Here is a 57369-nt window from a genome sequence, read left to right on the forward strand (position 1 = left end):
CATGGCCAAACTCACGGCCGGACCCGGGATCCGCTGCCCCCGGCAGGATCTGCATCCACGGCCTGAGCCGACGGCCGAGGCCGGACTCAGGTCCGAAGCCGACCATGGCCAAACTCACGGCCGGACCCGGGATCCGCTGCCCCGGGGCAGGATCTGCATCCACGGCCTGAGCCGACGGCCGAGGCCGGGATCTGCGGCCGGATCCGGGGCGCCCTCTGAAGCCGGCCGCGTCATGAAGCTGCCGCAGCGGCGCCCAGCCGCAACGGCGGTGTCCGGCGGTGCCCCACTCACCCCACGCACCCCCGCTCACCCCAACTCAACCGCGCCCCCACCGGCCGCCGCCACTCAGCGCACCGCCTCCCGCAGCGGCAGCGGGGTTCGGACGGGCTCGCCCAATGCCTGGTCGAGGTCGGACCAGAGATCGTCCACGTCCTCCAGCCCCACCGACAAGCGCAGCAGCCGGTCGCTCACCCCCGCACCTCGCCGGTCGTCGGCGTCGACGATGCGGTGGCTGATGGAAGCGGGGTGCTGGATGAGCGTGTCGACGCTGCCGAGGCTCACCGCCGGGGTGACGAGCCGGACCCGGGAGATGACCTCGTGCGGATCACCGTCGACCTCGAAGGCGATCATGGCACCGCCGATGCGCGGATAGTGGACGCGAGCCACGCGCGGGTCGGCCGCGAGCCGACCGGCCAGTTCGGCGGCGTTGGCGGACGCGGCCCGCACCCGGACCGGGAGCGTGGACAGTCCCCTCAGCAGCAGATAGCCGGCCAGCGGATGCAGGACGCCACCCGTGGCGAACCGTATCTGCCGTAGCCGCCCGGCGAACTCCTCGTCGCAGGCGACCACTCCGGCCAGCACATCGCCGTGACCGCCGAGGTACTTGGTGGCGCTGTGCAGCACCAGGCGGGCGCCGTGCTCGGCCGGGCGTTGCAGCACGGGCGTGGCGAAGGTGTTGTCGGCGAGCAGCGGGACCGAACCGCAGGCGTGCGCGACGGCCCGCAGGTCGACCTCGGCGAGGGTCGGGTTGGCCGGGGACTCCACCATCACCAGGCCGGTGTCCGGGCGCAGCGCGTCGGCGATGCCGGCCGGATCGGTCCAGGTGACCTCGGTGCCGAGCAGTCCCGCGGTCAGCAGATGGTCGCTGCAGCCGTACAGGGGCCGTACCGCCACCACATGGCGGAGGCCCATCGCCGAACGAGCCAGCAGGACCGCGCTGAGCGCCGCCATCCCGCTGGCGAAGGCGACCGCGGACTCGGTGCCCTCCAGGCGGGCCAGGGCGGTCTCGAAGCGGGCGACGGTCGGGTTGCCCAGACGGCCGTAGACGGGCGGTCCGACCGGGTCGGCGCCGTCGGTGGCGAAGGCGTCGATGCGGGCGGCCTCACCGCGGCTGTCGTACGAGGGGTAGGTGGTCGACAGGTCGATCGGCGGGGCGTGCAGGCCCTGGCGGGCGAGATCGTCGCGGCCGGCGTGCACGGCTTCCGTGGCCGGGGCTCTCGTTGCGGTGCGTACGCCGTCGTAGGCACCGGTGCTCGCTGTGTCCATGCGCGGAAGGGTGAACAGTGAACGGTTCACCGGATTCGAACACCGTGCTACGTTCGGCCCATGGCCGAATCTGTCGTACTGGATCCGGTGGATCTCCATCTGCTGCGACTGCTGCAGAACGACGCCCGGACCACCTACCGTGATCTGGCCACGCAGGTGGGCGTGGCGCCGTCGACCTGCCTTGACCGGGTGACCCGGCTGCGCCGCTCCGGCGTGATCCTGGGCCACCAACTGCGACTGGATCCGGCCAAGCTGGGGCGCGGGCTCCAGGCGCTGCTGTCGGTGCAGGTACGGCCGCACCGCAGGGAGCTGGTCGGACCGTTCGTGGAGCGGATCCGGGCACTGCCCGAGACGCGGACGGTGTTCCATCTGACCGGCCCGGACGACTACCTGGTGCATGTGGCCGTCGCGGACATGGCCGATCTGCAGCGGCTGGTGCTCGACGAGTTCACCGCGCGGCGCGAGGTGGCCCGGGTGGAGACCCGGTTGATCTTCCAGCAGTGGGAGTGCGGGCCACTGCTGCCACCCGGCCACGCCCAGAGCTGAATCCCGCCATACGTGGGTGACGGCGTGATCCTTCTCGTACGAGGATGGGCCCATGTCTGAGACCAAGAGCCCGCTGCCCCGCCAGGTGGCAGACGCGTACGTGGACGACCTCATCGCCCTCGACCCGGTCACCGGTACCTACCTCGGTGTGAAGGAGAGTTCGAGCCGGCTGCCCGACTACTCGCCCGCGGGCCAGGCGGCCCTCGCGGAGCTGGCGCGGACCACGCTGGCGAAGCTGGACGAGGCCGAGCGGCAGCCGGGGGCGGACAGTGACGCGGAACGGCGCTGCGGGCGGCTGCTGCGGGAGCGGCTGACCGCGGAGCTCGCCGTGCACGAGGCCGACGAGCACCTGCGCGCGGTCGGCAACATGGCCACGCCGGGCCACTCGGTACGGGACATCTTCACGGTCACGCCGTCCCAGACGGACGAGGACTGGGCGGCGATCGCCGAGCGGCTGCGCGCGGTGCCGGGAGCGCTGGCGGGCTACCGCGAGTCGCTGCAACTCGGCCTGGACCGCAACCTGTTCGCGGCGCCGCGGCCGACGGCGACGTACATCGAGCAGCTCACCGAGTGGACGGACACGGACGGCAAGGGCCGCGGCTGGTACGAGGACTTCGCCGCCGCCGGGCCCCAGGCGCTGCGCGCGGAGCTGGACGAGGCGGCCCGCGCGGCGACCGGTGCCCTGGTGGAGCTGCGGGACTGGCTGCGGGACGTGTACGCGCCGGCGATCGAGGGCGCCCCGAACACGGTGGGCCGCGAGCGGTACGCGCGCTGGTCCCGCTACTTCAACGGCACCGACCTCGACCTGGACGAGGCGTACGCGTACGGCTGGGCGGAGTTCCACCGGATCCTCGGCGAGATGAAGCTGGAGGCGGAGAAGATCCTGCCCGGCGCCGAGACCCCGTGGGTGGCGCTCGCGTACCTCGACGAGCACGGCCGGCACATCGAGGGCGTGGAGGAGGTCCGGGAGTGGCTGCAGGGCCTGATGGACAAGGCCATCGAGGACCTGGACGGCACACACTTCGAACTCGCCGAACGGGTGCGGAAGGTGGAGTCGCGCATCGCCCCGCCCGGCGGTGCGGCGGCCCCCTACTACACGGCACCGTCGGAGGACTTCTCCCGCCCCGGCCGCACCTGGCTGCCCACCATGGGCCAGACCCGCTTCCCGGTCTACGACCTGGTCTCGACCTGGTACCACGAGGGCGTGCCCGGGCATCACCTCCAGCTCGCGCAGTGGGCGCACGTGGCCGGGAACCTCTCCCGCTACCAGGCGACGATCGGCGGGGTCAGCGCCAACGCCGAGGGCTGGGCGCTGTACGCGGAGCGGCTGATGGACGAACTGGGCTACCTCACGAACCCCGAGGAGCGGCTCGGCTATCTGGACGCGCAGATGATGCGGGCGGCGCGGGTGATCGTGGACATCGGCATGCACCTGGAGCTGGAGATTCCCGCCGACTCGCCGTTCCACCCCGGTGAGCGGTGGACGCCGGAGCTGGCGCAGGAGTTCTTCGGTTCGCACAGCAGCCGGCCGGCGGACTTCGTGGAGAGCGAGCTGACCCGGTATCTGACGATTCCGGGTCAGGCGATCGGCTACAAGCTCGGTGAGCGGGCCTGGCTGCTGGGCCGGGAGAAGGCGCGCGAGCGGCACGGCGAGGCGTTCGACCTGAAGGCCTGGCACATGGCGGCGCTGTCGCAGGGTTCGCTGGGCCTGGACGACCTGGTGGACGAGCTGGCCCGGCTCTGACCGCCGGCGTCAGCGCCGGAATCCGCCTTCCGAGTTGATGACCTCCCCGGTGATCCAGCCGGCCTCGTCGGTGGCCAGCCACGCGATGAGGCGGGCCGGGTCGTCGGGGAGGCCCCAGCGTCCGCCGGGAAAGCGGGCAGCGACGGCGGCATGGGCCTCGCCGGTGGCGTAACCGGTGTCCACCGGGCCGGGGTTGACGGCGTTCACCGTGATGCCGTGCTCGGCCAGCGGGCCGGCCAGGGAGCGGGTGATCGAGGCGAGGGCGCCCTTCTGGAGGGCGTAGGCGATCTCGCCCGGCATGCCGCCGCCGAGGTCCTGTCCGGAGGTCATCAACACCACCCGCCCGCCGGGAGTGCCCTCGGGCAGCAGGGCGCGCGAGCGGGCGTAGGCCTGGACGAGCAGCAGGACCGAGCGGGTGTCGACGGCCCAGTGCGCGTCGAGCATCGCCGTGTCGATCTCGTCCAGGGTACCGTCCGAGCCGCTGAGGGCGTGGTTGGCGACGAGGATGTCCAGCCGGCCGAACTCACCGACGACCGAGTCGATCAGCCGCGCCGGTTCCGCCGGGTCGGCGAGGTCGCCGGGTCCGGAGACGACGCGGGCCCCTGCATCTCCCAGCACGGCACGCACGGAGCCGACGACGGCCTCGGGGCTGTCGGCACCCCACGGCATGGCGGCGTCGTGCGGCACATGGTGATGCAGATACACACTCGCCCCGTACGCCGCCAACCGCCGCGCCACCGCATGCCCGATCCCGGCCCGCCGACTCGCCCCCGTGACAAGGGCGGTACGACCGCACAGGGGCAATGGGTCGCGCCGCAGGACTTCCGGGGCGGGGAGCTCGTTCGCGGGCATGGCGGATCACCTTAGGGGGCGAGGGAGCTCGGCGCGAGCGAATTCGTGCGGGTCGATCGCGTCACGAGCGGGTCCGGGCGCGTCGCGATGGGGGGACGGGGCAAGCCGGTCCGGAGCGGGGCGCGGAGCGAGGGCGCCGGGTGCGGGCCGGCACGTGCCGGGCGCGTTGCGAGCGGAGCGAGGGCGTTGCGAGGGGAGGGCACGGGCGTTGAGAGGGGAGCATTGCGAGCGGGGGCGCGCGGGGCGAAGGCATTGATGAGCAGGGGCTGGGCGACCGGATCCGAGGCTGTTCCGGGTCCGACGGCGCGGGGGGCCGGGTCCAGGCGCGTCCGCGCTCTCGGTGACAGCCGATCCTGACGCGAGCGATTGCGGCGCCGCCGAGCCGACTCGGCCCACGACCGCACGCGCACCCCGCCCGGGCCGGCGGTCCGGGGCCGCAGGCAGTGCCGTAGCGGCCCGGGGTCGTAGTCGTCACGGCCCGTCCCGTCGGACCGTCGGTCGCTCGGCCGTCCGGCCGTCCCCGGTGGCGTGAGTGGTGCGGGGGCCGAAGCTGGTGCCGGAGGCGGCGCGGAGGAGGTGGGACGGGATGCGGCAGAAGGGGCAGCGGGCGCTGGAGGCGCCGCGGGCCGCCGGGCTGGCGGGTGTCGCGTTCGCGCTGCTGATCAGCGCGGCGATCGTCCTGATCCGGCTGGGCATTCCCGAAGGAGCCAACGCGGTCACCGCGCGGGGATTCACGGACCCCGCGCGCCGTGACGCGGTCCGTTCGGCCCTCGCGCTCGTGCCGTTCGCCGGGATCTTCTTCCTGTGGTTCATGGGCGCCGTACGGGCGCACCTCGGTGCGCGCGAGGACAAGTTCCTCGCCACGGTCCTCCTCGGCAGCGGACTCGTCTTCACCGCCACACTGTTCGGCGCCGCGGCCGCCGCGAGCGCCGTCCTCGCGGTCGCCCACCCCACCGAGCCGGCGCCGGCGCCGGCCTCCTGGGACTTCGGCCGTCATGTCGCGTACACGCTGATGACGGAGTACGCCATGCGGATGGCGGCCGTCTTCGTCTCCTCCCTGTCGGTGATCGGCCACCGCCTGGGCGTCCTGCCGCGCCCGCTGACGATCCTGGGCCTCCTGACCGCCCTCGTCCTGCTCTTCGTCGCGTCCAACGTGCCCTGGGCGGAACTCGTCTTCCCCGCCTGGTCGCTGCTGATCAGCGGGTACATCCTCGTGGCGAGCGGGCGCGCCCGCCCCCGTACCGCGGTGGACGCGTGACGGACGGAGTGCGCCGGCACCCGTGACGCGAAGGGGTCCATGGGGAAGGGTCCATGAGCTCGAATGGGCATGCCCGACGGGCGAGGCGGCCGTACCGCCCTCATGCTGACAAACGGGACATGACCGCCGTCCGGGGATGCCGCGCGACTCGGCCGGCGCCACCGGACCTGGCCATCGGGAAGGCGGAGCGCCGATGCGGCTCGTCGTCGATCTCAACAAATGTCAGGGCTACGCCCAGTGCGCGTTCCTCGCGCCCGACGTCTTCGCCATGCACGGCGACGAGGCGCTGATCTACAACCCGCACGCCCCCGAGGAACAGCGGGAACGGCTGGCGCGCGCCGTCGCCGCCTGCCCGGTGCAGGCCATCACCGCGGACGGGCTGGAGGACAAGGGAGACACGGGAGGCACCGGAGACAAGAGAGACACGGGAGGCGTTAAGGAGGCGTCGGATGGTCACTGACTACCTCGGCCGGCTCAGGCGCGAAGGCCGGATCGTGATCGTCGGCGCCTCGCTGGCCGGCCTGCGGGCCGCCGAGACCCTGCGCGCCGAGGGCTTCGCCGGCGAGCTGACCCTGGTCGGTGACGAGCCGTACGAGCCGTACGACCGGCCCCCGCTGTCCAAGTCGGTCCTGCTGGGGATGGCGTCCCCGCACCACACCGAGCTGCCGCACCGCCGGGAGATCGACGCCAAGTGGCGGCTCGGTGTCCCGGCGACCGGTCTGGACATGACGGCCAAGCGGGTCCGGCTGGCCGACGGGGACGAGGTGGAGTACGACCGGCTGCTCATCGCGACCGGCGTGCGGGCCCGGCCCTGGCCGAAGGAGGAGGAAGCCCGGCTGGACGGCGTCTGCCTGCTGCGGACCCGGGACGACGCGGCCGATCTGTACCGGCGGCTGAAGGCCGGGCCGCGCCGGGTGTTCGTGATCGGCGCCGGATTCGCCGGTTCGGAGATCGCCTCTGCCTGCCGGGAGATGGGCATCCCCGTCACCGTGGCGGAACGGGCGGGCGCGCCGCTGGTGGGCGCGCTCGGCGGCGTCATCGGCGCCGTCGCCGCCGACCTGCAGACCGAGAACGGCGTGGACCTGCGCACGCGTGTCACGGTGACCTCGCTGGAGGGCGACTCGGTGGGCAGGGTGCGGGCGGTCCACCTGTCCGACGAGAGCGTCGTCGAGGCGGACGTGGTCGTGGTCTCGCTGGGCTCGCTGCGCAACACCGACTGGCTGGCCGGGTCGGGGCTGGGCGCCGGGCCCCGCGGCATCGCCTGTGACGCGGGCTGCCGCGCCTTCGACTTCCGGGGCATCGTCACCGACGACGTCTTCGTGGCGGGTGACGTCGCGCGCTCCCCGCACGCGCTGTTCGGCTACCAGTTCCTCTCGCTGGAGCACTGGGGCAATGCCGTCGCGCAGGCGGAGACGGCCGCGCACAACATGATCTGCCCCGGCGCCGACCGGCGGCCGCACCTGTGGATGCCCGCCTTCTGGTCGTCGATGTTCGGCGTGAACATCAAGTCGGTGGGCGTGCCGCCCATGGGCGAGCAGCTCATGATCACGCAGGGTTCGCCCGCCGAGCGCCGGTTCGTCGGCGTGTACGGCTACCAGGGCCGCGTCATCGCCGCCGTGACCTTCGACAACACCCGGTGGCTGGAGTTCTACGCACGGCAGATCGAGCGGGGCGCGCCGTTCCCGGTGGACTACCCGACGATGGACCGCCGTCCCGAGGGCAGGCAGCCGGTGGCGGCCGACTTCCCCGACCCGTCGCTGCCCACCCACGGCCCCACCGTGACCCTCAGCGGCTACTCACCGGCCGACCAGCAGCTGGTCTTCCACCCCGTCCGGCACTGACCGCCGCCCGACGCCGACGTTCCAAGGACTTGTCATGACGCAGGCCTCGCTGTTCCGTCAGATCACCGACTTCGCCAACCGCGCCAACCCGTACCCGCTGTACGAGGAGCTGCGCAAGACCCCGGTCCTGCACGAGGAGGAGGGCGGCCCGTACGTCTTCAGCTCGTACTACGACATCGAGGCCCTGCTGCACGATCCCCGGGTCAGCTCCGACTCCGCCAACCTCGCAGCCGCCGGGGAGGACCCGCTGGCCCAGTCGGAGGAGACGGGGGGACTGCCGCCGTCCTTCCTGCGGCTCGACCCGCCGGAGCACGACCGGCTGCGGCGCATCGCCAACAGTGCCTTCGGGCCGCCGCACCGGCCGCGCCGGGTCGAGAACATGCGGGGCGACATGGCGGCCGTCGTCGCCGGGCTCATCGACGGCTTCGGAGACGCGCGGCAGATCGACCTGGTCGACCAGTTCGCCTATCCCTTCCCGGTGACGGTGATCTGCCGGCTGCTCGGGGTGCCCCGGGAGGACGAGCCCCGGTTCCGCGCCTGGGTGGACCCGCTGGTCGCCAGCCTGGACCCGGAGGCCCGCGAGAACCCCGACCCCGAGTTCGTGAAGCGGGCGCAGGAAGCGCGGATGCAGCTCGGGATGTACCTGGCCGAGCTGGTCGAGCAGCGCACCAGGGAACCCCAGGACGACCTGCTGTCCGACCTGGTCAGCGGCCAGGGTCCGGACGGTGCCATGACGATGATGGAGGTGCTCAGCACCGCGGTGCTGCTGCTGATCGCCGGTCACGAGACGACCGTCAACCTGATCACGAACGGCATGCTCACCCTGCTGCGCCACCCGGACGTCCTCCAGCGCCTGCGCCAGGACCCGGCGCTGTCGGTGCGGATCGTGGAGGAGCTGCTGCGCTACGAGCCACCGGTACAGATCGTGCCGCAGCGCACCAACATCACCGACATCGAGGTGCGCGGGGTCACCGTCCCCAAGGGCTCGCGGATCTGGCTGGTGCTGGCCGCCGGCAACCGCGACCCCGAGCGGTTCAAGGACCCCGATCGGTTCGACCCGGACCGCGGGGACATCCAGCATCTCGGTTTCGGCAGCGGCATCCACAGCTGCTTCGGCGCTCCGCTGGCCCGGCTCGAGACCCAGATCGCCCTGGCCGAACTGGCCCGGCGCCTGGAGAATCCCCGGCTGGTCGAGGACCCGCCGCCGTACCGGCAGAACGCGGTGCTGCGCGGCCCCCGGCATCTGAACATCGCCTTCGACGGCCTGCGTTGACCTCCGTCAGTGCGCGACACGTCTGAGCTGGACCAGCCCGACCCAGGTCTCCGGTCCCGGCTGCACGTACGCGGAACGCACGGCGTACGTGCCCGCCTCCAGCGGCACCCGGAGGTGTTCGCTACGGCCGGCCCTGTCGCCCGGCCAGGCCGAGTCGAACAGCAGCACCGGACCGGGCACCCGCCAGCGCACCTCGCTCCCCCACACCGCCGCGTCCAGGGCGGCGGGCACCCCGGCGAGGAGTTCCGCCTCGGAGTCGGCGGCGGACCACCGTACGAAGGTGTCGTGGTCCGGCAGGTACGAGGTGGAGGCGGGTTCGTCGCCGAACACCAGGGCCGCGCTGTCGCCGACCGGCAGCAGACCGATGGGCCCGTCGACCTCGCACGCCCGGTCGTAGTCGGTGTCGAGTTCCTCGCTGTCGGCGCCGGCCCAGAACGGCAGCACCGTCTCCGGGACGGCTATCAGCGGGCCGCCGCCCGATTCCACCCACTCCAGCGCGCCTGGATCCGCGTATCGAGCCATGGGCAGAGAACCTACACGGGCGCCGGTCAGCAGCCGCACTCGCCTTCGACGGGTGCGGTCAGCCGGTCGGTGTCGCGCTGTTCACGCCCCTGCCAGGTCTCGTAGGCGAAGCCCTCGCGCGCCCAGTACTCGAAGCCGCCGAGCATCTCCTTGACCTGGTAGCCGAGTTCGGCGAGGGCGAGGGCGGCGCGGGTGGCGCCGTTGCAGCCCGGACCCCAGCAGTACGTCACCACCGGCACGGCAATATCCAAAAGCTGCCCGGCCTGTTCGGGGATGAGGGCGATGGGCAGGTGGACGGCGCCGGGGATGTGGCCCTGGTCCCAGGACTCGGTCGAGCGGGAGTCCACGACGACGAAGCCGGGGTCGCCGCCGGCCGCGAGCGCGGCGGCCACGTCGGAGACGTCGGCGTGGAAGGCCAGGCTCGCGCGGAAATAGGCGGCCGCCTCGGCGGGGGCGGCGGGCGCGACGCGCAGGACGGGATGCGCGGAGATCCGAGTGGTCTTGGTGATCATGACTGGAAATTTACGGCCCCGAGCCCGCTCCCTGAAGAGGAATTCCACGGCACACCCCTTGTTCCCACCGGGATTTCCCTGCTATCCATCCGGGATGACCGTGTATTCCCCGGACGCCACCGACTGGCGCATTCTCGAGGTCCTCCAGCGGGAGGGGCGCGCCAGCTACGCCGAGCTGGCACGGGCCGTCTCCATGTCGCCGAGCGCCGTCACCGAACGGGTCCGCCGGCTGGAGGAGGCGGGCGTGATCCAGGGGTACGCGGCGGTCGTGGACCCCGAGCGGCTCGGGCTGGCAATCCTGGCGTTCGTACGGCTGCGCTACCCGAACGGCAACTACAAGCCGTTCCACGACCTGGTGGCCGCGACGCCCGAGATCCTGGAGGCGCACCATGTGACGGGCGACGACTGCTTCGTCATCAAGGTCGCCGCCCGCTCCATGGCACACCTGGAGGAGATCTCCGGGAAGATCGGCGCGCTGGGCTCGGTGACCACCAGCGTCGTGTACTCCTCACCGCTGCCCCGACGCGCACTGGGCCGCTGACCCGGTACCTGGTCAGACACCCCGCTGCCGCAGCACGGACCCCGTTCTCCCCTTCACGACCTCCAGCTGGGCATGGATCCGCCGCCGCAGGTCGGCCACATGGCTGACGATCCCGACGCTGCGGTCGCGTTCGCGCAGGGAGTCCAGGACGTCGAGGACCTCGTCGAGGGTCTGGTCGTCGAAGCTGCCGAAGCCCTCGTCGATGAAGAGGGTGTTGCAAGATCGAATGCTCCGGGCACACTAGCTCTGACCAGGCAAAACAGGGTACGAAAAGCCCCTCGGAGTGATCTCCGAGGGGCTCTCTTGGTGGCAGGGGGACAAACGGGGGACGGCGCGATCAGGCGGCGCCCAGCGCCTCGTCGCGAGGGGCGGGGCGTACGACGCGCAGATGCCGGTCGCTTGTTTCTTCGTCGACCGAGGCGGTGGTCGCCCCTTGCTCTATTCCTTCTTCGTCGTGGACTGGGGCGGGGAGTTGCATGGGGTGTGCCTTGGCTGCCAGGGCTTGCTCATCCGTGGGTTTCTCGACGCCGTTGCGGCGTGGTACCAGGTCAAGGGGTGCTTTGGCGGCGGCCTGTTCGAACTGTGGCAGCAGGCTGGTGTAGGTATCGGCAGTGAGTTGGTAGCTGCTGTGGCCGAGCAGGGCTTGGATGGCCTTCATCGACAGGCCGGCGGCCAGGCTGAGGATGCGGCGCAGTGACGCAGATCGTGCAGGCGGACCGGCGGGAGGCCGATGCGCTGGATGAATCTCCAGAAGGCCTGTGAGACGTTTTGGGGGTTGCGAGGGCGGCCGTCGGGCCGGGTGTAGACGTAGCCGGAGTCGACGTGCGGACCGTACTTCGTGGGGTCTTGGCGGTGTTTCTCCTCCCATTCGACGCGTTGGGCCTTCTGTACGTCGCGCCAGGCTGTGAGCAGAGCCAGCGTGGCGTAGTCGAGGGCGATGGCACGACGGCCGCTGCGGCTCTTGGGGGTGTCCTGCCACATGTTGTAGTTCGAGTCGGTGACGAGTTGCCCCGAGACGTGTGCTACGCCATTGGTCAGGTCGAGTTCGGTCCAGGACAGGCCTGTTGCCTCGCCGCGGCGCGGTGCCCGGTAGACCATGAGGTGCCACATGATGTACATGGGGTGGTTGACGGCTGCGTCGAGGAACTGGCCGGTCTGTTCGGGGATCCAGACCATGACGGGTCCGGGCTTCTCGCCGGTTTCGCGCCAGCGAGCTACGCGCTCGTCGGTCCATACGAGCGGTTGGGGGCGTTCATATTTGGGGAGGACGACGAGCTTGGCCCAGTTCTGGGTGATCAGTCTTTCGGTTACCGCGCCACCGAGTGCGGCGGAGAGGCAGTCGAGGTACCTCTTCTGCGAGGCGGGGCCTGTGTTCTGGCGGGGCTTGGCCCGGGCTTCCTTGAGGGCGGCGCGGGCCTGGTCCCATGCCTGGCGAAGTTCTGGCGGCCGTGGGGTGGGGGCCTGTCTCCAGGCAAGGTAGGCGGCCTCGCATTCGATTTTGGCCGGCTCGGCCGCTTCCTGGTTGGCCTTCTTGATCTCGCTGAAGGCCCATATCTGCTGGAACATCTCCTGGATGTGGCGGTCGCGGAGATCGCGGAGTGCGAGGTGGCCGAGGGCGGGTTTGAAGATGCGGTCGATGAAGTCGCGGTAGCCGAAGCGAGTTTTGCGTTTGAGGTCGACGCGCTTGGCGTGCCAACGGTCGAGGTACTCGGAGACGGTTTCCTTGGTGTCGACGGCGATGCCGCCCTGGGCCTGGTCCCACAGCTTCTGTGCTGCTTCCTTGGCTTGGTTCTGAGTGAGGAAGCCGCCCTTGCGGGGGCGTCGGCGCTTGCCGCCGGGGCCGTCGGGGAGCTTGACCTAGTAGTACCAGGTGCCGTGATCGCGTTTCTTGAGCAGGGGGCAGGTGGAGCCCAGTTCGCGCCTCTTGGGCTTGCCGTTCGCGTCGAGGACGGGCTGTCCTTCGTCGTCGAGCTTGGGTTCGGTGCACTTGCATCGCTTGTAGGTGCTGCCGTCGAACACGTGGGATCCCCCTGAATGTGCCGGGTTATGCCTTACGTGCCCTGATCATGCTGTAGCGAAGGAGACGCTTCCTTGGGCGCCGTATGCTTCCCGCCAGGTGGCGCGGGGAAGAGGGATGTGACCACCTTTGTCCTCATCTGCGGTTGCAGCTACGGAGCGTGACGGTTCTGGCTCGCGTGGCGGCATGTCAGTGGAGGAGGTGCTGGCATTGCCCGCTGCGGTGAGCGTGGTGACGGCCGCCAAGGCGTTCGGTATCGGGCCGGACAAGGCATATGAGTTGATCAAGAGGGATGAGTTCCCGGCGGGGACGATCTCGCTGGGATCGACGCGGAAGGTGTCGACGGCGAGTCTGTGGGAGGCGTTGGGCCTGCGTCGCTGAGATGAGCACTCACCTATACGGCTCGATCAGCCGTCCCTTCGGGGGGCTGATCGGGCCCTCTCGTGCGGTGGCGCGCCGCCTTGCGGGCGACGCCGAGATGGGTTTCGTTCAACTACCGGAGGGCACGGGGTGAATCAGCCATGATGTGGACGTATTGCGAGCAGTGGAACAACCTCACCGAGAGGCCGATGAACCCACTGACGCTGGACCAGGCTCAAGCCAGGCACACAGCCGACCAGTTATACACCGCTGTTGCCTCCCTCGATGAGCACTCCGCCGCGACGCTGCGCGTGGAAATGCGTCTGGAAACCGGGTACACCTCAGTCATTTTCATGGATGAGCACGGCCGCGAATCCCTTGACTACACCTTCACCCTTATCAACGGCTCCCTGTTCCTGGAGACAGCGACTTCATACGATTACGGCGATTCACAGGAGCGCGGTGGATATGCAGACGCGGAACGCGTGGAATCCTACGGGTTCACCATCGATGGCATCATCCGGCGCATAGTGGAGGTCGATGGCGAGGAATCCGAGGAAAGCCGTCACGGCATTGACGTCACCAGCAACTGGGAGTCGGTTCCGAACTTCGGTGCCTACGGTGCATTGATCCGACGCGACCGTGCTTGACCCTGGGGACTGCCAACTGAAGGAACACCGTCCCTGCGGCCACAATGGTGTCGATGGCGGCCTTGACGGTGTCGGCGTCGGGCAGAGCACGTTTCACTCGGCGGGCTCCGGATCGTGGCGGGCGAGGAACACGGCCGCGGCACTGTGCTGTTCCTGCAGGCGGTGGCGGATGTACGGGGCGAGGTGGTCGCCGTCGGCCAGGGCCTGGAGGTTGGCGAGGGTGAGGGCGGTGTTGCGGCAGGCCAGGGGCTGGCAGTCAGCCATGGCCGGATGTTCGCCAGGGTCGGCGGATGTGCGAGCTCAGCGAGCCGGGCCTCGGCGCCGGCCGGTCCGGTCAGCGTCGGCCGGTCAGCGTCGGTGCCCATCTCGACGAGCAGCTGGCCAAGGGCGAGGGCCTCTTCGGCTTCGACCTCGTCCTGACCACTTGCCGGACAGCCCGCTTCATGAAAGCGCGGAGGCTAGACCAGGAATCCAGCGAATGGGAGGCTGATCGGCAGGAGGATTCCTACTGCGGTGATCACCATTCCTCTCGCCACCGCCCCCTTGGACCCGGCCTTAGTGGCCAGCATGACGACCATGACAAGGTAGGCAAGCACAAAAAGCATGCCTGGAAAGAGCACGCAGAACAGTGCGAACGGCAGGAATATGCCTCCCGATGCGACCGCCATGGACATTTTCCAGGATGTGTTCTCCGCAGCTTTCACGCACAAGCAGGACACCAGCGCGATATAGAGGAGAAAGAAAAAGACATAGACATATATTCCACCATATCCGCCCACAGTGCACACCATTTTCTCTGGAAGTTGGAGGGGGGAGGTTTCTCCCCCCTCCTACGCCCACCACCGCAAGGTGGGGGAAGGTCTCCTTCCCGAGCTTACGAAGGGAGGAGAGCAGCTCTACACACTAGTGCGTGAGGTTGACGCCGAACTCGTTGATGGGGTCGTCGCAGTGGAAGACCAGAGACGGCTGGTTCCCGGGACCGTCTCCGATGAGCGGCACGGGGGGCTTGACGTTCCATGGGTTGCCGCCGCTGCCGCGGTTCTTGGCGTCGCACCGCATATACGCGTTGCCGTCGACCGACTCCATGCCTGGGATGTTGGAGAAGTCCTTCCAGTCGCCTGCGTGGACCCGGTGGTTCGACGGACGGCCAAGGTTGTCGGTCATCTTGTCGTCGACGTACACGTACAGGTCGGGCATGTAGCTCTGGAAGACGAGCCCGTTGGACGGATCGATGTCCTTGTCCTCTTGCAGGTGCATCGGCTTGATACTGCCGTCGGCGCAGAACGCGCCGGCGATGTCATGCCAGATGGGAGGAGCGTTACCAATCAGGCTGCCGAACGTGTTGGTGTCGCCGCTGTTCTTGAAGAACATCGAGTAGACGTCGCCAGCGAAGTTACGCACCGCGTAGTTCGTCTTGAGGCTGGAGTTGATCTCGTCCACCCATGCCTTGACATTGTCGTTGATGTACTTGTGGGCGATCATCGACCGGTAGCCGTGGACGCCGCCGCCGACGGCCCGGAAGTCCACGCACTGCTTCGCGCTGTCCAGGCGGGCGGCCCGGAAGTGCGGGAAGTAGGCCTGGCCGGGGGTGTCGCCGTCCGTGTACGGGTGGGCTTCCTGGACGTTGCCGTATTCGAGAGCGTCCTGTGTGGTGTAGTCGATGTCCGGCGCCGTGATCCCGTAGTCCGCCTCGATCGCCTTCATGATCTTGGTGACGAAGTACGGAAGGTGCGCGTTGCCGACACGGGCCTGGTAGCTGGAGCCCACACTCCCGTCGACTATCTTCCCATCCTCGCCGATGACGAACGTGACCCCCACCTCTGACTTGATCTTGTAGCTGTTGGGGTCCTGAAACGCCTGCGACGCCGGAAGTGACGTATCGGGCCGCCGGTTTGCCATGCCCATCCACACCGGAACCGACATCGCGGGAGCAGACCCGTCAGCAGTGGGCTTGAACCCGCCGGCCTTGATGTCCTTGTACCACTCCTCCGCCGCGTCCCAGGTCTTCTGCCCCGTACACTCGCCCTCTGCCTGCGGCGTGGTGCAGCGCGCCTCATACGTCAGACCCCTGGTGTCGGCCTGGGAGTTGTCCCAGCGCGGCCCTTGATAGGCAAGCCCCATGGCCCAGTCGTACAGGGACACCTCCGACTTCAGCGGACTGACGTTGAGCTGTCCTGCCGCCCAGCCAGGGTCGAGTTCCTGGTTCGGGTCGAAGACCGACGCGGCAGTCAGGGTGCGGTGGACAAACGTGCCCTTGATCGGCTTGAACGCCACGGAGTTCCACGCGATGTCATCGTCGCCGGTGCCGGTCTTGCTGTAGTTCGTCAGGGTCACCTTCGGCGTGGAGGTGAACTTGTAGGCGCCGAGTTGCACCCACTTGCCGTTGTTGGCGTTCTGGTCGACGACCCGAGTGTAGGGGCCGCCCTGGGCTCCGCTGATGGTGTACTGGGCGTTGCGGGTCTGCGCGCCGGTGTCCGGGATGTACGCGTACACAGCTGCCAGGTCGTAGGACTTGCCGGCGGTCCACTCGCCCTTGATGGTCATCCGGTTGTTGTCGCCTCCCAGATGGTCATCGTTGCGGGTGTGGGTGTACCAGAAGTGCCCGCCGTCTCCGCCGCCGATGGAGTACAGATCGGCCCTCGCCTCGTAGTGCTTGTCCCAGTCCGGATAGAACGTGAACTGGAACTGACCCGTGGAGGACGCCTTCCCGCAGTCCGACCAGGTCTCCGTGCCGTTCGGAATCGAGGTCACGACGTCGGACCCCGCCGGCTGCGTACCGCATACCGGCGTGCCGTTCTTGAGCCGGTAACCACGCCCTGGCTCGGCACGCAGGGTCGCGTATTTGATGTTCTCGTTGCCGCAGGTGGTGTCGCAGTCCTTCTTCCAGGTGGCATTGGGCTGGTTCCACCAGAACTGCTTGTAGCAGTCCTCGTCCGGACAGTCGACCGGGCTGGACGGATTGCAGTTGTTCTGAGCGTTGCAGAACGCGTCGAGCGGTGGCGAGACATGCGCCCGGTTGTACTTCGCGCTGCCTTCCACCGTGGCGGGCAGGTTCAGGCCGTTCCAGTAGGCGGGGCGGAACCCGGCGGTGGCGAATCCGGAATCGCCCTTCCAGTCCTGCCGGCCGTCGGTGCCGTAGGAGAAGCCGGTGTCGATGGACCAGGCGGACCAGCCCATCACTTTCTCCTCGTACGGCCAGTACTGCGGGTGTGCTGCGTCGGTGATGTTGTCGGGGTCCAGGTCCACGTTCATGAAGGGGTGGTCCCAGGCACCCTTCTTGTACAGGGGATTGGCCGGGTTGTTGTACCAGCCCAGGCCCCAGTGTCCGCCGTTCTTCGAGGCGGCCGACTTAGGGTTGAAGCCGAGGTTGTAGTTCCAGGCGGCGGTGAACCAGTTCTCCACCTTGGCCGCGTTGTCGTTGTTGACGGTGACCTTCTGCCCGTCGGTGTGGACCTCGTTCCACTTGTCGGCGAGGATCTTCATCGACGCGGCGATGTTCGTCGCGTAGTCGATCGCGATCGCCTTCTGCAGCTTCGGGTCGAGACTGGTCTCGTTGGGCTTCTCGTGTCCCTTCAGCCGCATGCCGTCGGTGACCTGGCCGACACCGTATCCGCAGTCGGACTTGTTCCAGTTGATGCGCCAGTAGCCCAGCAGGGTGTCCTTGGCGTCATGCCCGTAGTAGCCGTCCACGGCTGCCAGCGGGTTGCCCATCTGGCCGGGGATCGCACCGGATTCGGCCTGCCACAGGTTGGACTCCTGCGCCAGGATGCCCAGCATCACGTTCGCCGGGATCTGCCCTCCCCCGTTCAGCTGGGGACGCGGGAACAGGCCCTGCGGGTCGATCGTGCCCAGACCTGCCTGCGAACGCCAGCCGCCCTGGGTGATCCACTGGGAGCGGAGCTGGTTGCGTACCGCCATGTCCACGGCCCACTCGACCTGGTTCGGCGTCGGCTGCAACGCCTGGACGCTCATGTCGTTCCGGGAGACGGAACACCACCGGTCGGTATCCGTGGGATCGTTGGAGACGTCATCCTTCACCCGGCTCACACCGCGCGGTTGGGACGAACCGGCAAGTGCCGGAGAGAGCACGTTCCCGTAACGCGGCTGGACCAGTGTGACGTGCTGGGTGAGCTTTCTCCCCGTGTCCACGGCCGTGGACCTGATGACCGTGGTGGTGTCCTCGACCGCCGACTGCGGAGCCTGCCCGGACCGGTTCCGTACACCGGCCTGCGGCTCGTCGACCTTCGTGAAGCCCTTTCCGGCGGCCTGGATGCGGGTCAGTCCGGCGCGGATTCCCGGCGTGAGTACAGGCTCGACGGCCAGCCGGCCGTGGGAGGAGACGTCGGTGTCTGCCGGAACGTTCAGCCGGCTGACGCCGCTGCCTTTCGTCCGGTCCGTGCCAGGGCGCCCGGTAAGGAAGACGCTTCCCTCGGTACCGGAGACCAGGTCGAGGTCTGCCAACGGCCCGGCTGCCACAATTTCCGGTTTGCCGTGCCCGGTGAACACCTTTGCCTGGCCGGTTGTGGTGCCCTTCCGGTCCATGAAGCCGGTCTTTCCGCCGGGCATGGGCCGGATGTCGAACGGAATGCTGTCGCCGTGGGCAAGCTTGCGGATCCGGCCGTTCTTGCCGACCTGCACCAGGTCCTGGCCCAGACCGGCCACCACGCCGTCGTTGACCGGAGCCGGAGAGGAAACCTGCCCCCGTAGCTCGCCGCTCTTGTAGAGCGTCTTGCCGGCAGTGTCCACCGTGATGACACGCGTCCGCACCTTCGATGCGTCGTTCATCTCGCGGTACTGCGTGAACGCGGCCGTGTGCGTGACGGTGTTGCAGGACGGGTCGAAGTAGGCGAGCGTCCCGGTGAACGGGAGCTTCGTCACGTCACCGGTGCTGGTGTTGATGATCGCCGTGAAGGCACCGCCCTGCATCAGGTCAGGTTTGTTCGTGAACGACCGGGGCGCGTACACAGCAGCCACATGGTCGCGGTCCATCACGCACGTGTTGCCGATCCACGAATCCGCCGGCATACCCGGCTCGGACAAGGCCGCGGCGGTCTTCCACTGGTACGCGTCGGATTCGTCCGCGACAAGAATCTTGAACGATGTCGCGTCAGCCACGCCAGTGACCACCCGGTCCGTGGATGTCTTCCACCCGCCGCCCAGGCTATGGTCCGGATCGGCAACCCGGCTGGCAAGAGACGACGAAGGAGCAGGGCTTGTGGCAGGGCTGTGACCGCCTGGAGAGGTAGGGGCTGCCGTGGCCGGGACGGCTTGCAGCAGGCCGCCCGTCAGCGCCGTACACACTGCAAGGACGGCCAAAGGTTTGAGTGATCGTCTTCTGGATCTCAAAGAAGTTCCCCGAATTTCTGGTGCGATGGGTTGGCCCGTGCCCTGGTCTGCGGGCACGGTTTGACCCGCCCATGGGCGCGCAAGGGCGAATCACATGGGCGGTGGCTTGAGGTTTTCGTGCCGGATACAGAAACCGCCTTGCCCCGGTCGGGAGGAGCGCGGGGCAAGGCGGTCCACTCAGGGGGCCGGTAACGGGCCCCTATTGCTGGCTGCCGGTCTGGGCGAGCATGGTGCCAGGGTTGTGGATCACTCTGAGGTGCTGACGTCGGCGACACGTACCTCGGAGGGTGTGCCATCGGCCGAGGGACGTGGCTTCTCGAACGGTGTGCTGACCGTTCCCTGCACGGACACGCCAGGCTTGATACGCCTGGTCACGGTCTGGGTGGTCCCGTTCTCGAAGTCGAACACCACCGTGAAAGTGACCGCGTGTCCCTCGTCGTTGTGGATGGAGTAGTCGGCGCTGAACACCTGCTTGCCATGCTCGTACCGGACGCCGGAGTCCGTGATCTTCACGGTCTGCGGCGAGCCGGTGTCCGGCTGGGTGCCGGCATTCATGCGGTGCGCGAGCCAGGCTGCCGCCCCGAAGACGACGGCGGCAGCCACGATCCAGCCAACGACAGTTCTCCTGGCCACCACCACGTCTCCTCTGATGTCTGACGGCAGGACGGCTCAGCGTGTCGTGCTGACGCTCGCCAGGACGGCACGTGCCTTCTTGAGCAGCAGGGCATCGCGGGTCTTCGCAGCCTCCAGCTGCTGTTTGTGCGACGTGATCTGCTTGTTCTGGTAGGCGGTTTCCGCCGCGTACCAGGTGGACACCAGCCCGGCGGTGCTCTTGCAGGCGACGTCATCGGTGGCCGTCGACACTTCTGTCTTCTCAGGCTGGACCCCGGTCCTGCCGGGCTGGGCGAACCGGCCCTCGGCGTCGTCCAGGCTCTTCACCTGGTGTCCGTGGCCTGCCATACAGGAGGACCAGGACGCCAGGGCGCGCTGCACCGCGGGCTGGGAGCGGGTGGCCTTGAGGGACTGCCCGGCGAGGTCTCCGGCAGTGTCGGTGGGAAACAGCACGCCCACCTTCTGGTTGGCCTCGGGGATGCACGTCTCGTTCATCGCCTTGTCCCAGCCCTCGGCCGAGGACTCCTGGTCCTCCCGCGCGAGTTCGGCATCCTGGTCCGCCTGGCTCGGCCCGCCGGTGTCCTGGGCCACCGCGAACCCGTGGGCTGCGGCCTTCACGGGATCGGTGATGCCGTAGCGGCGTTCCATGTTCATCTCGTTGTAGGAGGCCGCCGGCTGCGTGCCCATCAGTTTGGGCGTGTAGGAGAACCCGAGTCGTTTCATACACGCCGACTTGACGACGTCCTTGGCGTTCTCGATGTCCACCATGTCGGGATAGCCGAGCATGTACTTCTCCAGCGGAAGCCGCATGCCTTTGGCCAGTCCGGAGGCCACGTCCTGCTTGGGCCAGCTGGCGCGGACCTTCGCATCCGGCAGCTGCATCGCCACCGTCTTCATCTTCTGCTGGCTTCCAGCACTCTTGTCGGCAACCGAGTTGGCGCCGCAGGCCGCCGTGAGGGCGAGGACCGCGCCGGTGGCGGCGAGCACGAGGGGTCGGGTCTGTCGCATCAGGCATACCTCTTGTGAGAACCGTTGTGGTTCTTGATACCGGAGCCCAGGTTTCGGGCGTAGCCGTCGGCCTTGGGAAACCACTGGTTCTCCCCGCCGTAGCCGTCCTCGGAATACACCGAGTACGCGGCATAGGGGTCCTGGTTCCACGCGGATGCGGCATTGTTTTCCACGCCCTGCCCGTCGCCGTCCCCCTTGTAGTGACCGCACGGGTAAGGCATCCCGCCGTACACCTCAGAGGGAAAGTCATCGAAGACGAACCGGACGACGACCGCGCCCCCGTTAACCGTGTAACCGAACTCACTGGAGCGATCACGGCGGGTTGCGAAGCAGGCGCTGTCCGACTGAGTCGTGGTCTCCGACCGCGAGTTGAAGTGGATCCGGAAACAGTGGTTCGGATGGCCCCTGTCACTGGACGTGCAGTCGTTGTGCACGTATGAGGTCACGGCGTAGGCGGGTACTGCGGTGAGAACGCCGGCGGCCAGGGCTGCGACGGTGGCAGCTGTAGCGGCGGCGGATCTGGCGAAACGCAAAGAGCTTCCCCCTCTTTGGAGCGAACGCGTCCGGGAGGCGGATCAGCACCTGGGCGCGCCCCCCGACGCGCGACGTCACCCGGTGGGCGGATGTTTGGTCTGGTCCATTCGCCCACGGCCCGGCCACTCTCGCGCAGCATGTTCATGCCGGTCAAGGGGCGAGAACAGGAGCTATGTCGGCCTGGCGTGAAAGCAACTCCGGCAGCGACAGTCATCCGGAATGCGGTGTTCAAGTGTGCAACCCGGGAGGTACCTGTGTGACTCCTGTGAAACGGAGGGGGGTGCGAGAGGACGTTGGTGCTGCCAGGGATGGCCGGATTCAGCCCCTTCCTCCCCAACATCCGAGCGAAGCGAGAGACAGGAGTCAGGCTCTGAGCATCGAGGCCGAGTACGACCCGGTACCCGCCTGCCAGGCACAGGTGTTCGTGCGGGACGCAAGGTGGTCGAGGTGCGGAATTCCCAACATCCCGACGCGGAACCGCTGGCCATTGTCGACGCAGACTCGGCGCACGGCGAGTTCCCGTTCGTCGGGGCAGGTCACCGGCTCGTCGAGCACGCCTGGATGCTCGACCGGTACACCGGAGAGGTGTTCGGCTGGACTGTCACCCAAACCTGCAGCAGACCCGTTGGACGAGGCCGGCTGCCGGTCTGGAAGTCGTCAACCACACGACCTTGCACTATGAACCCTGACCGGGCCGACGATTGACCCACGTAGTGGCGCACCGTGATCACTTCAAGAGTTCCCGATCGACGCACTGCGCGAGCCCGGGCACGGTGGCCAAGCAGCTGTCGGGGTCGTTCGCCAGGCAGTTCTGCAGGGCGTCCTGGTCGACACCATGGAACGTGGCGGGCAGGCCGTCACGGCGCATGAGGTCCCGCACTGTGTCCTCGAACCCGGTGTGGGCAGGGCGGCCAGCTGGGCCAGCCCGCAGCGCAGACCCTGCGCGGTTCACAGATCCGGGACAGAAGGGCAAAGAAGATCAAGGAAAGGGGCGGAAAGAGAGGGACAAATCACCCTTGAGTGCCCACGATGTACTACCGGCGCCCGCAGTGTCTGATCGCCGTCAGACGCCCCGCTGCCGCAGCACCGACCCCGATCTGCCCTTCACCACCTCCAGTTGGGCGTGGATCCGGCGGCGCAGGTCGGGCACATGGCTGACGATGCCCACACTGCGGTCCCGCTCCCGGAGTGAGTCCAGGACGTCGAGGACCTCGTCCAGGGTCTGGTCGTCGAGGCTGCCGAAGCCCTCGTCGATGAACAACGTGTCGAGGCGGACGCCGCCGGCCTCGTCGGTGACGACGTCCGCGAGGCCGAGGGCGAGGGCGAGGGAGGCGAAGAAGGTCTCGCCGCCGGAGAGGGTGGCGGTGTCGCGTTCGCGTCCGGTCCAGGCGTCGACCACGTGCAGCCCGAGCCCGCTGCGGCCGCGCCCGCTGCGGTCGTCGGAATGGACGAGGGTGTAGCGGCCCGACGACATGCGCTGCAGCCGGGCGGTCGCGGCGGCGGCGACCTGCTCCAGACGTGCCGCGAGCACATACGACTCCAGCCGCATCTTGCGGTCGTTGTCGGCGGAGGTGCCCGCGGTGAGGGCGGCGAGGCGGGCGACCCGGTCGTGCTCCTCGCGGAGCGGGCCGAGCCGGCGTACGGCCTCGCCGGCGCGCGCGGAGAGACGGTCCAGCTCGGCGCAGCAGCGGGCCGCCGCGTCACGCGCGGACGCCGCCTCGCGCAGCCGGTGTTCGGCCGCGGCGGCCGCGCGCTCGGCCGTGGCCGGGTCGGCGGGCGGACGCTGGGCGGCGGCCGCGGTGTCGGCCTCCGCCAGCACCGCGCGTACGGCGGCCTCCTCGGCCTGCCAGGCGTCCAGGCGGTGCTGCAGCTCACGGTGGGCCGCGGAGTCCAGGAGGGCGGCGGCCGCGGCCTGCGGGGTGTCGAAACCAGCCCGGTAGGCGGCGTCGGCGAGGCGGGCGTCGGCGTCCTTCAGGCGCTGGGCGGCGTCCTCGGCGGCGCGTACGGCGTCGGCGGCGTCGGTGAGCAGCGCCGCCTGCCGCTCCAGCTGCGCGGCACGGGCGGCCACGCTGCCCGAGCCGCCGCGCGCCGTGGCCAACTCGGCCTCCAGCTGGGCCTGTTCGCGCTCCAGGGTCTCGCGCCGGGTGAGTCGGGAGGCGGCCCGTACGGCGGCCTGCTGGCGGTCGGCGAGGCGCCGCTCGCGCTCGTGCTCGGCGCGCCGCAGCTCCTCGTGGGCGGCGTGCAGCGCGGAGGCGTCGCGGCGGGCGCGGGCGTACTCCTGCTCCAACTCGGCAGCGGTCTCCTCGAGTCGGGCGGTGGGCGCGTCGCCGGCCTCGGCGGTGGCGGCGGCGAGGGCCTCGCGGACGACGCCGAGCCGCCGCTGGTCCTGCGTGTGCTGCTCCTCGGCGCGCTGGTGGGCGGCGAGGGCCCGGTCCTCGGTCTCGCGGTCGACGTGTCCGGCGACCTTGCGGGCCGGCGCCGGGTGTTCGGTGGCTCCGCAGACGGCGCAGGGCTCGCCGTCGGTGAGGCGGGCGGCCAGCTCGGCGGCGATGCCGTCCAGGCGCTGTTCCTTGAGGTCCAGCCAGTGGGCGCGGGCGTCGAGGGCGCGTTGCTCGGAGGCGAGTGCCCGGCGCTGTGCGTCCTCGAGGTCCGCGGCCAGCTGGTCGCGGGTGCGGGCCGCCTCGAGGCGCCCGCGCATCGGTTCCCGCTGGACGGCGAGCTGTTCGGCGCGGGTGGCGGCCTCCTGCGCGGAGTCGACGCGGGACTGCAGCGCCGCGCGGGTGGCTTCCCACCCGGCGAGCCAGGCCTCGGCCTCGCGCAGCACGTCCTCGTCGGCGCACTCCTGGCGGTCCAGCCCGGACCGCTCCTCGGCCAGCTCGGCGAGCCGGCGTTCGGCGCGCCGGGCCGCGTCCAGGCCGCCCAGCTCCTCGGCGGCTCGGCGGGCGGCGGCGGCGAGTCCGCCCGCGCCCGCGTCGGCGTAGGAGTCGGGGAGCATGCCACGCGCGCGTGCCTCGGCCGCGGCTGCCCTGCGGTGCTCCTCCTCGGCCGCCTCCCGCAGCTCCAGCGCGGGCGCGACCGCCTCCGCCTTGCGGGACCGCTCCATGCGCCGCTGGGCCTCCTGATGGGCGCCGGCCCGCTCCTGCAGCCGCGCGGCGCGCTGCCGGGCCTCGGTGAACCGGCTCTGCAGGCGGGCGAGTTCGCGTACCTCGTCCAGGGCGCGCCGGGTCGCGGCATGAGCGGAATCGGCGGCGGCGAGGCGGCAGTGGGCGACGGTGAGGCGTTCGCGGGCCGTGGCGCGGGCGACGGCGGCGGCGCAGAGGACGGCGTCGGCCAGGCCCGGGTCACCGGGGGCCAGCTCGGGGAGCTCCATGGCGTCGCCGGCCTCCTGCTGCATGCGGTGGGCGTCGGCGAGCAGCGCCGCGTCGCCCTCCCGCACGCGTGCCTCGGTGGCCCGGCGACGCTCGGCGAGGCGCTTTTCGGCGTCGGCGAAGCGCTGGGTGTCGAAGAGGCGGCCCAGCAGCCGGCCGCGGGCCTCGGCGTCGGCGCGCAGGAAGCGGGCGAACTCGCCCTGGGGCAGCAGCACGACCTGGCAGAACTGCTCGCGGCTCATGCCGAGCAGCTGGGTGATCTCCTCGCCGATCTCCTGGTGGGAGCGGCTGCGGTCCTTCCAGGCGCCGGCCTCGGCGTCGTACTCGCGAAGCCAGGTCTGGGCCTTGTCCACGGTGGTGCCGGTGCCGCGCAGTTTGGGCCGCTCCCAGGGCGGCTGCCGGGTGATCTCGAGGCGGCGGCCGGCGACGGTCAGCTCCAGGCGGACCTCGGTGCGGGTGCGCGGCTCGGCGTGGTCGCTGCGCAGCTGCATGCCCTGGCCGTTCTGCCGGGCGCCGGGGACGGAGCCGTACAGGGCGTAGCAGACGGCGTCCAGGACGGAGGTCTTGCCGGCGCCGGTGGGGCCGTGCAGCAGGAAGAGCCCGGCGGTGGACAGGGCGTCGAAGTCGACGCTCTGGGAGCCGCCGAAGGGCCCGAAGGCGGTGACGTCGAGCCGGTGCAGCCTCACCGGGCCGCCTCCCGCACGGCGGCGTCGGCGCGCACGGCGTCGAAGGCCTCACGCAGGACGGCCGCCTCCCGTTCGTCGGGCCCGGCGCCGCGCACATGGGCGACGAAGTCGTGGGCGATCTGCTGGTCGCTGCGGCCCGCGAGGCGCCGGGCGTACGAGACCTGGGGGTCGTCCGGCGCGCGCTCGGGGGCGAAGACGAGGCTGAGGGCGTGCGGGAAGCGCTCGGTGAGCCGGGCCATGGGTTCGGCGGGGCGGACCGCGTCGGTGAGGGTGGCCTCGATCCAGGCGTCCTCGTGGCGCGTCAGCGCCGGGTCGGCGAGGAGGTCGTCCAACCCGCCCCTGATGCGGGCCAGCGGGCGCGGCACCGGGCAGTCGACGCGCTCGGCGTGGACGCGGCCGTCGCCGTCGAGGTCGACCAGCCACATGCTCTTGCGGTGGTCGGCCTCGGAGAACGAGTAGGCGAGCGGTGAGCCCGAGTAGCGCACGCGCTCGGTGATGGTCTGGCAGCCGTGCAGATGGCCGAGCGCCACATAGTCGACGCCGTCGAAGACCCCGGCGGGTACGGCGGCGACCCCGCCGACGGTGATGTCCCGCTCGCTGTCGCTGGCCTGGCCGCCGGTGACGAAGGCGTGGGCGAGCACGACCGAGCGGGTGCCCGGCTCGCGGGTGGCGAGGTCGGCGCGGACGCGGTCCATGGCGGCGCCGAGGACGGCCTCGTGACCGGCCCTGTCCACCGCGAACTCGTCCTTCACCAGGGCCGGTTCGAGGTACGGCAGACCGTAGAAGGCGACCTCCCCATGGGCGTCGGCCAGCACGACCGGGGTGCCCGCGGCCGACGGCTCGGTGCGCAGGTGGATGCCGGCACGGCCGATGAGCCCGGCGCCGACGCCGAGCCGACGGGCCGAGTCGTGGTTGCCGGAGATCATCACCGTGGGCACGCCGAGGTCCGCGAGGCGGTGCAGGGCGTCGTCGAACAGCTCGACCGCGGCGAGCGGGGGCACCGCACGGTCGTACACATCGCCCGACACGACCACCGCGTCCACCGCGCGCTCGCGCACGGTGGTGACGAGGTGACCGATGAACTCGGCCTGGGCCCCGAGCATGTTCACCCGGTGGAAGGCCCGGCCGAGATGCCAGTCGGACGTGTGCAGGAGTCTCATGATCCCCGAGACTAACGGCCGGGTCTGACATCACGGGCGGTTACTCCCGTAACGGCCCGACACGGCAGGCCAACTTGGGTGGTTTTTACCCGATCAGGGCTGAGTGTCAGGCATCTCCGTCAGGCATCTCCGTAGGCTTCGCCGCCCAGTTCGAAGCCGGCCGTGCCCGCCGTCGCGTCCGCGAGCCACGCGCGGAACGCGTCCACGTCCGCGTCCGGCAGGCCGATCTCGATGGTGACCGCCTCGCCGTAGCGGACGTCGCGGACCTCGCGTCCGGTGGCGCGCAGGTCGTTCTGGACCTTGCCGGCGCGCTGGTGGTCGACGGTCACCGTGGCCAGCCGGAAGCGGCACCGGGTGATCGTGCCGAGCGTGTCGAGGGTCTCGCCGACGGCGCCGCCATAGGCGCGGATGAGCCCGCCGGCGCCGAGCTTGACGCCTCCGTAGTAGCGGGTGACGACCGCGACGACGTAGCGCATCTCACGGCGCAGCAGCATCTGCAGCATGGGGACGCCGGCGGTGCCGCCCGGTTCGCCGTCGTCGCTGGCCTTCTGCACGGAGGCGTCGGCGCCGATGACGTACGCCCAGCAGTTGTGCGTGGCGTCGGCGTGCTCCTTGCGCACAGAGGCGATGAAGTCCTGCGCCTCCTGCTCGGTGGCGGCCGGGGCGAGGGCGCACAGGAAGCGGGAGCGGTTGATCTCGATCTCGTGCACGCCCGCGTGGGCGACTGTGCGGTACTCGTCCTGCATCCCGCAAGCCTATGCGGTGCCGGGGAGCGGGCGGCGACGGGCGCACGCCGTCGCGCACGCGCGCGTGGTGCTACGTCTTCTGGCCGCGCGCCACGATCAGCGAGGTCAGAAGCGCCGTGCCGGGGCCGAGGGCTGGCCAGCCGGCGCCGTACCAGGAGAGGACGGCGATCGCGGACGTGGGGAACTTCGTCCGCACCCGCTCCAGCGTGTCGTCGAGGCCGTCCCGCGCCAGCTCCAGGATCAGCTCCTCGAGACCGGGGTTGTGCCCGACCAGCAGCAGTGTCTCGACCTCGGGCGGCGCCTCGCGGACCACCTCCAGGAGCTCGGGTACGCCGGCCGCGTACAACCGCCGGTCGTAGCGCACCGGCGGCGGGGTGCCCCACTCGGCCGAGGCCAGCTCCCAGGTGCGGCGGGCGCGTACGGCCGGGGAGCACAGGGCGAGGTCGGGCAGGCAGTCCGCCTCGGCGAGGGCGCGTCCGGCGGCCGGGGCGTCGCGCAACCCGCGCGGCGCGAGCGGCCTGCGGTGGTCCTCGACGCCCTCGGGCCAGGCGGACTTGGCGTGCCGCAGGACCACCAGCCGGCGCAGCGGGCGCGAGCCGGCCCGCGCCATCACGAGAGGCTCCCGAGGTCGCGGGCGAGGTCCAGGGCCAGCAGACGGTCTGCGTAGACGTACGTCTCGAAGCGGGCTCCGTCGGGCAGATCCGGGGCGCTCTCGACGGCCCGCAGCACCTCCAGCACTCCGGGCAGGTCGAGGTCGTCCTCCCACGCCGAGCGCAGCCGTGCCCGCACCTCGTCGGGTACCGGCCGCGAGGGCTGCCGCGCCCACCCCGCCACGGCCCGCCGCCACCGGACCAGCCGCCCGGCGGCCTCCTCCAGCACGGCGGAGTCCAGCCGGACAGGCTCACCACGGGGGACGGAGAGCAGAGCCAGCCGAAGAGCGGAGGGGTCGGGGAGAGCGGCGAGAAGGGCGGGGAGCGGGGGGTGGGGGGCGGGTTCGGGGGCGGATTCGGGGGCGAGGCTGGGGCCGGGCTCGGGGCCATGCCCGGGGGCGGGTTCGGGGGCGCGACGAGGGCCAGGCTCGGGGGCGCGGCTGGGATCGGGCTCGGGGGCCCGGCTGGGGCCGGGCTCGGGGGCGGATTCGGGGGCGCGGCTGGGGCCGGGCTCCGTGGCGCGGCTGGGATCGGGCTCGGGGGCCCGGCTGGGGCCGGGCTCGGCGCCATGCCCGGGGGCGGATTCGGGGACATGCCCAGGGGCGGGCTCGGGGGCTCGATTAGGGCCAGGCTCGGAGGCATGCCGGGGGCCGGACTCACGGACATGCCCAGGAGCGGATTCGAGGGGCCGCCCAGGAGCAGGCTCGGGGGCACGCGCAGGGCCAGGCTCGGGGGCACGACCGGAGCCGGGCTCGGGGCCATGCCCGGGCCCATGCCCGGGGCCGGGCTCGCGGGCGGGATCCGCGCCTGGGCCGACCGACGGTTCCCCCGTCCAGGCCACCGGCGCGACCCACACCACCGGTCCCCCGCCGGAGGCGTCCGGTGGGTCGGTCGTCACGTGGATCGTCTGCGCCTCCCCCAGCCCCGAGGCGAGGTCGCGGGCGTCCTCGAAGGGGCGGATGGCCAGGGCGGTCGCGGCGGTGCGGAGTTCGGTGGGGCGGTGGGGTGCGGCGAGGGTCGCCCAGACCGGTGTGCCGCCCAGCTCCAGGGCGCGGACCAGGAGGTCGGCGGTGAGGAGAACGCGCAGGGCCGTCAGGTCGGGGCCGGAGGCGTGGGCCTCGATGCGGGTCAGGCCGCGGCGGGCGGGCGCGGCGGGGACGGGCTCACCGGTTCGGGCGTCGAGGATGCGCAGCACGGGCTGAGCGTAGGCGGGCGGACGGCCGTACGCAGGCATCTCGTGCCGATTCCGGACATGGTGGCGAGATGGCGGGACGGGAATCCTGATCCGCCCCCGTACTGTTGCCCAGGGGAACAGTTCCCGCGGCCCGAGGAGGCGGTCGTGTACGGCGACGAAGCGACGATCCGCAGGATCCTGACCGAGCTGGGCGACACGTGGGCGGTGGTCGGTCTGTCCACCAACCGGAGCCGGGCCGCCTACGGGGTGGCGCAGGTGCTCCAGCGGTTCGGCAAGCGGATCGTCCCGGTGCACCCCAGCGCCGAGACGGTGCACGGCGAGCAGGGGTACGCCTCCCTCGCGGACGTCCCCTTCGAGGTCGACGTGGTCGACGTCTTCGTGAACAGCGAGCTGGCTGGCTCGGTGGCCGACGAGGCCGTGACGACGGGGGCGCGAGCGGTGTGGTTCCAGCTCGGGGTCGTGGACGAGACGGCCTACGAGCGGACCCGGGCGGCAGGCCTCGACATGGTGATGGACCGTTGTCCGGCCATCGAAATTCCGCTCCTGGACCAGTGAATCTTTCTTTCTACTCACAATCCTCCGCTGAATATTGACATTCCGGTCGGCCATCTGACCTGTGACAAGGCCGTGACCGAGTGTGCGCCCAAGACACCTAAGATCCCAGGTCAAAATTTGGTTAACACTCTTTTGCTCACTCGGAAAGCCTCCCTAGCCTGTGGCCTCCTTGCTCGTAAACGCTGCGTATAGATCTGAGAGGCCACTAGACATGGCGAACGTCGACCAGGCTGCGCCGGTAGCCACAAGCGACACCGGCGGCGGCCTGCGCCGCGATGTGGGGCTCATCGGCCTGATGTGGGCTTCGGTGGGTTCCATCATCGGCTCCGGCTGGCTCTTCGGTGCCGAGAAGGCCGTCGTGGCGGCCGGCCCCGCCGCGATCATCTCGTGGGTGATCGGCGCGGTGGCGATCGTGCTGCTCGCCCTCGTGCACGCCGAGCTCGGCGGCATGTTCCCGGTGGCGGGCGGTACCGCCCGTTACCCGCACTACGCCTTCGGCGGACTGGCCGGTATGTCCTTCGGCTGGTTCTCCTGGCTGCAGGCCGCGACGGTGGCCCCGATCGAGGTCGAGGCCATGATCGGCTACGCCAAGCACTGGCACTTCGCCGACGGCCTGCAGAACGCCAACGGCACACTCACCACCAGCGGCATCGTCGTCGCGGTGCTCCTGATGGCCGTGTTCGTCGCGGTCAACTTCCTCGGTGTCCGCGTCCTGGCACACACCAACAGCGCCGCCACCTGGTGGAAGATCGCGGTCCCGCTCGCGGCGATCTTCATCATCGCGATCGGCAACTTCCACCCGGCCAACTTCACCTCCGAGGGCTTCGCCCCGTTCGGCGCCAAGGGCGTCCTCACCGCGATCAGCTCCAGCGGCATCATCTTCGCGCTGCTCGGCTTCGAGCAGGCGATCCAGCTGGCCGGCGAGAGCCGCAACCCGAAGCGTGACCTGCCGCGCGCGACGCTCGGTTCGGTCGCGATCGGCGCCACGATCTACGTCCTGCTCCAGGTCGTGTTCATCGCCGCCCTGCCGCACGCCTCCTTCGCGAAGGGCTGGGCCAACCTGGCCTACGCCGGCATCAGCGGCCCCTGGGCCGGTCTCGCCTCGCTGGTCGGCCTGGGCTGGCTGGCCTGGGTCCTGTACGCCGACGCGATCATCTCCCCCGGCGGCACCGGCCTGATCTACACCACCGCCACGTCCCGTATCTCCTACGGCCTGGCCAAGAACGGCTACGCCCCGAAGCTCTTCGCCAAGACCGACTCGCGCGGTGTGCCGTGGTTCGGCCTGGCGATGTCGTTCGTGACCGGTGTGATCTGCTTCGCGCCGTTCCCGAGCTGGCAGACGCTGGTCGGCTTCATCACCTCGGCGAGTGTGCTGATGTACGCGGGCGCCCCGCTGGCCTACGGCGTCTTCTCCGACCGGCTGCCGAACCACGAGCGTCCGTACAGGCTGCCCTTCGGCAAGTTCATCTCGCCGCTGTCCTTCGTGGTCGCCAACCTGATCATCTTCTGGTCCGGCTGGGACACCCTGTGGCGCCTGGGCTGCGCGATCCTGATCGGCTACGTGCTGCTCGGCTCCTACGCCTGGTACGCGATCCGCAAGAACCTGCCCAACGCGCCGCGGCTGGACTTCAAGGCCGCGCAGTGGCTGCCGCCCTACCTGGTGGGCATCGGCGTGATCTCCTACCTGAGCACCTTCGGCGGTAACGGTGACCTGCCGCTGTGGTGGGACATCCTGGTCGTCGCGGTGTTCTCGCTCGCCATCTACTACTGGGCCAAGGCGACCGCCTCCAAGCCCGAGCAGATCGAGCGCGACATCGAAGAGGTTGTCGTCACCGACGCCCCGGCGCACTGACCCCGCTCTCCCCTGGTGTCCCGTCAGCCGGTCCCGGCTGACGGGACACCGTCATAATGCGGGGGTGATCTCCCCTTCCCCCCACCTCAGCTCCGCGCCCGAGGAACGCCGTACGGTCGTCGTCGTGGGCGCCGGTCCGGCCGGGCTGACCGTCGGCGGCATCCTGCGGGCCGCCTCCGTCGACTGTGTCGTCCTGGAGACCGAGAGCAGGCAGTTCATCGCGACCCGGCCCCGGGCCGGTGTCATCGAGGAGTGGGCGGTGCGCGAACTCGGCCGGCGCGGACTGTCCGAACGGCTCCTGGAGCGCGCCGAGTCGCACAGCGCCTGCGAGTTCCGCTTCGACGGCGAGCGGTACCGCTTTCCGTACGCCGACCTGACCGGCAGCCATCACCACATCTACCCTCAGCCGTTGCTGGTGACGGACCTGGTGCGGGAGTACGCCGACGTACGCGGCGGCGACATCCGCTTCGGCGTGCGCGACGTCTCGCTGCACGACCTGGACTCCGACCGGCCGGCGGTGTCGTACCGGTGCCCGGACACGGGTGAACGGCGGCTGGTGCGCTGCGATTTCGTCGCGGGCTGCGACGGCGCGCGCGGCGTCACGCGGGACGCGATACCCGTCGAGCGCAGGCGGATCGCGCGGCAGGACGACGGCATAGGCTGGCTGGCGCTGCTCGCGGAGGTCCCTCCGTCGACGGACTGCGTCCTGTTCGGCGTCCATCCACGCGGTTTCGCCGGCCAGATGCCCCGCAGCCCGGAGCTGACCCGCTTCTACCTCCAGTGCCCGCCCGGCGACGATCCGGGGAACTGGCCGCACGACAGGGTCTGGAGCGAGCTGCGCGAGCGGCTCGGCGCGGCCGGAGCGCCCCCGCTCGGCGAGGGCCGGCTGGTCGAGAAACGCGTCCTGGACATGCACCACTATGTCGTCGAACCCCTCGCGCACGGGCGGCTGTTCCTCGCCGGGGACGCCGGTCACCTGGTGGCGCCCATCGCCGCGAAGGGCATGAACCTCGCCCTGCACGACGCCTTCCTGCTGGGCGACGCGCTCGTGGCCCACGTCACGAAGGGCGACGGCAGCGGCCTGGACGGCTACTCGACGGCGTGTCTGCGCCGGGTGTGGGACTACCAGGAGTTCTCGCAGTGGCTGTCGGACATCTATCACGGTGTCTCGTCCGGCGACCCGTTCCGCGCGGCCACCACACTGGCCCGGCTGCGCCGCCTGTTCACCTCACCGACCGCGGCGGCGGCCTTCGCCGAGCAGTACCTCGGCACCGCAAGCGCCTACTGAACTGCGCCGGGCCGGCGCAGCGGATCTGCCGTCCGCCGGCTTCAGGCGACCCCGAGGCCCTCCAGCACCACGGCGCCCGGCAGGTCCGCGAGGGCCTTGCCGGGCACCAGCAGCTTGCCGCGCCGGCGTCCGCTGCCGACGAGGACGTAGGGCAGGTCGACCACGGCCGAGTCGATCAGCACCGGCCAGCCGGCGGGCAGTCCGACCGGGGTGATGCCGCCGTACTCCATGCCGGTCTCGCCGGTCGCCGTCTCCATCGAGGCGAAGGAAGCCTTGCGGGCGCCGAGTTGGCGGCGCACCACGCCGTTGACGTCGACCCGGGTGGTGGAGAGCACCACGCACGCGGCGAGGGTGGTCTCGCCGCCCCGCTTGCCCGCGACCACCACACAGTTCGCCGACCGCTCGAGCAGCTCGCGGCCGTAGTGCTCCACGAAGACGGCCGTGTCGGCCCAGCGCGGGTCCGTCTCGACGTAGAGGATCCGGTCGGCGGGCACCGCGCCCTGCCAGTTGCGTACGGCGTCGGCGACCGGGGCGGTCAGCTCCTGAAGGCAGTCCGGGACGGGGGTGGCGGTGTCGAAGTCTCCGATGGGTGCACGCATGGCCGCACGCTAACAGCCCGCCGCAGTGCCGTTCAGCGGACGGGCGGTACCGAGACGGCCATGACCATCTCCATCGGTACGTCGCCCTCGTTGCCATAGGTGTGCGAGGTGCTCGCCTCGAAGGTGGCGCTCGCGCCGGTCGGCACCAGGTGCTTCACGCCGTCCACGGTGAGGGTCAGCTCACCGGCGGTGACATGGACGAGTTCCACCGTGCCCGCCGGGTGGGGCTCGGAGGGGCTCTGCTCGCCGGGCATCAGCCGCCAGTCCCACATCTCCAGCGGACCGGGCGCCTCCGTGCCGGCGAGGAGGCGGTTGTAGCTGCCGGCGTCCGTGTGCCACAGCCGTACGGCCTGCTCGGCGGGGACGATGCGGACGGTGGGGCCCTGTTCGTAGTCGAGCAGGGTGGTGATGCTGATGCCGAGCGCGTCGCCGATCTTGACGACGGTGCCGATGCTGGGGTTCGTCCGGGCCTGCTCGATCTGGATGAGCATGCCACGGCTGACGCCCGCGCGGGCGGCGAGCGCGTCCAGGGTGAAGCCGCGCTCGGTGCGCCAGCGCTTGACGTTGCGCGCCAGGGACTGGGTCAGCAGGTCGAGGTCCGACACATCACGTCCATCGATGAGTGTTCAATATATGGGATGACATAGTTCACTTCACTGAACTACGGTGGGGTGTACCTGATCGTTCACCAAACTGTACTGCGAGGCCGGCCGTGACAGCATTCTTCGCCCTCACCACCAGCCTGCTGTGGGGACTGGCCGACTTCGGCGGCGGACTGCTGACCCGGCGCACGCCCGCACTGACGGTCGTCGTCGTCTCGCAGGCCATCGCGGCGACGGTCCTCGGCGCGATCGTCGTCGCGACCGGCGGATGGAGCGAGGCCGGGCCCCGCCTGTGGTTCGCGTTCGCCGCCGGGCTGGCCGGACCGGTGGCCCTGCTCTCCTTCTACAAGGCCCTGGCGCTCGGCCCCATGGGGGTCGTCTCGCCGCTCGCGACACTCAGCGTGGCCGTGCCGGTCGGCGTGGGCCTCGTCCTCGGCGAGCGGCCCGGAATGCTGCAGGTCGCGGGCATCGCCGTGGCCGTCACCGGGGTCGTCCTCGCGGGCGGTCCACAGCTGCGCGGCGCGCCCGTACAGCGGCGGACGATCCTGCTCACGCTGGTCGCGGCGCTGGGCTTCGGCACGGTCTTCGCCCTGATCACGGAGGCCTCGACCACCGTCACAGGCCTGTTCCTGGCGCTGTTCGTCCAGCGGCTGACGAACGTCGCGGTCGGCGGGGCCGCGCTCGCCGTCTCCGTCCGGCGGGGCGGCCGGGCGGTGCCGGAGGGCGGCTTCCCGTGGGCCTCGCTGCCCGCGCTGGCCTTCGTCGGGCTCGCCGACGTGGCCGCCAACGGCACCTACGCGGTCGCCGCCCAGCACGGCCCGGTCACCGTGGCGGCCGTCCTCGCCTCGCTGTACCCGGTGGTGACCGCGCTGGCCGCGCGCGGCTTCCTCAGCGAGCGGCTGCGCGCGATCCAGGCCGCGGGCGCGGGGCTGGCGCTGCTCGGCACCCTGCTGCTGGCGACCGGCTGAGGGCTGCGGAGCCGGGCACCGCGAGACGGCGCACCCAGGCTCATCCACGCGAGCCCGAAAAAAGTCGGACGGCGATATCGGACGGCGATGTCGAGAACCCGCCTCCGGCTCCGTCCCCGGGGTGAACGCGACCACAATGGGTCGCACCAGCACCGAGGAGAACCACGATGGCCAAGTACCTGCTGCTCAAGCACTACCGCGGCGCCCCTGCATCGGTCAACGACGTGCCGATGGAGCAGTGGACGCCGGAGGAGATCTCGGCCCACGTGCAGTACATGCGCGACTTCGCGGCCCGCCTCGAGGAGACCGGCGAGTTCGTCGACAGCCAGGCGCTGGCCCCCGAGGGGACGTTCGTCCGGTACGACGGTGAGGGACGCCCGCCGGTCACCGACGGGCCGTTCGCCGAGACCAAGGACGTCATCGCCGGCTGGATGGTGATCGACGTCGACACCTATGAGCGGGCCCTCGAGCTGGCCGGGGAGCTGTCGGCCGCCCCCGGGGCCGGCGGGAAGCCGATCCACGAGTGGCTCGAGCTGCGCCCGTTCCTCGGCGGGCACGAGCACTGCGTCACGGAGTGACCTCCCTCGATGAACGAGGTGCTGCTCCGGAGCCTCACTCCGAGCGTGCTCGCCGTCCTCGTGCGCCGCGGAGCGGACTTCGCGGCGGCCGAGGACGCCGTGCAGGACGCACTGGTCGAGGCACTGCGCGTCTGGCCGGCCGACCCGCCGCGGGATGCCAAGGGCTGGCTGATCACCGTCGCCTGGCGCAAGTTCCTCGACGCGACCCGGGCGGACGCCGCCCGCCGTCGGCGTGAGGACCTCGTCGACGAGGAACCGGTGCCCGGTCCTGCGACCGCCGAGGACGACACCCTCCAGCTGTACTTCCTGTGCGCCCACCCGTCGCTGACGCCGTCGTCGGCGGTCGCGCTCACGCTGCGCGCCGTCGGCGGGCTCACCACCCGCCAGATCGCCCAGGCCTATCTGGTGCCCGAGGCGACCATGGCGCAGCGGATCAGCCGGGCCAAGCGCACCGTCTCCGGCGTGCGGTTCGACCAGCCCGGGAACGTCGCCACCGTGCTGCGCGTCCTGTACCTGGTCTTCAACGAGGGCTACTCCGGCGATGTCGACCTCGCCGCCGAGGCCATCCGGCTCACCCGGCAGCTCGCGGCCGCCGTCGACCACCCCGAGGCGGCGGGGCTGCTCGCTCTCATGCTGCTCCACCACGCCCGGCGTGCGGCCCGGACCGCGCCCGACGGCAGCCTGGTGCCGCTCGCCGAGCAGGACCGCGGCCGGTGGGACACCGCCTTGATCGCCGAGGGCGTCGGGATCCTCCAGGCGGCCCTGGCCCGCGACCGGCTGGGCGAGTTCCAGGCCCAGGCCGCCATCGCGGCACTCCACGCCGACGCGCCCGCCGCCGAGGAGACCGACTGGGTGCAGATCGTCGAGTGGTACGACGAGCTCACGCGCCTGACCGACAGCCCCGTCGTACGGCTCAACCGCGCGGTCGCCGTCGGGGAGGCCGACGGACCGCGCGCCGGCCTGACGGCGCTCGCGGCGCTGGACGCCTCACTGCCCCGCCACACCGCGGTGGCGGCGTACCTCCACGAACGCGACGGCGACCTGGCGACGGCGGCACGGCTGTACGCCGAGGCGGCCCGCAGGGCATCCAACCTCGCCGAGCGCGACCACCTGATGCGCCAGGCCGCCCGGCTCAACGCCCGCCGACGTCGCTGACGGGCCGCGCTCGGACCTTCCCGCGGCACTGGGCGCGCGCCCGTGGCCGCAGCGGTCGCCTCACCGGGCGTGGGCGGGCCAAGAGCAGCTACTCACACCCGGTTTCCAGTTGCGCGAGCCGGGCCACCCCGTCCTCGTCCAGTTCCGCCAGCGCCCGCAGCTGCTCCGGCGTCGTCCCTTCCGGGATGGGCACCGGGGCCGGCGTCCTGAGCGGCGGCTGCCAGCCCTGCTCGGCCGTCCAGCGCCGGACGACCCGGGCGGGCGCCCCGGCCACCACGGCGTGGTCCGGCACCGTGCCCCGTACGACCGCGCCGGCCGCGACCACCACGTTCCGGCCGATCCGCGCGCCCGGCAGGATGACCGCGCCGGTGCCGATCCAGCAGCCCGCGCCGATCTCCACCGGCTCCATGCGCGGCCACTGCCTGCCGATGGGCTGGTGCGGGTCGTCGTAGGAGTGGTTGGTGGAGGTGACGTAGACGTACGGGCCGAAGTAGCAGTCGCTGCCGATGGTGACCGTCGTGTCCGCGATGACATGGCTGCCGCGGCCGAGGACCACACCGTCGCCGATGCGCAGGATCGGGTCCGGACCGAGGTCCAGGTCCGGCATCAGGCCGGCGGTCAGGGTGACCTGCTCGCCGATGATGCAGTGCGAGCCGAGGTGGATCCAGGGCTCGCCGAAGACCGTGCCGAGCGGGAAGGCAAGCCGGGTGGCCTCGCCGATCGCGCCGAACTTCAGGCGGCCGGGGTGCTCGGCGGTGACGGAGCCCGTGCGCTGAGCCCAGGCCCACGCCGCGTGCACCGCGCGTTGGGCGAGGCGGTGGCGCCAGGACGAGAACGTGTTCTTGGGCTTCGGCACGGGCTTACGTTACTCAGCGGTTGCCTTCGGCGAGAGGGTGGGCCGCTGTGATCTTTGCCCCACCCTTTGTCGTACCGTGCGGGGTACTTGCGGGGCTCTTTGCGGGGCACTCATGGAGGCGAGGAGACGGTGATGACACAGCAGGCGCTGATCGTGGGCATCGGTGGCAAGGAGCCCCGGATCGATCCCGAGGCGTTCGTGGCGCCTACCGCTTCCGTGATCGGGGACGTCACGCTGCACACGGGGGCCAGTGTCTGGTACGGGGCCGTGGTGCGCGGGGATGTCGAGAAGATCACCGTGGGTGCGCAGGCGAATGTGCAGGACAACGTCACGCTGCACGCGGATCCCGGGTTTCCGGTGAGCGTGGGTGCGCGGGTGTCCATCGGGCACAACGCCGTCGTGCATGGGGCGACCGTGGAGGACGACTGCCTCATCGGGATGGGGGCGACCGTGCTGAACGGGGCCGTGATCGGCGCCGGGTCGCTCGTGGCCGCTCAGGCTCTGGTGCCGCAGGGGATGGTGGTGCCGCCCGGGTCGCTGGTGGCCGGGGTGCCGGCGAAGGTGAAGCGGCCGTTGTCGGAGGAGGAGCGGCAGGGGGTCACCCTGAACGGCACGATGTACGCGGAGTTGGCGAAGGCCCATCGCGGGGTGCATGAGTAGACGCCTGGGCGGATGCCGGTGCGGGTGCGTTGTGGTGGGTTCGCCCCCGCGCGGCGGAGCCGCATGTCGACACAGCCGAGCCGCGCCCCTTACGGGGCGCCTTACTCCCCGGCGCTCACAGGTTCTGCCTCCCGGTCCGCCTGCTGCTGGGCCTTCTTCGCCTTGCGCCTGATGATCAGCATGGTGGCGAGACCGATCACCACAGCCGCGGCCAGCCCCACGTAGGAGAACTTCTTCAGCCAGCCCTCGGCGACCACACCGACGTAGTAGACGGCCGCCGTGGTGCCGCCCGCCCAGCAGATGCCACCGAGGACGTTGGCGGTCAGGAACTTCCAGTACGGCATCTGCAGGACGCCCGCGAGCGGGCCGGCGAAGATGCGCAGGAGGGCGATGAAGCGGCCGAAGAAGACGGCCCACATGCCCCACTTCTCGAAGGACCGCTCGGCGGTGGCCACATGGCCCTCGCTGAAGTGCTTCGGGAACTTCTCGCCGAGCCAGGCCAGCAGCGGGCGACCGCCCTTGCGGCCGATCGCGTAGCCGATGGAGTCGCCGATCACGGCGCCCGCCGTCGCGCACGCGCCGAGGACGACCGGATTGATGCCCGAGTGCTGGGAGGACATCAGCGCCGCCGAGACCAGGATGATCTCTCCGGGAAGCGGGATGCCCAGGCTCTCCAGACCGATCACCAGGGCCACCACGGCGTAGACGGCGGCCGCGGGCACCGTGTCGAGCCATTCCTGCACGTGCACCGCGGGATCCTCCCCTGTCGCCGTCCTTGCCTTCCGGGCCGCCGCATGCAAAGCGCGCCCCAAGGGAAGGCTACCTGGTCGGCGGTGGACGGCGGCTTGCGCGCACCCGCCCGGCGGCACCGTCCCGCCCTCGCGCCTTCGGCTTTCGGACATCCCCGTGTCACGCGGGAGGGGAAGGCTCCCCGCGGTATCGCCCGACCCGCCTCCCCCAGGTCCCCGCCGCGGGACCCGCCGCGGAAGGACGACGTCCCCGTGTCCTCACTGTCTCCGTCCCCCTCGCTCCCCTCCCCGCCGTGTCCCCGGACGGCGGATCCGCTCCCCGTCGGCGCCGGTGCTCTGCCGGACCCCGGTCCCGGCGGCGCTCCCCGGCCCGCGTCCCCCCTCGTGGCCCGGCACTTGCGGCTGGCCCTGTGCCTGGCTCCCCTCCTGCTGGCCGCCGGCTGGGCCGTCGCCAACCGGCCGGTGATGTACGAGGGGGTCCGGCGGCTGGTCGCGGCCGACCCCGGATGGCTGCTGGCCGGAGCCGCTCTCACCTGCCTGAACCTTGTGGCGGCCACGTGCGTCCGGCAGGGCGCCCTGCCCGACCGGGTGCCCCCGGGGCTGCTGCTGGCCTCGCAGTTCGCCGCCGGTGCCGCCAACCACGCGCTGCCGGGCGGGCTCGGCGCCCACGCCGTCACCCTGCGCTTTCTGCGGGCCCGCGGGATTCCGCCGGCCCGGGCCACCGCGTCGATCGGGCTGTACTCGCTGGCCAAGTCCAGTGCGAAGACCCTGGTCCTGCTGGTGTTCCTCGCCACGTCGCCGGCCTGGCGGCGCCTGGGTGATCTGGTCCCGGACGGGCGGCTGCTGGTCCCGCTCGCCGCCGTCGCCGGCGGGGCCGTCGCGGCGGCCGGGGTGCTGCTGACGGTCGTACGGCCCTTGCGGCGGCCGGTGACCGGGCTGCTGCGCTCCGCCCTCGCCGACGCGCGGGAGGTGCACGCGCGGCCCTGCCGGGTGGTCGCGCTGTGGGGCGGGGCGGTCGCGATGCCGCTGCTGCAGGGGACGACCCTGGCCTGTGTCGGTGCCTCGCTCGGGCTGGGGCTGCCGTGGGCGCACGTGGTGCTCGCCTATCTCGCGGCGGGCACGGCCGTCGGCGCGGTTCCGGCGCCGGGCGGGTTCGCGGTCGACGCGGCGCTGGTGTGGACGCTGGTCACCTTCGGCTCCGCGCCGGCGTTGGCCACCGCGACGGTCATCGGCTACCGGGTGCTGACCGACTGGGTGCCCCTGTTGCCGGGCACCTTGACCCTGTCCGCGCTGATCCGGGCCAAGGTGCTGTGAGCCGGGATCACTCGCGGCGCGCCACCAGGCGGTAGGCGTTGGACAGGCCGAGGCGGTGGGACAGGGGGCGTACCGCGAGCCGGTCGAGGAGCGTCGCCGTGATGAGCGCGGGCACCCCCGCGAGGAGCACCGCGGTGCGCATGGTGCGGCGCAGGGCGCCGGGCGGCCGGGGCAGCCAGGGGGCGTCCTCGCGCGGGGCGGTGTGGTCGAGGGCCAGCCAGACCGCGGCGAGCAGGTCGACCGGATCGTGTGCCGCGGCGTGCTGCTCGGCGACCACCGTGAAGCCCCGCTCGGTCAGCCGTCGCCGCAGGCCCGCGACCGGCATGAAGTGCAGGTGCTGGGGCTGCAGCCAGGGCAGCCACCAGCGGCCGAGCAGCCGGGCGTAACGGCTCTCCGGGTCCGGCACCTCGACGAGGAGGTGGCCGCCGGGGCGTACGGCCTCGTGGGCGGCGCGGAGTTCGCGGTCCGGGTCGGTGCTGTGCTCCAGGTAGTGGAACATGCTCACCACGTCGTAGCGGGCGGCGAGTTCGGGCGCGAGCTCGGGGAAGGCGCCGCGGTAGGCCTGGTCCACGCGGCCCTCGCGGGCGGCGAGTTCGACGCCTTCGGTGAAGTCGAGCCCGTCGAAGGCGGTGCCGGGCAGGACGGCGCGGGCGGTGGCGCAGAAGTGGCCGTGGCCGGTGCCGACGTCCAGCCACGCCTTCGGGGCGGGATCGTGCGGGAGCATCGCCTCGGCACGGGCCCGGTACATGGCGCCACGGCCGCCGAAGGTGCCGCTCATGCGCTGCTCGCCGAGGCCGTCGTAGAAGTCCCGGTAGTAGAACTCCAGGCCTTCCTGGGTCAGTCGGGGGTTCTGGAAGATGTGGCCGCAGTCGGCGCAGCGGTCGAGGGTGAAGCGGCCGGGCTTGTGCTGGAGCAGGTCGGTGGTGCGCAGGCGGGTGCCGAGCCGGTCCGAGCCGCACCAGGGGCAGTCGGGGCGGCGGGCGGTGAAGAACCGGTCCGTGCCGGCCGCCAGGTCTCTGCGGTAGGCGGGGCGCAGGGCGGCGATACGGGCCGCCTTGGCCGTCCTGCTGCTGGTGTCCTCGGGGTCACTCATCGGCCCTCCGCTGCGAGTCGTTCGAGATGGGCCGCCGCGGCGCGGGCGCCGCCCGCCGCGCGGAACGCGGTGCGGATCCGGGCGGCGGCGGCCCGGTGGGCGGGATCGGTGAGGACGGTGTCGAGGGCCGCGCCCAGCCGGTCCGCGCGGACCCGGCCGAAGCGGACCCGGACGCCGGCGCCGGCGTCCACCACCTGTCCGGCCACCACGGGCTGATCGTCCCGGATGGGCGCGACGACGAGCGGGACGCCGTGCCACAGGGCCTCGCACACGGTGTTGTGCCCGGCGTGGCAGACGACGGCGTCCATCCGCTCCAGCAGGGCGAGTTGGGGCACGGCCGGAAGGACCAGGACGTCCTTGTCGCCCGGCGGCACCGGGAGGGCGCCGTCCGGGTCGGCGATCACCGCCTGCACCCGGTCCGCGCGTTCCCGCAGCGCGGTGAGGCACGCGGCGAGGAACCGGCCGCCCGTGTCGGCGTTCGCCGTGCCCAGGGTCACCAGGACCTTCGCCCGGGGCCGGTCCAGCCGTTCCCAGGGGAAACGGGGGCCTGCCGGGCGGCCGGCGAGGGAGGGGCCGACGTAGTGGACGTGCGGGGCCAACGGCGCCAGGGGGCCGATGAGTTCGGGTGTGCTGAAGATCAGCAGGAGGTACGGCGAGAAGCGCGGGTCGGCGGTGCCGGACGGGTCGCCGACGCGGGCGCGCAGTTCGGTCAGGCGGTGTCGCAGCCAGGCGACCACCTTCGGCAGACCGTCGTAGGCGCCGGTGAACTCCGCCGAGGTCGTGGCCGAGGTGGCCCACGGCAGTCCGAGGCGATCGGCCACCAGGGCGCCGGCGAAGGCCTGCTGGTCGGCCACCACCACGTCCGGGCGGAACGCCTCGGCCGCCGACCGGACCCCCGGTGTCATGGCGTCGGCGAGCGGGAGCAGATACCACTCCCACAGGAACCTCAGCGCCTCCGCACCGCGCAGGTCCGGCGGCCGTACGGCACCCTCGGCGCCCGGCACCGGGCCGGCGCAGCCGAACACCTCGGCGTCCGGGCCCGCGAGCCGCCGTACCAGCGCCGGGTCCGCGCACACCCAGGCCACGCGGTGCCCGTGCGCGGCCAGCCGGGCGGCGACGCCGACGGCCGGGTTGACGTGCCCGGTCAGCGGCGGCACCACGAAGAGGAAGGCGCTCATCCGACCCCCGCCCCGGCGCCGACCAGGTCCAGGATGTGCCCGCCCACTGCCGCCGGCGCCTCCACCAGCACCGAGTGCTCGTGCCCGGGCAGCACGACCGCCCGGTAGTCCGTCAGCAGCGCCCGCATCAGCGGGACCAGGTCCGCGAGGTCCGACTCGCCGCCGTAGACGCCGAGGACCGGGCAGCGTACGGCCCTGATCGCGGCCTCGGTGAGCACCCGGCTGGCGGGGATGTCCCGGCCGAGGGTGGTCTCGCGGGCGAGCCGGGCCGCGCCCTTGGCCAGCCGGGCGGTGTTGCGGCCGCGGTGGGCGGTGATCCAGGCGACGACGTCGGGCTCGTTGTACGCGAGCTGGGTCATCACCCGGTCGAGGATGCCGCCGAGTTTCGCCGCCCAGGCGACGGTCGCGGGCTCGGACTCGATCAGCGTCAGACTGGCCGTGCGCTGCGGGTGGCGGGCGGCGAAGCCGAAGGCGATCGTGCCGCCGTAGGAGTTGCCGGCGAGGTGGACGGGCCCGGTGACGGCCAGCCGGTCGAGGAGCGCCTCCAGGTCGTCGATGTTGTCGTCCAGGGTGTAGCCCTGCGGCGGGCGCTCGCTGCGGCCGTGGCCGCGCAGGTCGTACATGACGACGTCGAGGCCGGCCGCGGCGAACGCGGGCGCGACGGTGAAGTAGTAGCTGGCCAGGCTGTCGGTGAGCAGCCCGTGCACCAGGACGATGGTGGCGTGCGGGACGCGGCCGTCGGCCGGGCCCGTGCGCTGGACGTGCAGCCGGATCCCGCCGGCGTCGACCATCGCCATGGCTCAGCCCGCCTGCGTGGTCTTCAGGCTCCACACCACGTACTCCACGAGCCGGCCGACGGTCAGCTCGATGATCTCGTCGAACTCCATGCCGGCCAGGAACTCGGCGAGATTGACCCGCTGCCCGTAGCGCTCCTCCAGCAGCCCGGCCAGGGTGACGAGGTCGATGCTCTCCAGTTCCAGGTCGCGGTTGAAGCTGGTGGACATGCCGATGAGCACGTCGTCGTCGCCGTACTCCGCGAGCACCGTGCGGAGCATGCCCGTGACGTCGGCGAGCACGGTGTCGGCGGTGGGCTGCGCCGGGGCCGGCTGGGTGGGGTTCATCGGGGGTACTCCTCGGCTGCTTCGTCGGGGTGTCCGTCGTCGGCTGCTGCGTGGGTGTGTCCGTCCTCGGCTCCTGGCCGGGTCGTCCAGGCCACCACGTACGTGCGCTGCGGCAGGGCGGGCGGGTTGGCCACCGGTGCGCAGTGCACGGTGTAGACGCGTTCCAGCCGGCCGGAGACCAGCAGCCGGCTGCCGTCCGGCGCGGCCTCCAGCACCGCGAAGTCCCGGGGGCGACCGCCGAATCCGACGCCCTCGGCCTTGGCGACGGCCTCCTTGGCGGCCCAGAACCGGGTGAACCACACGGCTTCCCCTCCCTCCGCGGAGTGGGCCCGCAGTAGGCGCAGTTCGGCCGGGCCGAGCGCGGTGGCGAGGGTCGCCGGGTCGCGCTCGGTGACCTCTTCGATGTCGATGCCGGGGCCGGGCCGCGGGGTGTGCGGCCGAACGATCGCCACGGCCGCCTCGGCCCGGTGGGCGAGCGAGACGTCCAGCGGGGGCAGGGCGCGGCCGTGCACCCCCGTGACGTACGGTCTTCCCAACTCGTCGTTGTGCACGCGCAGTTCCGCCGGGAAGACGGGGCCCGCGCCCTGCCGCCAGAGCCACTGCCGTACGGCGTCCTTGGCCGCGACACGGCCGAGCAGCCACTGCCGGCGGCCGCGCGGCGGGCGTTCGGCGTACTCGGCCCGCTCGGCGCCGCCGAGGGAGTTGCGCATGATCAGCTCGCGCGAGGCGAGGTCGGGCCAGCGCTCGTGCACCAGCGCCCAGCCGCCGGGCCGGGCCTCGGAGAGGGTGTGGCGCTCGGGGAAGCGTTCGACGGGCCGGGTGGTGGGGTCGTTGTCGAAGCGGCGGTCCTGCCAGCCGCCGATCACGGCCCACACCCGGCCGCCTGCGGTAAGCTCCGCGTCGGCCTCCAGCACGGTGTCCGTGAGGGACGTGATCCGCAGCGCGCAGCGGACCTCGGTGCCGGGGGCCGGGTGCGGTCCGTGGAACCGCAGGTGCCGCATCCGCACGGGGAAGACGACGGTCCGCTCGGTACGGGTCGCCATGATCCAGTAGCCGAGCAGCTGGCCCACGTTGTCCAGCAGTGCACCGGGGGCGGCGGGCGCGGTGATCACTCCCCGGATGTGCCGCTCGCCGATCGCGGTGAGGTCGGTCAGGCCCTGGAAGCCGGGGCCGTGGAACATCCAGCGGTCCCGGTAGATCTGGGCGGCGGTGTGCTCGGGGCGGCGCTCGACGGCGTCCGGGAGGGGGGTGGGCGGGGGCGGTGCGGGGTGGCGTGGGGCGAGTTCGACCGTGGCGCGGGCCGTGGGGCCGAAGGCGACGGTGACGCGGTCGGGGTGGCCGGGGAGCGGGGTCACGGTGACCGTTACGTCGACGGGGGGTGTGGCGGTGAGCCAGCGGTCGAACCGGGCCTCGTGCACGGCGACCGCCCGCAGGCCCGGGGCCGCCGCCTCCGCCGCGTCCATCATGTACCGGACGATCGTGGTGGCCGGGACCACCGGCCAACGGTCCTCGATGTCCGGCCAGTTGGGGCGCTGCGGAAAGAAGCAGTGGTCCAGGAGGTGGGGCATGGTGTGGGGGGACACGTGGAGGGTGGTGGTCATCGGGGCGGCGGGCCCTGTGGCGATGGCGGTGGCGGTGGTTGCAACTGCCGCTGCGGCTGCGTGGGCGGCGGTTCTGCGCTCGCGCCGGCCGCTCGCCGTGATCAGCTGCGCCGCTGTGTCAGCGGTCTCCCGCAGCAGGGCGGTGAGCTCGACGGTCGCCGGGAAGTGCGGGGCGAGGTCGTCCAGTTGACCGAGGCCGGGGCCGGGGTCACCCGGGTGGCCCGCGGGCGCGGGATGCGCGGCGGCCAGGCCGGGGCGCAGTTCGGCGCGGAGTGCGTCGAGTACCGGGCCGTCCAGCGAGACGAGCGCGCCGCCGAGCCCGAGCCGGACGGGCGTGCGGCGCGGCTGAGCCGACGCCGCGCCGCGGGGCGGCGCGGGGGGTGGGGTCGCTGCCGTGCGCGGCGGCAGAGCGGGCGCGGGTGGCGCGGTGCGCGGCGACGCGGCGGGCGGGGGCGGCGTGGTGGGTGCGGTCGACGTGGTGGGGGGCGGTGCGGTGCGCGGCGGCGCGGCGGGTGGGGTCGGCGCGGCGGGTGCGGTCGACGTGGTGGGTACGGTCGCCGTGATGGGGGGCGGCGCGGTCGGCGCGGTGCGCGGCGGCACGGCGGGCGGGGGCGGTGCGGTTCGCGGCGACGCGGCGGGCGGGGGCGGCGTGGTGGGTGCGGTCGGCCTGGTGCGCGGCGGCACGGCGGGCAGGGTCTGTGCGGTGCGCGGCGGCACGGCGGGCGGCGGCGGTGCGGTGGGCCCGGATGCTGTGGCGTGGGGCGGCAGTGCCGGTGCCACGGAGGCTCCCGCCACCCACAACGCCGTGCTCACGCGGCGCAGCTGGGACATGCCGCTGCGCTCGGGCGCGTTGGCGGCGACGGCCAGGTGGTCGCGGTCGCCCAGCGTGTCGGCGATCAGGGAGGTGAGGCGGCCGGGGCCCACCTGGACGAAGACGCGGTGCCCGGCGGCGTACAGGGCGTCGGTCAGCTCACGGAAGCGGACGGGTTCCAGCAGATGCCGTACGAACAGCTCGCGCACCGCCCGCTCGGCCCGGGGGAAGGGCGCGGCGGTCGTCCCGGACCACACGGGTACGGTCGGTGGGTGGAGCCGGAAGCGGTTGGCCGCCTCCTTGATGGGCGCGAGGTACGGCTCCAGCATCGGCGTGTGGAAGCCGGAGCGGAAGGGCAGCACCTGGCAGATCACGCCCTTGGCGCGCAGGGAGCGTACGAACTCCTCGACCGCCGCGCCGGGCCCGCAGACCATGGACTGGCGGGGCGCGTTGTCGTGCGAGAGCACGATCCCGGAGTCCGCCCAGGACTCGGTGAGCAGGGATCGTACGTGCGCGGCCGAGGTGCCGAGGGCCGCGAAGGCGAGACCGGGGACGGTGAGGGAGTCCGGGTCGAACTCGGCCATGAACGCGTCGACTTGGTCCGGCGCGTAGAGCCCGCCGGCCACCATGGCCGTCCACTCGCCGACGCTGTGCCCGGCGACCGCGTCCGGTACGACACCCATGCGGCGCAGCGCCCGGTCCAGCAGGCGGCCCACGCCGACGACTCCGAAGCCGTGCCGGCCGACGTCACCCACCCGGACGTCCGTGCCGGGCAGCGGCGTGACGCCGAAGTGGGCGGCGATGTCGTCGGTGCGGGGCGTGAAGTCGCCTTCCAGACCGGGGAAGACGAACGCCGACCTCCCGCCGCCGGCGGGGCCGAGCAGCGGGCCCGGCCGGAACCACACATCGCTACGGCCGTGCCAGGCGCGCCCCTTGGAGACGGCTCGGCGGGCCAGTGCGAGCCGCCTGGCGGTCGGGGCCACGATGCCGAGGCGGACAGGGCCGGCGTCGGGGTGCGGCAGGTCCGGGTCGAGCCCGGCGGCGAGGACGGCCGAGTCGTCGGCACGGAGGAGGGCAGCGAGGTCCGGCATGCCGTCGGCGGCCAGCAGGAGAATCCGCTCGGACTCGGTGACGTGGGCGGGGACGGGGACAGGAACGGGGACGGGGACGGGGACCGACGCCGGGTCCGAGGCCGGGGCAGGAGTGGGAGCCGGATCCGGGGCGGGAGCCGGCAGCAGATGGGCCGGAGCGGCCTCCGACGGCGCCGACGAGACACGCGCGGCCCGCACCGACGCCACGTCCGTACGCGTGACCCCCGGCGCCTCCTCCAGCACCACATGGGCGTTGATGCCGCCGAAGCCGAAGGCGTTCACGGCGGCCCGGCGGACCGGCTGCCGGGCGTCCGTCTGCCAGGGGCGGGCCTGCTCCAGTGTGCGGAAGCGGGTGGCGGGGAGGGCGGGGTGGGGGTCGTCGCAGTGGAGGGTGGGCAGGAGGGTGCCGTGGTGGAGGGCGAGGGCCGCCTTGACCAGGCCGGCGACCCCGGCGGCCGGCATGGTGTGGCCGATCATCGACTTCACCGAGCCGAGGACGGGGCGGCGGCCTTTGCCCTGCGCGGGCCCGAACACCTCGGTGAGCGTGGCGAGTTCGGCCGCGTCTCCGGCGGGAGTGGCGGTGCCGTGTGCCTCCAGCAGGCCGAGGGAGTCCGGGGCGGCGGGGTCGAGCCCTGCGGCCCGCCAGGCCTGGCGCACGGCTCGGGCCTGCCCGCCGGGGTCCGGCGCGACCAGCCCCGCCGTACGGCCGTCGCTGGCCACGCCCGTGCCCCGGATCACCGCGTACACCCGGTCGCCGTCGCGTTCGGCGTCCGCGAGCCGCTTCAGGACGACGACGCCCGTGCCCTCGCCGATGAGGATGCCGTCGGCGTCGCGGTGGAAGGGGCGGATGCGTTGGCTCGGGGACAGGGCGCGCAGTTGGGCGAAGACGCTCCAGAGCGTGATGTCGTGGCAGTGGTGTACTCCCCCGGCCAGCATCAGGTCGCAGCGGCCGGTGGTGAGTGCGGTGACCGCCTGGTCCACGGCGACCAGGGAGGAGGCGCAGGCCGCGTCCACGGTGTAGGCGGGGCCGCGCAGGTCGAGCCGGTTGGCGATGCGGGAGGCGGCGAGGTTCGGGACCAGGCCGATCGCGGCCTCCGGGGTGTCGGGGCCGAGCCGTTCGGTGAACGCCGTGCGGACGCGGTCGAGTTGGGCGGGGGAGAGATCGGGTAACAACTCGCCCAGGGTGCGGGTCAGTTGTCCGGCCGTGCGCACGCGCTGGTCGAGACGGACCAGGCCCGGGGTGAGGTAGCCGCCGCGGCCCAGGGCCACGCCGATCCGGTCCCGGGCCGGGAGCCGTTCCTCGCCGCCGGCGTCCGCGAGCGCGGCGGCGGCCACGTCGAGGGCGATCAGCTGGTCGGGCTCGGTGCCGGGCACCGAGGCGGGCATGATGCCGTACCGGGTGACGTCCACCTCGGCGAGGCCGTCCACGAATCCGCCGCGCCGGCAGTAGATCCGGTCGGGGGCGGCGGGTCCGGTGGCCGAGCCGGGCCGGTAGTAGTCGGCGTCCCAGCGGTCCGCCGGGACGTCGCTGATCGCGTCGACTCCGTCCCGCAGGTTGCGCCAGTAGGCCTCGAGGCCGGGGGCGCCGGGCAGCAGCACCGCCATCCCGACGACGGCCACAGGAGTCTGCCGTGCCGTCATGTCACCAGCCCGACGCGGTGTAGACGACGGCACGGACCGACGGTTCGCCCCAGGCGAGCTCCCGCAGCAGGGCCGCGGTGCCCTCGTCGGGGTCGATCAGCTCGACCCCGCGCCGGGCGTACTCACGGCCGAGTTCGGCGCCGACCATGCCGCCGTGCGCCGCGGACGGCGCCCAGGGTCCCCAGTGGACGGTCAGGGCGCGAGCGCCGGTCCGGGCGGCCCAGTCGGCGCCGAGGGTCTCCAGGGCGTCGTTGGCGGCGGCGTAGTCGGCCTGGCCGCGGTTGCCGAGCACGGCGGCGATGCTGCCGAACAGCACGGTGAACGCGGGGGCGCCCGGCAGGTCGTCCAGGGCGGCGAACAGCGCTGCGGCGCCGGCCGTCTTGGTGCCGTAGACCCGCTGGAAGGACTCGGGGGACTTGTCGGCGATCAGCCGGTCCTCGATCACCCCGGCGGCGAAGACGACCCCGTCGAGGCGGCCGTGTTCGGCGTGGATCTCCTTGACGGCCCGCAGGACGGCGTCGCGGTCCCGGAAGTCCACCGAGCGGTAGCGTGCCTCGCTGCCGAGTGCGCCGAGCTCCGCGAGGGTCGTGGTGATCTCCCGCTGGGCGAGGATCAGTTCGGCGGCCCGGTTGATCTCGGCGGGGCCGGGCGCGGCGCCGGGTCCGGCGGCGAGCGCCGCCCGCAGCTCGACGGGGGTGCGCGCGGCGGCGGTGTGCGGGGCCTCGGGTGCGGTGGGCGCGGGCGTGCGGCCCAGCAGCTCGATACGGCACCGGCAGGCGCCGGCCAGCGTGGCCGCGAACCTCGCGGTGATTCCGCGGGCGCCCCCGACCAGCAGGACGACGGAGTCCCGGTCGAGGCCGAGCGCGGCCGCTTCGGCGGCGCCGTCCCCGGCGGGTCCGGCGCCGGTGGCGGCGAGCGGGCCGAGAGGCGCGGGCACCAGCGCGAGGCCGTGTCTGGCGCCGGCCGCCGTGCGCAGGACGACGGGGGCCGGTTCGGGCGCCCGCAGCTCGGCGAGCAGGGCGTCGGCGACGGCCGCCGGGGCGGTGTCCGTGACGGCGACGACTCGGGCGAGCAGGTCCGGGTACTCGCGGCCGACGCTGCGGAACAGGCCGTCCAGTCCGGCCGCTCCGAGAGCGCCCGCAGGGTCGGCGGCCCGCAGGGCGAGCAGCTGGCGCGGGGCCCGCGCCAGCGCCGCGCGCAGCACCGGGAAGGCGTCCGGCAGCACCGGGAGGTCCGGGCCGGGCAGCGCGCCGAGGTACACGACGCCGTCGACCGGACCGTCGTCCGCGGTGAGGAGGTGGCTCGCGTGGAGCATCACGGCTTCGGCGCCGTGCTCGGCGAGCCGGGCCCCGACCTCCGCCGCCGCGCCCGCGCCGTCCCCGAGGAGGGCGAAGCGCCGGCCGGCCAGGGTGCGGCCTGCGTCACCCCCGACAGCCGGCTCCGGCTGGGGCTCCGGGAGGGGCACGGGACGCACCTCGCAGCGCCGGGGAGGAACACCGGGGACGGGGGCGGGGGCGGGGGCGGGATCGGGAGCGTATGTCGGTGGGGAGTACGCCGCCCCGGCCGGTTCCTGACTTCGTCCGGCTCCCGCGCCGGTGAACGCTTCCTCGGTCCGCTCCTCCGCGTATCCGACCTGACCGCCGGTGCCGGACCCCTCGTGCCGCCCTCCCCCGCCTGCGGACCGCGCCGCCACCCGCGCCGTCAGCCACCCCGTCACCGCGGCGGCCGTACGCGCCTTGGCCAGCTCCTCCAGTTCGGCGTCCGCCAACACCTCGGCGCCGCCCGCGATGCCCAGCCGCTTGGCGAGTTCGCCCGCTATCTCGGCCCGCTTGATCGAGTCGATGCTGAGGTCCGCCTCCAGATCGAGGTCTGGCTCGATCATGTCGACGGGATAGCCGGTGCGTTCGCTGATGATCTCCAGGACGACCCGCTCGATGTCGGCGACCGGCGCTTCCGCGTCCGGCTCGGTCAACTGTGTGTCGACCGGCGGGAGTTCAGGGAGGACCGTCACCGTCCGCGGAGCCGGTACGGCCGGGGCGGGCGCCGGCGGTGTGGCGCCGGGCGCCGAGCCGAAGTAGGTCAGCAGGACATCGCGCTGGGCGGCGATCATCTCCCGGCTGGTGCGCAGGAATTCGGAGATGAGCGCGTCCCGGTCGGCCGGGGCGCCGTACGGCTGGTCGGTGGTCACGGTCGTCTCCACGACTCGTCGGGCCGGTGCGAGGGCACCGGGCAGGAGTGCTCCGTCAGCGGTGCGGACGAGGTGTCCGTCGACCGTCCAGCCGGGCCGTTTCGGTGCCGGGCCGCGCAGCGCGTCGACGGCGTCGCGCCCCCGCAGTAGCCAGGCGGTGCGCACCGGCTGTCCGGCGACGGCGAGCCGGGCGAGGGCGTCGAGCCAGCCGCGCAGGCCGCTGTCGGCATCCGGTTCGCAGGCGACGGTGCGATGCGGTCGGTCGCCGAGGATCCGTGCGACGAGCCGGGTGAGGACCGTGCCGGGGCCCGCCTCGACGAAGACGCGGGCGCCCGCCTCGTACATGGCCTCGATCTGGGCGGCGAAGGCGACGGGGGCACCGATCTGGGCGGCGAGTTCGGCGCGCACCTCGTCGGGGCCGGGCGGATAGGGCGCGGCGGTGCGGTTGGCCCAGACGGGGAACTCGGGCGTCCGCACCGTCTTGTCCGCGAGGACCTTGGCGAACCGCTCCCCCGCCGCGGCCACGAGCGGGCTGTGGAAGGCGCAGGCCACGGGGATGCGCCGCGCGCCGAGCCCGGCGTCGCGCAGCAGCCGTACGGCTGTCTCGACATCCGCCGTCGGTCCGGAAATCACCGTCTGCTCGGGTGAGTTGAGGTTGGCGACGACGACGGCGGCGGGTGCGCCGGTCGAGCGCAGGGTGCGTACGACGGTCTCGGCGCCGGCGCCGACCGCGGCCATGGTGCCCGGGTCGTCGCCCGCCGCCGCCAGGATCGCACCGGCCCGCTCCGCGCTCAGCTCCAGCAGTGTCTCGGGGTCCAGGGCGCCGGCCGCGGCGAGGGCGACCAGCTCGCCGTAGCTGTGCCCGGCGGCCTGGTCGGGGTGGACGCCGGCCGAGGTGAGGAAGGCGTGGGCGGCGAGGCCCGTGATGCCGAGGGCGGGCTGCGCGGCCCGGGTGTCGGTGAGGGCGGCCCGCCGACGCTCCCGCGCGGCGTCGTCGAAGGCGGCCGGCGGGTGGACGCTGTCGGCGTGCGCGCGACCGAGGTCCAGGTAGTGCCGCAGCTCGGGAAGGTGGACCAGGAGCTCGGCGAGCATCCCGGGGCGTTGACTGCCCTGCCCGGGAAAGAGAAAGGCGACCTTGCCGGGCACCGGGTCGGCGACGACCCCGCTGTCCACCGGCTCCACGCCTCTGCCCTCGACCGACTCCGCGCGTCCGCGCACCACCGGCGCCGCGAACCCACCCCCCACCGACGCCGCGGCGGTCGTGTCTCCCATCGACTCCGCGGCCTTGCCCTGCACCGAATCGGCGACGCAGCCCTCCACCGAACCCGCGACGCCGTCCTCCACCGAACCCGCGAAGCCACGCTCCACCGAACCCGCGACGCCGTCCTCCACCGAACCCGCGAAGCCACGCTCCACCGGGTCCTCCACCCCGCCCTCCACCGAACCCGCGAAGCCCCCCTCCGCCGAATCAGCGAAGCCCCCCTCCGCCAAGCCCGCGCCGGGCCCCTCCCCCCGCTCCGACACCCCGCCCCGCGCCGGATACGCGCCCGCACCCCGTCCCGCACCCGCACCCACGGAGTCCTCCTCCCCCGCCCCCCTCACCGCGTCCGCCACATGGATCCCGGCGCCCGGATCGCGCTCCCCCGCGAGGAGCCGTCGCAGTTGTCCGGTGAGTTCCTCGGTGTCGCGGGCCACGAGCGCGGCCTGTACCGGATGGTGTGAGGTGTCGGCGCGGCGGGCCGCGGCGAGGGCGAGGTCGCGCAGGCGCCAAGGGCGGCCGTCGGTCTCGGCGGCCCGGAGGATCTCCTCGGCCTGCCGATGGGCCGCCGCGGTGTCCCGGCCCCGGAAGAGGAACAGCTCGGCCGGCCAGGCGTCCACGGACCGGCGGAGCGGTGCGGCGTCGGCGTGCGCGGCCAGCACGGCATGGAAGTTGGTGCCGCCGAAGCCGAACGCGCTGACCCCGGCGAGGCGTTCGGCCGCCGGTGCCGTCCAGGGCCGGGCGCGGGTGTGGAAGACGAACGGGCTGTCGCCCTCCGCCCAGGCCGGGTTGGGCCGCTCCAGGTGCAGGGTGGGCGGGGTGACACCGGTGTGGAGGGCGAGGGCGGTCTTGATGAGGCCGGCGAGGCCGGCGGCGCACTTGGTGTGCCCGATCTGCGACTTGACCGAGCCGAGCGCACAGCCGCCCGCCGCCGCGCCCGCTTCGGTGAACACCTCGCTGAGCACGGTGAGTTCGGTGCGGTCGCCGACGACCGTGCCGGTGCCGTGCGCCTCGATCAGGCCGACGTCCGCGGGCGAGACACCGGCGTTGCGGTACGCCCGCTCCAGGGCCGCCCGCTGGCCTTCGGGGCGGGGTGCGGTGAGGCCGAGCGAGCGGCCGTCGCTGGCGGAGCCGAGGCCCTTGACCACGCCGTAGATCCGGTCGCCGGCGCGTTCGGCGTCCGCGAGCCGTTTGAGGACCAGGCAGGCCACGCCCTCGCCGAGGGCGATGCCGTCGGCGCAGGAGTCGAAGGCGCGGGAGCGGCCGGTCGGGGAGAGCGCGTGGACGGAGGAGAACAGGACGTAGTCGTTGATGCCGTTGTGCAGGTCGGCGCCGCCGCACAGCACGAGGTCACTGGTGCCGGAGACGAGTTCCTTGCAGGCCACGTCGAGGGCGGCGAGGGAGGAGGCACACGCGGCGTCGACGGTGAAGTTGGTGCCGCCGAGGTCCAGCCGGTTGGCGATCCGGCCGGAGATGACGTTGGCGAGCATGCCGGGGAAGGAGTCCTCGGTCAGCCGGGGCAGTTGTTCGTCCAGTCCGTCGGGCACCGTGCCGTAGTAGGACGGGAGTACGGCGCGCAGGGTGACGGCGTTGGACAGGTCGCTGCCCGCCTCGGCGCCGAAGACGACCGAGGTCCGCGCGCGGTCGAACGCCCGCCCCTGCTCGCCGTATCCGGCGTCCTCCAGCGCTCGGCGGGCCGCCTCCAGGGACAGCAGCTGGACGGGTTCGATGCTGCCGAGGGAGGTGGGCGGGATGCCGTAGCGCAGCGGGTCGAAGGGGATGCGGGGCAGGAATCCGCCCCACTTGGACGCCGTGGTGCCGGACGCGTGGTGCACGGCCGGGTCCCAGCGTGCGGCAGGCACCTCGGTGACGGCGTCGCGGCCGGTGACGATGGTGGACCAGAAGGCGGCGAGATCGGGGGCCTGGGGGAACATGCAGGCCATGCCGACGATGGCGATGTCCAGCGGCGCGGGCGGCTCCGGCGCGGCGGCGGAGACCTCGGCGCTCGGGCGGGCGGCCCGCCGCGTCAGGAGCTCGGCGGCGCCGTCGGTGACCGAGCGGTGCAGGTCCGCCAGGGTCGTGGTCCGCGAGCGCAGCACGGCGACCTCGCCGGCCATGAACATCCCGTCCGCGAGCTGCCGTTCCTCGTCCACGGTCGCGAACGCGCCGTCGGCTCCGCGCTCGACGCCCTTGCTGGCGATGCGCAGCCGGCCCACGTTGAGCCGTTCCAGCTGCTCCCAGACCTCGCGGTCGGTCAGCCCCTGCGCGCGGAGAGCGGCCTCGCGCGCACGGTAGTCACCGGTGAAGGGGCTCGGGACGCAGCGGGTGGCGTGGCCGGGGGCGGTCTCCAGGAGGGTGGTCGTGGTGGCGGTGAGCACCTGCCGCTGGAAGACGGGCCGGACGGCGCCGTGCGCGACGGCCTCCTCGGTGAACAGGTAGGAGGTGCCCATGAGCAGGCCGATGGCGGCGCCCCGGGCGGTGAGCGGTGCGGCCAGGGCCGCGACCATCGCCGCCGAGCGTTCGTCGTGGACGCCGCCGGCGAAGAACACCTCCAGCCGCCGGGCGGCCGGATTGTCGGCCTGGTCCAGGAAGTCCTGCAGGACGGCGAGTTGGGCCTCCCAGAGGGGGAAGGAGGCGCGCGGTCCGACATGACCGCCGCACTCGGACCCCTCGAACACGAACCTGCGCGCGCCCGCGTCCAGGAACTGCCGCAGCAGTCCCGGCGAGGGCACGTGCAGGTAGGTGCGGATCCCGGCCCGCTCCAGCGTCTCGGCCTGGGCGGGCCGTCCGCCGGCGATGATCGCGTGCGTGGGCCGCAGGTCCCGTACGGCGTTCAGCTGGGCGTTCCTGATCTCCTCGGGCGCGAAGCCGAGCACGCCCACGCCCCAGGGCCGCCCGTCCAGCACGGCCCGCGCCTCGGTGAGCATCGACCGGGTCCGCGCGCCGTCGGCGAGGGCCAGCGCCAGGAAGGGCAGCGCCCCGTCCGCGGCGACGGCCGCGGCGAAGCCCGCCTGGTCACTGACCCGGGTCATGGGCCCCTGCGCGACGGGGAGCAGGGTCCCGAGCGCCTGGCTCATGGCCGACCCGGGACGCAGGGCCGTCGCCGCACCCCCGTCGGCCACGCCGTCGATCGCCGTCGACACCTCCCGCACCGACCGCCGTACGTCCCCGAACCGTTCGGCGAACCGGGAGGCGAGGAATCCGTCCTGGCCGACGGGCAGGAGCCGGCCGCGCAGGTCGTCGGCGCCCAGCAGGGACGCGACCGCCCCGGGGTCGTCGGCCGGCGGGCGCGGGGCGTCCGGTCCCCGGCGCCGCAGTACCCGGTGGCCGCCCAGCACCACGGTCTCCGAGCCGTCCAGGGTGCGCAGCACCGAACGGACCGTCTCGGGCAGCCCCGACTCGGCGAGCAGGGCCAGTTGGCTGTCGAGGACCACCCCGGCGGCGCCGCCGGCCACCGCGGCCGCCGCCGTACGCGGGCCGATGCCGCCGCAGGCCCACACCGGGACGCGGCTCGACTCCTCGTCGGACAGCAGCTGTTGGAGCAGGACGAAGGTGCTCAGCTCGCCGACGCGGCCGCCGCTCTCGGCGCCGCGGGCGACGAGCCCCTGGGCACCCGCGCGCACGGCCGCGTGTGCCTGGCGGATGTCCGTGATCTCCGCCAGCACACGGCAGCCGGAGGGGAGTTCGGTCCGCCACCAGGTCGCGTCCGCGGTGAGGACCACGGTGTCGGGGGCGTCGCCGACCTCGGCCGGGGTCAGCGCGCAGCGCCCGGTCACCCGCACCCCGAAGGGGCCCGGCGCGGACCGTCTCAGCCGGGACAGCGCGTCCCGGCATCTCCGGTCTCCGGTGCCGAGGTCGAGGATGCCGAGCGCCCCGGCGGCACAGGCGGCGGCGGTGAGACCGGCGTCGGGCTCTCCGAACGGGGTGAGGCACAGGACGAGGTCATGGGGGCGCACAGGCGAGGTCATGATGCTCCGGCACGATCGGCGGGACAGCACGGTGGGGGGTGTGCGGCGGAACGCTCTGGTGCGAGGGCACCGGAAACTAGCCTCGGCCTACTCACGGGTCAATAACGCCGCCCCCTTTTCGCGCCCGGTGACATCGATTCGGCCAGCGGGTCGAATTCCGCGCAAGAACTGGAAAATGGCGGTAATTCCCCTCACCGGTGCGGGCGGGGCACCACTCCGGCCCCCGCACCACACCACCACAACCCCGGCAAAGTCCCCGCATGCGTCACCGCCCACTCACCCGGGCGCAACGCGCCGGTACATCCGCTCGAAGTCTGTAAATTCCACATGACTTCGGCGCCGTGGCTCGATCGCGGCCGGGGTCCGGGGGACGTCCCGCGCCGATCGTCAGCGCGGCAGTGTGCCCACGGCCGCCGGTACGGCGGCGACCGTGCCGGCGACCGGCGGGAGGGCCCGGTGCAGCAAGCGCACCGCCCGGGCGGGCAGGACGGACCCGGTGTGCCGCTGGTCGTGGCCGGCGCGGACCTGGGCGATCCGGGTCTCGTTCGCCTCGCCCGGCTCCCCCGGTCCCACCGACGGCCCCGGACCGCCGCCCGCGTCCTCCGGCTTCCCGGACGAGGTGTTCCCGTGCGGCGGGCCCTCGCCCTTCGAAAGTCCGTCCCCCTCCGAAAGCCCGTCGCCCTTAGAGGATCCAGCGCCCTGCGAGGGCCCATCGCCCTGCGCGAACCCCGGCTGACGGCCCCGTGGCGCGTCCGCCCCGCCCTGCGCCGCGTCCGGCTCCAGCACCCAGAGCTGCTCCGGCGAACCGTCGCGCGGCGTCAGCGTGACGCGGGCGGACGCGTCGCCGGAGCCCGGAGCGAGCGCGAGGCCCGCGTGCCGGCGCGGCAGGATCTCGCCACCCACGGTGATGTCGTACGCCACCTCTCCGGAGTGCACGACGCATCCGGCCAGCACGACGCTCTTCGTCCCGGTGTCGGCGGCCAGGCACAGGGACGGGTCGGCGGCGCTGCGCAGCAACCCGTCGTCCTGGTACGACCACTGCTGCGAGGCGGCGGAGGAGCACGGCGCGAGCCCCACGCCCGCGCCCGCCCGCACGCTGTCCCCGAGCACGTCCAGGCAGCGCCCGGAGACGAGGCCGCGCAGGCTTCCGTGGGCCACCTCGACGGGATCGCCGGCCGAGGCGGCGGCGCGGGCGCCCGTGCCGCCGGGGCGCGTGATGTGGCCGGCGGGGGCGCCCCAGGTGGCGCCGGGTACGGGGACACCGTTGTCGTCGGACC

The 57369-nt window shown here is 72.4% G+C and carries 46 protein-coding genes and 4 pseudogenes (1 of these 50 running past the window's edge); 17 read left to right on the top strand and 33 right to left on the bottom strand.

Going from position 1 to position 57369, the window contains the following annotated elements; translation table 11 throughout:
- Positions 1-345: 345 nt before the first annotated feature.
- Positions 346-1545 carry a trans-sulfuration enzyme family protein gene (locus ACWDEN_RS17115; protein WP_450859543.1) on the bottom strand — a complete coding sequence of 400 codons (1200 nt, stop codon included), beginning with the start codon at positions 1543-1545 and terminating at the stop codon, positions 346-348.
- A 60-nt stretch (positions 1546-1605) separates the two neighbouring features.
- Here ACWDEN_RS17115 and ACWDEN_RS17120 point away from each other — a divergent pair, with 60 nt between their 5' ends.
- Both ACWDEN_RS17120 and ACWDEN_RS17125 read left to right on the top strand, forming a co-directional pair.
- Positions 1606-2091: an Lrp/AsnC family transcriptional regulator gene (locus ACWDEN_RS17120; protein ID WP_351613406.1), complete on the top strand. Its 486-nt coding sequence runs from the start codon at positions 1606-1608 to the stop codon at positions 2089-2091.
- A gap of 52 nt (positions 2092-2143) precedes the next feature.
- Positions 2144-3835, top strand: coding sequence for a DUF885 domain-containing protein (locus tag ACWDEN_RS17125; RefSeq protein WP_450859544.1), 1692 nt, complete (start codon positions 2144-2146; stop codon positions 3833-3835).
- Positions 3836-3844: 9 nt separating this feature from the next.
- On the opposite strand, the gene ACWDEN_RS17130 is transcribed toward ACWDEN_RS17125, so the two are convergent.
- A complete protein-coding gene (locus ACWDEN_RS17130) occupies positions 3845-4687 on the bottom strand; it encodes an SDR family oxidoreductase (protein ID WP_450859545.1) in 843 nt (280 codons plus the stop codon).
- A 586-nt stretch (positions 4688-5273) separates the two neighbouring features.
- On the opposite strand from ACWDEN_RS17130, the gene ACWDEN_RS17135 reads away from it, so the two are divergent.
- The 4 genes from ACWDEN_RS17135 (at position 5274) to ACWDEN_RS17150 (ending at position 9059) form a co-directional block, all read left to right on the top strand.
- Positions 5274-5945 (top strand): hypothetical protein, encoded by a 672-nt coding sequence (locus ACWDEN_RS17135; RefSeq protein WP_450859546.1) that lies wholly within the window; start codon positions 5274-5276, stop codon positions 5943-5945.
- A gap of 193 nt (positions 5946-6138) precedes the next feature.
- Positions 6139-6405: a ferredoxin gene (locus tag ACWDEN_RS17140; RefSeq protein ID WP_351613413.1), complete on the top strand. Its 267-nt coding sequence runs from the start codon at positions 6139-6141 to the stop codon at positions 6403-6405.
- On the top strand, positions 6395-7786 hold the full coding sequence (locus tag ACWDEN_RS17145; protein WP_450859547.1) for an NAD(P)/FAD-dependent oxidoreductase: 1392 nt from the start codon (positions 6395-6397) through the stop codon (positions 7784-7786). The genes ACWDEN_RS17140 and ACWDEN_RS17145 overlap by 11 nt, the downstream gene beginning before the upstream one ends.
- Before the next feature lie 34 nt (positions 7787-7820).
- Positions 7821-9059, top strand: a complete 1239-nt coding sequence (locus tag ACWDEN_RS17150; RefSeq protein WP_450859548.1) for a cytochrome P450 — start codon at positions 7821-7823, stop codon at positions 9057-9059.
- Positions 9060-9065: 6 nt separating this feature from the next.
- Here ACWDEN_RS17150 and ACWDEN_RS17155 read toward each other — a convergent pair whose 3' ends face one another.
- The gene (locus ACWDEN_RS17155) at positions 9066-9581 is read right to left on the bottom strand and encodes an immunity 21 family protein (RefSeq protein WP_351613421.1); all 516 of its coding nucleotides are present in this window, start codon (positions 9579-9581) and stop codon (positions 9066-9068) included.
- Positions 9582-9607: 26 nt separating this feature from the next.
- Complete coding sequence (locus ACWDEN_RS17160; RefSeq protein WP_351613424.1) at positions 9608-10093, bottom strand: rhodanese-like domain-containing protein; 486 nt, start codon at positions 10091-10093, stop codon at positions 9608-9610.
- Positions 10094-10187: 94 nt separating this feature from the next.
- On the opposite strand from ACWDEN_RS17160, the gene ACWDEN_RS17165 reads away from it, so the two are divergent.
- Entirely contained in the window at positions 10188-10634 is a 447-nt protein-coding gene (locus ACWDEN_RS17165) for an Lrp/AsnC family transcriptional regulator (RefSeq protein WP_351613426.1), read from the top strand.
- A 12-nt stretch (positions 10635-10646) separates the two neighbouring features.
- Here ACWDEN_RS17165 and ACWDEN_RS17170 read toward each other — a convergent pair.
- The 4 genes and pseudogenes from ACWDEN_RS17170 to ACWDEN_RS17185 all read right to left on the bottom strand — a co-directional run.
- Positions 10647-10850 (bottom strand): annotated as a pseudogene (locus ACWDEN_RS17170) (SbcC/MukB-like Walker B domain-containing protein); the annotation flags it as partial.
- Between the two features lie 121 nt (positions 10851-10971).
- Positions 10972-11292: a hypothetical protein gene (locus ACWDEN_RS17175; RefSeq protein ID WP_450859549.1), complete on the bottom strand. Its 321-nt coding sequence runs from the start codon at positions 11290-11292 to the stop codon at positions 10972-10974.
- Complete coding sequence (locus ACWDEN_RS17180; protein ID WP_450859550.1) at positions 11289-12200, bottom strand: site-specific integrase; 912 nt, start codon at positions 12198-12200, stop codon at positions 11289-11291. The genes ACWDEN_RS17175 and ACWDEN_RS17180 overlap by 4 nt, the downstream gene beginning before the upstream one ends.
- 42 nt (positions 12201-12242) lie before the next feature.
- Positions 12243-12398 (bottom strand): annotated as a pseudogene (locus ACWDEN_RS17185) (hypothetical protein); the annotation flags it as partial.
- Positions 12399-12837: 439 nt separating this feature from the next.
- Here ACWDEN_RS17185 and ACWDEN_RS17190 point away from each other — a divergent pair.
- Together ACWDEN_RS17190 and ACWDEN_RS17195 are read left to right on the top strand one after the other, a co-directional pair.
- Positions 12838-13032 carry a DNA-binding protein gene (locus ACWDEN_RS17190; protein WP_450859551.1) on the top strand — a complete coding sequence of 65 codons (195 nt, stop codon included), beginning with the start codon at positions 12838-12840 and terminating at the stop codon, positions 13030-13032.
- Between the two features lie 140 nt (positions 13033-13172).
- Complete coding sequence (locus ACWDEN_RS17195; protein ID WP_450859552.1) at positions 13173-13661, top strand: hypothetical protein; 489 nt, start codon at positions 13173-13175, stop codon at positions 13659-13661.
- Positions 13662-13754: 93 nt separating this feature from the next.
- On the opposite strand, the gene ACWDEN_RS17200 is transcribed toward ACWDEN_RS17195, so the two are convergent.
- From ACWDEN_RS17200 to ACWDEN_RS17265, 14 genes and pseudogenes are all read right to left on the bottom strand, one after another.
- Entirely contained in the window at positions 13755-13925 is a 171-nt protein-coding gene (locus ACWDEN_RS17200) for a hypothetical protein (protein ID WP_351613433.1), read from the bottom strand.
- A 194-nt stretch (positions 13926-14119) separates the two neighbouring features.
- Entirely contained in the window at positions 14120-14440 is a 321-nt protein-coding gene (locus ACWDEN_RS17205) for a hypothetical protein (protein WP_450859553.1), read from the bottom strand.
- Between the two features lie 124 nt (positions 14441-14564).
- Positions 14565-18776: a golvesin C-terminal-like domain-containing protein gene (locus ACWDEN_RS17210; protein ID WP_450859554.1), complete on the bottom strand. Its 4212-nt coding sequence runs from the start codon at positions 18774-18776 to the stop codon at positions 14565-14567.
- Between the two features lie 477 nt (positions 18777-19253).
- Positions 19254-19640 (bottom strand): hypothetical protein, encoded by a 387-nt coding sequence (locus ACWDEN_RS17215; RefSeq protein ID WP_450859555.1) that lies wholly within the window; start codon positions 19638-19640, stop codon positions 19254-19256.
- 36 nt (positions 19641-19676) lie between these two features.
- Positions 19677-20627 (bottom strand): hypothetical protein, encoded by a 951-nt coding sequence (locus tag ACWDEN_RS17220; protein ID WP_351613442.1) that lies wholly within the window; start codon positions 20625-20627, stop codon positions 19677-19679.
- On the bottom strand, positions 20627-21160 hold the full coding sequence (locus tag ACWDEN_RS17225) for a peptidase inhibitor family I36 protein (RefSeq protein WP_351613445.1): 534 nt from the start codon (positions 21158-21160) through the stop codon (positions 20627-20629). The genes ACWDEN_RS17220 and ACWDEN_RS17225 overlap by 1 nt, the downstream gene beginning before the upstream one ends.
- Positions 21161-21524: 364 nt before the next feature.
- Positions 21525-21716, bottom strand: a complete 192-nt coding sequence (locus ACWDEN_RS17230) for a hypothetical protein (RefSeq protein ID WP_351613447.1) — start codon at positions 21714-21716, stop codon at positions 21525-21527.
- A 172-nt stretch (positions 21717-21888) separates the two neighbouring features.
- The gene (locus ACWDEN_RS17235) at positions 21889-22029 is read right to left on the bottom strand and encodes a hypothetical protein (protein ID WP_351613450.1); all 141 of its coding nucleotides are present in this window, start codon (positions 22027-22029) and stop codon (positions 21889-21891) included.
- Positions 22030-22224: 195 nt separating this feature from the next.
- Entirely contained in the window at positions 22225-25215 is a 2991-nt protein-coding gene (locus ACWDEN_RS17240) for an AAA family ATPase (protein WP_450859556.1), read from the bottom strand.
- Positions 25212-26375, bottom strand: coding sequence for an exonuclease SbcCD subunit D (locus ACWDEN_RS17245; RefSeq protein ID WP_450859557.1), 1164 nt, complete (start codon positions 26373-26375; stop codon positions 25212-25214). The genes ACWDEN_RS17240 and ACWDEN_RS17245 overlap by 4 nt, the downstream gene beginning before the upstream one ends.
- A 119-nt stretch (positions 26376-26494) precedes the next feature.
- Positions 26495-27121 carry a YigZ family protein gene (locus ACWDEN_RS17250; protein WP_450859558.1) on the bottom strand — a complete coding sequence of 209 codons (627 nt, stop codon included), beginning with the start codon at positions 27119-27121 and terminating at the stop codon, positions 26495-26497.
- Between the two features lie 70 nt (positions 27122-27191).
- Positions 27192-27734 (bottom strand): SixA phosphatase family protein, encoded by a 543-nt coding sequence (locus ACWDEN_RS17255; protein WP_450859559.1) that lies wholly within the window; start codon positions 27732-27734, stop codon positions 27192-27194.
- Positions 27731-28075: pseudogene (locus ACWDEN_RS17260) on the bottom strand (hypothetical protein); the annotation flags it as partial. The gene ACWDEN_RS17255 and the pseudogene ACWDEN_RS17260, both read right to left, overlap by 4 nt.
- A gap of 489 nt (positions 28076-28564) precedes the next feature.
- Positions 28565-29005, bottom strand: a pseudogene (locus tag ACWDEN_RS17265) (hypothetical protein); the annotation flags it as partial.
- 105 nt (positions 29006-29110) lie between these two features.
- On the opposite strand from ACWDEN_RS17265, the gene ACWDEN_RS17270 reads away from it, so the two are divergent.
- The 3 genes from ACWDEN_RS17270 (at position 29111) to ACWDEN_RS17280 (ending at position 32661) form a co-directional block, all read left to right on the top strand.
- Positions 29111-29521 carry a CoA-binding protein gene (locus ACWDEN_RS17270; protein WP_450859560.1) on the top strand — a complete coding sequence of 137 codons (411 nt, stop codon included), beginning with the start codon at positions 29111-29113 and terminating at the stop codon, positions 29519-29521.
- Between the two features lie 211 nt (positions 29522-29732).
- The gene (locus ACWDEN_RS17275) at positions 29733-31373 is read left to right on the top strand and encodes an APC family permease (protein WP_351621417.1); all 1641 of its coding nucleotides are present in this window, start codon (positions 29733-29735) and stop codon (positions 31371-31373) included.
- A gap of 64 nt (positions 31374-31437) precedes the next feature.
- Complete coding sequence (locus ACWDEN_RS17280; protein ID WP_450859561.1) at positions 31438-32661, top strand: 4-hydroxybenzoate 3-monooxygenase; 1224 nt, start codon at positions 31438-31440, stop codon at positions 32659-32661.
- 41 nt (positions 32662-32702) lie between these two features.
- On the opposite strand, the gene ACWDEN_RS17285 is transcribed toward ACWDEN_RS17280, so the two are convergent.
- Together ACWDEN_RS17285 and ACWDEN_RS17290 are read right to left on the bottom strand one after the other, a co-directional pair.
- Positions 32703-33260 carry a YbaK/EbsC family protein gene (locus ACWDEN_RS17285; RefSeq protein ID WP_450859562.1) on the bottom strand — a complete coding sequence of 186 codons (558 nt, stop codon included), beginning with the start codon at positions 33258-33260 and terminating at the stop codon, positions 32703-32705.
- Positions 33261-33292: 32 nt separating this feature from the next.
- Entirely contained in the window at positions 33293-33865 is a 573-nt protein-coding gene (locus ACWDEN_RS17290) for a helix-turn-helix domain-containing protein (protein ID WP_351621424.1), read from the bottom strand.
- Positions 33866-33972: 107 nt separating this feature from the next.
- On the opposite strand from ACWDEN_RS17290, the gene ACWDEN_RS17295 reads away from it, so the two are divergent.
- The 3 genes from ACWDEN_RS17295 (at position 33973) to ACWDEN_RS17305 (ending at position 36563) form a co-directional block, all read left to right on the top strand.
- Positions 33973-34830 carry an EamA family transporter gene (locus ACWDEN_RS17295; RefSeq protein WP_450859563.1) on the top strand — a complete coding sequence of 286 codons (858 nt, stop codon included), beginning with the start codon at positions 33973-33975 and terminating at the stop codon, positions 34828-34830.
- A 167-nt stretch (positions 34831-34997) separates the two neighbouring features.
- Positions 34998-35408 (top strand): YciI family protein, encoded by a 411-nt coding sequence (locus ACWDEN_RS17300; RefSeq protein WP_351621428.1) that lies wholly within the window; start codon positions 34998-35000, stop codon positions 35406-35408.
- Between the two features lie 9 nt (positions 35409-35417).
- On the top strand, positions 35418-36563 hold the full coding sequence (locus tag ACWDEN_RS17305; RefSeq protein WP_351621431.1) for an RNA polymerase sigma factor: 1146 nt from the start codon (positions 35418-35420) through the stop codon (positions 36561-36563).
- 88 nt (positions 36564-36651) lie between these two features.
- Here ACWDEN_RS17305 and ACWDEN_RS17310 read toward each other — a convergent pair whose 3' ends face one another.
- Positions 36652-37419 carry a DapH/DapD/GlmU-related protein gene (locus tag ACWDEN_RS17310; RefSeq protein ID WP_450859564.1) on the bottom strand — a complete coding sequence of 256 codons (768 nt, stop codon included), beginning with the start codon at positions 37417-37419 and terminating at the stop codon, positions 36652-36654.
- 132 nt (positions 37420-37551) lie between these two features.
- Here ACWDEN_RS17310 and ACWDEN_RS17315 point away from each other — a divergent pair, with 132 nt between their 5' ends.
- Positions 37552-38079, top strand: coding sequence for a gamma carbonic anhydrase family protein (locus tag ACWDEN_RS17315; protein ID WP_351621435.1), 528 nt, complete (start codon positions 37552-37554; stop codon positions 38077-38079).
- Between the two features lie 101 nt (positions 38080-38180).
- Here the strand turns inward: ACWDEN_RS17315 and ACWDEN_RS17320 are convergent, their stop codons facing one another.
- Complete coding sequence (locus tag ACWDEN_RS17320; protein ID WP_450859565.1) at positions 38181-38828, bottom strand: DedA family protein; 648 nt, start codon at positions 38826-38828, stop codon at positions 38181-38183.
- Between the two features lie 252 nt (positions 38829-39080).
- Between ACWDEN_RS17320 and ACWDEN_RS17325 the strand changes: the two genes are divergently transcribed.
- Positions 39081-40142 carry a lysylphosphatidylglycerol synthase transmembrane domain-containing protein gene (locus ACWDEN_RS17325; protein ID WP_450859566.1) on the top strand — a complete coding sequence of 354 codons (1062 nt, stop codon included), beginning with the start codon at positions 39081-39083 and terminating at the stop codon, positions 40140-40142.
- A gap of 7 nt (positions 40143-40149) precedes the next feature.
- Here ACWDEN_RS17325 and ACWDEN_RS17330 read toward each other — a convergent pair whose 3' ends face one another.
- The 7 genes from ACWDEN_RS17330 to ACWDEN_RS17360 all read right to left on the bottom strand — a co-directional run.
- A complete protein-coding gene (locus tag ACWDEN_RS17330; RefSeq protein WP_450859567.1) occupies positions 40150-41235 on the bottom strand; it encodes a class I SAM-dependent methyltransferase in 1086 nt (361 codons plus the stop codon).
- On the bottom strand, positions 41232-42413 hold the full coding sequence (locus ACWDEN_RS17335; RefSeq protein WP_450859568.1) for a glycosyltransferase: 1182 nt from the start codon (positions 42411-42413) through the stop codon (positions 41232-41234). The genes ACWDEN_RS17330 and ACWDEN_RS17335 overlap by 4 nt, the downstream gene beginning before the upstream one ends.
- The gene (locus ACWDEN_RS17340; RefSeq protein ID WP_351623117.1) at positions 42410-43210 is read right to left on the bottom strand and encodes an alpha/beta fold hydrolase; all 801 of its coding nucleotides are present in this window, start codon (positions 43208-43210) and stop codon (positions 42410-42412) included. Before ACWDEN_RS17340 ends, ACWDEN_RS17335 begins: the two co-directional genes overlap by 4 nt.
- Positions 43211-43213: 3 nt before the next feature.
- Positions 43214-43534 (bottom strand): acyl carrier protein, encoded by a 321-nt coding sequence (locus tag ACWDEN_RS17345; RefSeq protein WP_351623119.1) that lies wholly within the window; start codon positions 43532-43534, stop codon positions 43214-43216.
- A complete protein-coding gene (locus ACWDEN_RS17350) occupies positions 43531-48678 on the bottom strand; it encodes a beta-ketoacyl synthase N-terminal-like domain-containing protein (RefSeq protein ID WP_450859569.1) in 5148 nt (1715 codons plus the stop codon). The genes ACWDEN_RS17345 and ACWDEN_RS17350 overlap by 4 nt, the downstream gene beginning before the upstream one ends.
- A gap of 1 nt (position 48679) precedes the next feature.
- Positions 48680-56092 (bottom strand): SDR family NAD(P)-dependent oxidoreductase, encoded by a 7413-nt coding sequence (locus tag ACWDEN_RS17355; protein ID WP_450859570.1) that lies wholly within the window; start codon positions 56090-56092, stop codon positions 48680-48682.
- Positions 56093-56479: 387 nt separating this feature from the next.
- A protein-coding gene (locus ACWDEN_RS17360) for an RICIN domain-containing protein (protein WP_450859571.1) crosses the window boundary here: on the bottom strand, positions 56480-57369 show its 3' portion. The gene runs 1006 nt beyond the window's last position; the window shows 890 of its 1896 coding nt (coding positions 1007-1896); the start codon falls outside the window, past its right edge — the gene reads right to left on this strand; it ends in the stop codon at positions 56480-56482.

The sequence above is a fragment of the Streptomyces sp. NPDC001153 genome (assembly GCF_053598315.1).

Coding starts and splice junctions, on each gene's coding strand:
- ACWDEN_RS17330 (WP_450859567.1), bottom strand. CDS start 41,235: ATGAGTGACCCCGAGGACACCAGCAGCAGGACGGCCAAGGCGGCCCGT.
- ACWDEN_RS17350 (WP_450859569.1), bottom strand. CDS start 48,678: ATGACGGCACGGCAGACTCCTGTGGCCGTCGTCGGGATGGCGGTGCTG.
- ACWDEN_RS17145 (WP_450859547.1), top strand. CDS start 6,395: ATGGTCACTGACTACCTCGGCCGGCTCAGGCGCGAAGGCCGGATCGTG.
- ACWDEN_RS17200 (WP_351613433.1), bottom strand. CDS start 13,925: ATGGCTGACTGCCAGCCCCTGGCCTGCCGCAACACCGCCCTCACCCTC.
- ACWDEN_RS17115 (WP_450859543.1), bottom strand. CDS start 1,545: ATGGACACAGCGAGCACCGGTGCCTACGACGGCGTACGCACCGCAACG.
- ACWDEN_RS17180 (WP_450859550.1), bottom strand. CDS start 12,200: ATGTTCCAGCAGATATGGGCCTTCAGCGAGATCAAGAAGGCCAACCAG.
- ACWDEN_RS17340 (WP_351623117.1), bottom strand. CDS start 43,210: ATGGCGATGGTCGACGCCGGCGGGATCCGGCTGCACGTCCAGCGCACG.
- ACWDEN_RS17300 (WP_351621428.1), top strand. CDS start 34,998: ATGGCCAAGTACCTGCTGCTCAAGCACTACCGCGGCGCCCCTGCATCG.
- ACWDEN_RS17165 (WP_351613426.1), top strand. CDS start 10,188: ATGACCGTGTATTCCCCGGACGCCACCGACTGGCGCATTCTCGAGGTC.
- ACWDEN_RS17235 (WP_351613450.1), bottom strand. CDS start 22,029: ATGCGCCGTGACGGCCTGCCCGCCACGTTCCATGGTGTCGACCAGGAC.
- ACWDEN_RS17220 (WP_351613442.1), bottom strand. CDS start 20,627: ATGCGACAGACCCGACCCCTCGTGCTCGCCGCCACCGGCGCGGTCCTC.
- ACWDEN_RS17150 (WP_450859548.1), top strand. CDS start 7,821: ATGACGCAGGCCTCGCTGTTCCGTCAGATCACCGACTTCGCCAACCGC.
- ACWDEN_RS17245 (WP_450859557.1), bottom strand. CDS start 26,375: ATGAGACTCCTGCACACGTCCGACTGGCATCTCGGCCGGGCCTTCCAC.
- ACWDEN_RS17355 (WP_450859570.1), bottom strand. CDS start 56,092: ATGACCTCGCCTGTGCGCCCCCATGACCTCGTCCTGTGCCTCACCCCG.
- ACWDEN_RS17195 (WP_450859552.1), top strand. CDS start 13,173: ATGATGTGGACGTATTGCGAGCAGTGGAACAACCTCACCGAGAGGCCG.
- ACWDEN_RS17305 (WP_351621431.1), top strand. CDS start 35,418: ATGAACGAGGTGCTGCTCCGGAGCCTCACTCCGAGCGTGCTCGCCGTC.
- ACWDEN_RS17190 (WP_450859551.1), top strand. CDS start 12,838: ATGTCAGTGGAGGAGGTGCTGGCATTGCCCGCTGCGGTGAGCGTGGTG.
- ACWDEN_RS17120 (WP_351613406.1), top strand. CDS start 1,606: ATGGCCGAATCTGTCGTACTGGATCCGGTGGATCTCCATCTGCTGCGA.
- ACWDEN_RS17315 (WP_351621435.1), top strand. CDS start 37,552: ATGACACAGCAGGCGCTGATCGTGGGCATCGGTGGCAAGGAGCCCCGG.
- ACWDEN_RS17130 (WP_450859545.1), bottom strand. CDS start 4,687: ATGCCCGCGAACGAGCTCCCCGCCCCGGAAGTCCTGCGGCGCGACCCA.
- ACWDEN_RS17135 (WP_450859546.1), top strand. CDS start 5,274: ATGCGGCAGAAGGGGCAGCGGGCGCTGGAGGCGCCGCGGGCCGCCGGG.
- ACWDEN_RS17175 (WP_450859549.1), bottom strand. CDS start 11,292: ATGAAGGCCATCCAAGCCCTGCTCGGCCACAGCAGCTACCAACTCACT.
- ACWDEN_RS17335 (WP_450859568.1), bottom strand. CDS start 42,413: ATGAGCGCCTTCCTCTTCGTGGTGCCGCCGCTGACCGGGCACGTCAAC.
- ACWDEN_RS17140 (WP_351613413.1), top strand. CDS start 6,139: ATGCGGCTCGTCGTCGATCTCAACAAATGTCAGGGCTACGCCCAGTGC.
- ACWDEN_RS17160 (WP_351613424.1), bottom strand. CDS start 10,093: ATGATCACCAAGACCACTCGGATCTCCGCGCATCCCGTCCTGCGCGTC.
- ACWDEN_RS17155 (WP_351613421.1), bottom strand. CDS start 9,581: ATGGCTCGATACGCGGATCCAGGCGCGCTGGAGTGGGTGGAATCGGGC.
- ACWDEN_RS17285 (WP_450859562.1), bottom strand. CDS start 33,260: ATGCGTGCACCCATCGGAGACTTCGACACCGCCACCCCCGTCCCGGAC.
- ACWDEN_RS17125 (WP_450859544.1), top strand. CDS start 2,144: ATGTCTGAGACCAAGAGCCCGCTGCCCCGCCAGGTGGCAGACGCGTAC.
- ACWDEN_RS17275 (WP_351621417.1), top strand. CDS start 29,733: ATGGCGAACGTCGACCAGGCTGCGCCGGTAGCCACAAGCGACACCGGC.
- ACWDEN_RS17345 (WP_351623119.1), bottom strand. CDS start 43,534: ATGAACCCCACCCAGCCGGCCCCGGCGCAGCCCACCGCCGACACCGTG.
- ACWDEN_RS17250 (WP_450859558.1), bottom strand. CDS start 27,121: ATGCAGGACGAGTACCGCACAGTCGCCCACGCGGGCGTGCACGAGATC.